This is a genomic window from Dethiobacter alkaliphilus AHT 1 (genome assembly GCF_000174415.1).
Lineage (GTDB): Bacteria > Bacillota > Dethiobacteria > Dethiobacterales > Dethiobacteraceae > Dethiobacter > Dethiobacter alkaliphilus.
In genome coordinates, this window is sequence record NZ_ACJM01000011.1 from 56563 (window position 1) to 101280 (window position 44718).

The window sequence follows — 44718 nt, forward strand, 5'->3', positions numbered from 1 at the left end:
GATGTGCTGGGAGAGCAAACACCTTTTTATCAGGCCCTAAAGCAGGTGTACGGCCTGGACAGAGAAGAATTTATAAACGGCTGGCAAAAGTGGCATAGGGAAGATGACCGCTGGTTCAGGGTCAGAGAAGATGGAAAAAACTAAGCGCCTTATCAGGCGCTTTTTGCACTATCGGGGTCCAGGCAGGAAAAAAACTCTTTTAAACGAAGTAATAGGTACTAACTAACAGATGAGGTGTGGCCGTGCTTAGCAAAAAGATTTTGGTGGTGGATGATGAAAAGCCCATTGCGGAAATCCTGCGTTACAACCTGGTGCAGGAAGGCTATGCCGTGGTGGTGGCCTATGACGGCGAGGAAGCTACCCGCCTGATGCAGACCGAATCGCCTGATCTGGTTCTGTTGGATATTATGCTGCCCAAAAAGGACGGCTTTGCCGTCTGCCGCGATATCCGGCGGGTAAGCAATGTTCCCATTATTATGCTCACAGCAAAGGATACCGAACTTGATACGGTGCTGGGCCTGGAGCTGGGTGCCGATGACTATGTGACCAAGCCTTTTTCCGCCCGTGAAGTGTTGGCCCGCGTTAAGGCCCAACTGCGCCGCACACAAGCTGCCAAAGGGCCTGGCGGCGAGTTTCTCATCTGTGATGACCTGCAGGTGGACACCGGCAGGATGGAAATCCGCAAAAACGGTGTAGACATTGATCTTACTTACCGGGAATATCTGCTCCTTGTGTACCTGATGCGCAACGCGGGGTATGTTATCAGCCGTGAGAAGCTGCTATCTGAAGTGTGGGGCTATGATTTCTACGGTGATGAGCGAACAGTGGATGTCACTATTCGCCGTTTGCGGGAAAAGATTGAAGAAAACCCCAGTCAGCCCCGCTATATTCGCACCAAGCGCGGTGCCGGGTATTTCATCAGGAGAAAAGATCATGTTTAGAAGCGTTCAGTGGAAAATTGTCTTTATCTATTCTCTGCTGATTCTTTTTGCCATGCAGTTTTTCGCCGTGTTTTTGACCCAGTCCCTGGAGCGGTACTATCTGGATACGTATGCGGAAAACCTGGAATCCCAGGGTTTACTACTGGCCAATTTTGTGGAACGCTATCTGGCCGGCGGCGATGACGACGGTTCCATTGACGGCCTGGTATTGGAGTACTCCCGTTATGCGGGAACCACCGATATTATGGTCCTGGATGCTTTTGGCCGGGTTGTTTCCTCCTCCCGCCCTGAAGAGCAGCTGCAGGGCCAGCGAATTTTTCAGGAAGAAATAACCCGGGCTCTTACCGGCAGCCGCAGCGAAGAAATACGGTTGGAACCGGAAACAAGGGAACGGGTCAAATATCTTGCTCTGCCTGTCCGCTCCGGTGAAAAAACGCTGGGTGTGGTATATCTGATTGGTTCACTGGAGCCCATTTATGCCACACTGCGGGAAATCCAGTTTATCTTTTTAACAGGGGCGGTACTGGTCATCGGAGTCACGGTTTTGCTGGGCTTTTTTCTGGCTAAGACCATTACAGGCCCTATTCAGGAGGTTACCTCCAAGGCAGCACAAATTGCCCACGGTGATTTCCGGCAGCGTATTACAATCCATTCCCAGGATGAAATCGGCCGGTTGGGCCAGATGTTTAATTACCTCTCCCGCCAGCTTGACGCCACGTTAAGGGAAATCTCTTCGGAAAAGGGAAAAGTGGAGGCTATCCTCAATCATATGACCGACGGCATTGTGGCTCTGAACCGGGACGGACAGGTCCTGCATGTCAACCCCACTGCCCACCGACTCCTGGATTTAAACGAAGAGAGTGAACCTACTGCGGAAGTACTGGGACAGTTGGTGGCGCCGGTGGATTTGGCGGCCATTTTAAATACGGGACGGCAGGAAAGCCGTGAGATTATGCTGCAGCCCCACCAGCAGCTGATTGTTGCCAGCTATGTTCCCTTCCATACCCAGGATGAAATTACCGATACCGAATTTCTCTCCGGAGTGCTTATTGTTCTCCATGATGTCACCAAAGAACGGGAACTGATTCGCATCCAACAGGAATTTGTGGCCAATGTTTCCCATGAACTGCGTACACCGCTGACCACCATGAAAAGTTATACCGAAACCTTATTGGGCGGAGCCATGTATGAGCCTGAGACCTGCCTGTCTTTTCTTTCCACCATGGAAAAGGAAACGGAACGGATGGTGCGGTTGGTAAAGGATCTTTTGGCGCTCTCCCAGTTGGATTACCGGCAGGTGGCCTGGCGGAAGGAAAAGCTTCCTTTAAATGAACTGGTGAGTGAAGTGGTCAACGAACTGCGCGTTAAATTTCAGGAAGAACCGCGCCATGTTACGGTGGAACTGCCTGAGACTACGGTCTGGCACTGTTTTGACCGCGACAAAATGAAACAGGTTTTGATTAATGTCATTCAGAATTCCTTTAAGTATACGGCGGAACACGGTTTAATCCGGATTGCACTGGAAGTGGCTGAAGACCAGGCTGTAATCCATGTAGCCGATGACGGCATAGGTATTCCACCTGAGGATGTTAAACGGGTATTTGACCGTTTTTACCGTGTGGACAAGGCACGGTCCCGTGATTTTGGCGGAACCGGACTGGGACTGTCCATTGCCCGTGAAATTGTGGAAGCACACGGCGGCAGTATTACCGTATGCAGTGAGCCGGAAAAGGGCACCCAATTTACCATAAGCCTGCCGCTGACAACGGATGAAGGAGGGGCGGATGCATGCGAGAGCGCATAAAAACGCTGGTTTTATTAATTTTGGTTCTCACAAGCATTGGCCTGACCGGCAGGCTGCTATTTGGTCAGCCCGCACTGGAAACGGCGGCCTTGCCTGCTTATGAGCAGCTGGTATTTGGTGAAATGCGCCCCGTAACGGAACAAAATCTTCCTACACTGCGTCTTCAGGAAGTAGAAGAAAAGGAAGAAGAAGAAGAAGAAGAGAAAGAGACCACCTGGCGGATACTGTTTCCCTGGGACAATGAACACCGCCAGGCCTGGGGCCTGATGCTGGATTTGATGCGCATCTCTGAGCTGCCGCAGCAGCAGGAAGAAGCGCCGGAGCTGACCGGCAGGGTTGTTACCGCTGAGTTTGCCGTGCCCGCTACTCCCGGCCTTTGGTTGTCCTCTGCCGCCTCCGCAGACTTACAGATTACCGAGGCGGCCTGGCTGGCTGCCGAGCCGGAGTACATCTGGTACAGGGACGTGGCGGGAGAATGGCTAAAAGGACAACTGCCTGCTCTGCCGCCGGAATGGGAAAGTGAGACTGTGGAAACTTTTTCTCAGGCAGCAGTATATGTGGCCAGCGAAGCTGAGTCCTGGGAGGCGTTAAACCTACCTGAAGAAGAGGTTATTTTGCTGCCCGGGGAAATGCCTGTCCTGGCAGCTTATGCTACGGTACCGGAGGAATTGGATGCGGAAAAACTGCTGCGCAGTATTTTTGTGGACACCGCTCTGGTGCGACGCATTGAGGAGCGGGACGGCGCCTTTATTTATACCGACGGACAACGGGGGTTACGTTTCTTTTCCCGTGGCGAACTGGAGTATTCTTCCCCCAATAGTGAACCGGGCCAGGAACCACTGGAGCTTTCCCAGATATTGCGGGAAACAGCCCAGTACCTGCAGTTGATGGGCGGATGGCCCGACCATCTGCATTTGAATCAGTTGGAGGAGGCTCCTCAGTTAAGTTGGGACAGGCGTCAGCAGCGCACCTATTCACTGTCTATGTTTTCAGTTCAGCACGGAGTGCCGCTGATTACACCCCAGCCTCCCGTTTCCCTGCGCCTTTCAGACCGTGGTGTGATTCATTATAACCGCCAAATCACCTTACTGGACAACCCGGTGGGGCAGGAAAGCCGGCTTTTGGATCCCCGCGAACTGGCAGAAACTGTGGCGGAAAGGCTGGAGGCCGACCATGGCGGCGCAAGGCTTGTAGATATCTACCCCGCCTATTTTGTTGGCAGGGCCGCCGGCCAAAGCACAGCCCATCCGGTTTGGACATTTTCTTTTTCCGGCAATAAAAAGGCGGTAATGCACGGCCACACCGGCCGCTTTCTCACCTGGATTGAGGAGGAGCAATAATGGATCTTTCCAGAGCAAAAACCATTCTGATTATAGCCTTTCTGCTGCTAAATATTTTTTTGGGTTACCGCCTCTGGTATACCCCTCAGTTTCTGCAGGCCGGACAGGTCATTACCTCAGAAGAAGTGGAAGCAGCCCGGCAATTGCTGCGGGAACATGGCTATGAGTTGCAGGCAGCCATCCCCCGTGAGGTGCCACGCCTTGCCCTTTTACATGTTTCCCGGGAAGCAAAGCCTCCGTCAGCCTGGGCTAAACTCCTGCTGGATGAAGAAGTGCCCGGCGTGGTGACAGAAACAGGCAGCATTAAATTTCAAAGCGGTGAGGCCTCGGTGGAGGTAGCCCCCAACGGCCAGGTAATATATCGCCGCGATAAGACCGGCGCTGCTTCCGGGGATACATCTCCACAGACAGCCGATAGTTTCCTGAGGGAGCGGCAGCTTTGGTACGATGACTTAACCTTGGATGCGCAGCAACCCCTTGGCACCCAGGAGGGCAGCCGCATCAGTTATGTGCAGACGCACCAGGGGTTTCCCATATTTTTCAGTACAATTGATGTTTTTATTGCCGATGGCTTTGTATATGGTGCTAACTTTTACCGGGTTAATCCCCTGAGCTTTAGCGAGCAGGAAGTACAGGTTATTTCCGCAGCGGAGGCCATGGAGGCCTTTATCGAAATATCTGCCGATTCTGGCGAAAATAAAATTACCGATATCTCCCTGGGGTATTTCAGCGCGGAATATGACGCTGAGCGCTGGGAAATAGTGCCTGTTTGGCGAATTACCGCCGATGATGGCTCCGCTCTGTATATTAATGCCTTTACCGGAGAAGCCGAAGCTTCCGCCTTGTAAAAAACTGTCTTTAAGACAGGAATTTCATATTTATATCACGAATATATATTTTCAGTAGCAGAAATGTATTGTATACTGATATGGTATGGAGTTATGACAACTAACAGTCACACGCAGGAGGACTAATAGATGCCCAAATTGCTTATTAAGGGTAACAGACAACCCCTTCAGGGAGAAGTTAAAGTAAGCGGCGCCAAAAATGCTGCCGTAGCCATTATTCCGGCAGCCATTCTTACTGCTGCACCGGTGCGGATAGAAAATTTGCCGGAGATTAACGACATTAAAATTCTGGTGGATATACTGGACGCGCTGGGCGTAAAAACCCAGTGGGAGAGCAGTTCAACCCTGCTGGTGGATGCGTCTACGCTAAAGAGCTGGCAACCACCCTATGATTTGGTAAAAAAACTGCGAGCCTCCTACTATCTCATCGGCGCTCTGGTGGGTCGTTTCGGCAAAGCGGACGTGCCTATTCCCGGCGGCTGCGATCTGGGCCCCCGGCCCATAGACCAGCATATTAAGGGCCTGGCAGCCCTGGGCGCCCAGGTGGATGTGGAGCATGGACTCATCAGAGTGGAAGCGAATCATCTCACCGGGACCAATGTTTACCTGGATGTGGTCAGCGTCGGTGCCACCATCAATATTATGCTGGCTGCTGTGCGGGCCCGCGGAAAAACCATTATTGAAAACGCAGCTAAAGAGCCGGAAATTGTGGATGTGGCCAATTTTCTTACTTCCATGGGAGCCAAGATTCGCGGAGCCGGCACTGATGTAATCAAAATTACCGGCGTGGACGAACTGGGGCCCGCGGATCACTGTGTGATCCCCGACCGCATTGAAGCAGGCACATATATGATTGCCGCCGCTGCCACCGGTGGAAATGTGCTGTTGCGTGACGTGATTCCCAAGCATCTGGATCCCATCACCGCCAAGCTGCGGGAAATGCATATGACGGTGGATGTCACCGATGACCAGATTCGTGTTGTGGGCTGTGCTTCACCGCAGGCTGTGGATATCAAGACCTTCCCCTATCCCGGCTTCCCCACCGACTTGCAGTCCCAGGCCATGGTCCTTTTGACTCAGGCCAGTGGTAGCAGTGTTATTACCGAAAATGTATTTGAAGGGCGCTTTAAGCATGTTGATGAATTAAAACGCATGGGAGCCCGTATTAAGGTGGAAGGGCGCACGGCCATAATTGACGGCTGCTGTGGTCTTTCCGGTGCCCCTGTCCGGGCCACCGACCTGCGGGCAGGAGCTTCCTTTATTATTGCCGGGCTCATTGCCGAAGGTGATACCGTTATCAGTGAAATTAATCATATTTACCGTGGTTATGAAAAGATTTGTGACAAATTAAATGCCCTGGGCGCATCGATTCAGGAAATTGAATAGGTAGCGTTATGCAAATACTTTTGGCACGTCACGGCCAAACAACGGCAAACGCCGAAAAGCGTTTTCAGGGGCAGATTGACTGCCCCTTGAATTCCACAGGGCAAGACCAGGCCCGCCGTCTGGCAGGGCTTCTGGCCCAGTTTGAGCCGGGCAGGATTTTTACCAGTGATTTAAGCCGCAGTATCCACACCGCCCGGCCGGCGGCAGAACTGCTAAAGCTTGAGCCGGTGGTATCCCCGGTTTTCAGGGAATATTCCTGGGGTGTGTTGGAGGGTCTGACCTGGCCGGAAATAAAAGAGCGGTATCCCGCTCTTTTTTCAGAGCTGCGCATAGATCTGCGCCGGGTAAACATCCCCGGGCAGGAGCCGCTGGAAAGTTTTCGCCAACGACTGCAGCAGGGGCTGAAGCTGCTGCTGGATGAAGGCAACCCCCGCACCGTGGCCCTGGTGGGCCATGGACGGTACTTAAATGCCCTGGTGGTGGAGTTTCTCGGTTTGGATTTTGCCGGACCTTGGCCCTTTTCTTTTTCCTCTGCTGCGGTCACCGTCCTGGAAGCGCGCGGCGGACGCCGCCGGTTAATCAGGTTCAATGAAGAATGCCATTTGATGGGAGAAACCAATGCTTGAAATATGTATGCTGGCCAGCGGCAGTTCCGGCAACGCCATTTATGTGGCAACAGAGCAAACAAAACTGTTAATAGATGCCGGCCTGAGCGGTAAAAAGCTGGCCGCCGCCCTGACGGAAATTGATGTTGACCCTTTTTCTCTGGATGCACTGCTTTTATCTCATGACCATAACGATCACACCTGTGGCGCCGGCATTATGGCCCGGCGCTACCGTATGCCTCTGTATGCCACAGGCCCTACCTGGCAGGCCGCCGCCTGTAAAATGGGTCCTGTTCCAGAAGAGATGTGCCGTACCCTGCCCTCCTTTGGAGAGATGCAGTTTGCCGACTTAACGGTGGAAAGCTTTCCCATACCCCACGATGCGGCAGGGCCGGTTGGTTTTGTCTTTCGCCAGGCAGAGAAATCCATAGCCCTGGTCACCGATCTGGGCATGATTACTCCAGACATTTTTCAAATGCTGCAAAACGTAAATTGCCTGGTGCTGGAAGCAAACCATGATGAAGAGATGCTAAAAAACGGTACATATCCATGGCCCCTGAAAAAAAGAATTCTCAGCAGCCGGGGACACCTTTCCAACCACCATGCTGCAGACTTTCTCACCGATATTATCAGTCCCGTCACAACTCATGTGGTGCTGGCTCATCTAAGTGAGCACAATAATCTGCCGCAGCTGGCCTTTAACACCGTTGGAGAAAAGCTGACGACGGCGGGCTGTGAGCCGGGGCGCGCAATATCTTTAGAGGTTGCCCGTCGTTTCGGCCCCAGCTGCCATATCTGTCTAACCTAGTATGGCCCTTGTTATGGTGGGTATAATTTCAGAATAGCAGTTGATCTTTATTCTAGATTCATATTTTTGTCACAACTTCCTGTTATAGTGTGCTTATAAATCTTGTGTTAGGGGGGGTTATATGGACTTTTTCAACGGGTTTAATCAACCCCGAAATCGGACAGGACTGTCTCTTTTTATCGTTGCACTTTTGGGAGCAATCCTGGGAGGAGTGCTGGTGGGCCTGATTTTTGTCAATTTTGCCCAACCTGCAGAAACTGCACCGGACTCATTTGTTCCCGGAGAACAGGATCAGGACATAGAATATACCGACCGCGACCGCCCGGAATATCAAAACACCGCCGTTGTACGGGCGGCGGAAGAGGTGCTGCCGGCGGTGGTAGGTATTACCAACCGAGCCATGGTTTTTGACCGTATTCACGGCCGTTCCATCTTGCGGGAACGGGCTACCGGGACCGGAGTGATTATAGATTCCGGCGGCTATATTGTGACCAATAACCATGTTATTGAAGACCATGAGGAATTAAGCGTGACTTTAGCCGACGGGCAGGAGTATGAAGCCAGCCTGATTGGTGCGGATCCGGCCACAGATTTGGCCGTTATCAGGATAGATAAGGAAGGCTTGGCGGTTTCGCACTTCGGGGATTCCGACAAGCTGGCGGTGGGGGAAACTGCCATTGCCATCGGCAACCCGCTGGGGCTTGCTTTTTCCCAGTCTGTTACAGTAGGTGTAATCAGCGCCAAAGAGCGGATGATTGAAATAAATGAACATGAGTTTACCTTCATCCAGACCGATGCCGCCATTAACGACGGCAACAGTGGCGGGCCGCTGGTTAACTTAAACGGCGAAGTAATTGGTATCAATACCGCCAAAATCAAAATCGCCGGCGTGGAGGGAATGGGTTTTGCCATTCCTGCCAATACCGTTAAAAACATTACCCGGGACTTAATTTTGCACGGTCGCATTATCCGTCCCTGGCTGGGCGTTTATTGGGGCGGCGATGTGGATGAGTCGCTCTCAGAGCAGCTGAACCTGCCTGTGGACTACGGAGTGCTGATTCAGGACGTGGTTGACGGCAGCCCTGCACAGCAGGCGGGCATTCGCCGCGGTGATGTGATCATCCGTATTGATGATAAGCAGATTACCAACTTCACCGATCTGCGTGACGGTCTACAGGAGTTTAGCGTGGGAGATGAAGTGGAAGTTACCATTATTCGAGACGGCCAGGAGCTGACCATTGATACTACCCTGGCTGAACTGCCCGAACAGCTGGATTAATCAAAAAACTGGAAAGGACGGCCAAAGCCGTCCTTTCTTTCTTTTTTCTCTCTCCACTCTGTGTTAAGATAACAAAAAGAACATACTTTAGATGCTATATTTAGTAAAGGAGACGTTATGCAGGTTGTCCTGTTTTTTATTGACGGTTTGGGCCTTGGCCCCATAAATGAATATAACCCTCTGGCCACCACGGCCATGCCTTGTATAGAGAAGCTGTTGGGCGGTCAAAGCCTGACAATGGAGGCGGTGGGTACCAAGACCCAAAAAGCCACTCTGCACTCCCTGGATGCCACTCTGGGTGTGCCCGGCTTGCCGCAAAGCGCCACCGGCCAGACCACTCTCTTTACCGGGGTAAATGCCGCCCGGGCACTGGGCCGCCACATCCGCGGCTTTCCCACTGAGCCCCTGCGTAAAATTCTGGCTGCAGAGGGCATATTAAAAAAGGTGCTGGAACTGCCCCAGAAAGCCGTTTTTCTAAACGGCTACCGCCCCGAATTCTTTACAGATCTCTCAAACGGGGAGCGGTTTTATTCTGCCACCACCCTGATGAACCTCTACGCCGGACTGCCCTTTCATTCCTTTGCGGACATGGCCGCAGGCAGGTCGATATATTCCGATATCACAAATGAAGTGCTGCAGGAGATGGGTTTTGATGTGCCCTACGTTTCGCCGGAGAAAGCGGGAAAAATCCTGGCCGAAAATGCCGCCCGCCATGATTTTCTCCTCTTTGAATATTTCCTCACCGACATGGCGGCACATAAACGGGATCGGGAAAAAACAGCTTATTGCTTAACCACCATCGACCGTTTTCTGGCCAGTATCCTTAAACAGTTGGATTTGTCACAGACACTGTTTATCATCACCAGTGACCACGGCAATATCGAGGATCTTACCACCTCCGGCCATACCAGAAACCCGGTTCCCTTTCTCCTTATCGGTGCCGGCCATGATAAACTGCGGCCCATCACCGATTTAACCGAAGTGACTCCTCTGATCTTAGAGTTATTACAACAATCCTGAAGCAGGAGGTATTGCCATGTACGCAGTGTGTGCAGAACATGTGGAACAGGCCATTGACCGCTATGTAGATGAATATGAGCTATCCCCGGACCTTCATCGCCTGGAGGAGTACCAAAAGGAAAAAAAGGTGCCGGCTCACTGCCTGTATTGTTCCCTACCACCGGTGTACCTGTTAACCTAGGAGGAAAAAATGCAGATTCAGATTCTTACCGTGGGCAAAATCAAAGAAAAGTACCTGAAGATGGGTATCGATGAGTACACAAAACGCCTGGGCCCATTTGCCCGGGTGGAAATCCGGGAAGTAAAGGATGAAAAAACTCCCGACGGCGCTTCTGCGGCGGAAGAAGAACAGATTCAGGCCAAAGAAACGGCCCGGCTCAAAGCTCTGCTTAAGCCGGGCACCTACATTATTGCCCTGGATATCAAAGGCAAAAACCTTTCTTCCCCGGAATTTGCCTCCCAACTGGACAAACTGGCCACCACAGGCCAAAGCCACATCACCTTTCTCATCGGCGGCAGCCTGGGCCTCTCCCGGGAACTTTTAAAGATGGCCGATCTGCGCCTTTCCTTCTCCGCCATGACCTTTCCCCACCAACTGTTTCGCCTCATCCTCCTGGAACAAATCTACCGCGCCTACAAAATAAACCGCGGCGAACCCTACCATAAATAACCAAAACCAGACACGGGAAACTGTGTCTGGTTTTGGTTAGCAGGCCGAAGTGACGGAAAAGCCCTCTTTTTTCAGCTCTTCTACGATGCGTTTGACATGGCGGTGGCCGTTGGTTTCCACGGTGACCTCCAACTCCACATCCATGAAGCGGTCAAAGGCTTTAAACTGGTTGTGATCCAGTTTTATCACATTGGCGTTCATGCGGGCCAGGATTTCAGCGATTTTTTGCAGTTGTCCCGGTCGGTCCGGGAGTTCAACGGAAAAGCAGAAGATGCGTCCCCGCGAAAACAGGCCGCGGTTAATCATGGCCGACATGGTTAAAACGTCGATGTTGCCGCCGCTGACAATGCTGACTATTTTTTGATTGGGCCGGTTGATTTTCTTTAGTGCCGCCAGCGACAGCACGCCGGCATTCTCGCCCACCACTTTATGTTTATCCAAAAGCAACAAAAAGGCATCCATAATATCAAAGTCGGTTACGGTGACAATCTCGTCCACATAATCGCGGATAATGGGATAGGTAATCTCTCCGGGGTTTTTCACCGCCACACCGTCGGCAATGGTATCCACATCGTCCAGCTGTGTAAGGCGTTTATTTTCCACCGAGATTTTCATGGCCTGAGCACCGTCGGGCTCCACGCCGATGATGGTAATGTCTGGTTTTATGGCTTTAGCCGCCAGGGCAATGCCGGAGATTAGTCCGCCGCCGCCGATGGGGGCCACGATGCAGTGAGCATCCGGCAGTTTTTCCAGCACTTCCAGAGCAATGGTGCCCTGCCCTTCGATGACATCCAGGTCGTTAAAAGGGTGGATAAAAACCAGGTTCTCTTGGTCCATGAGCCGTTTGGCTTCGGCAAAAGCATCATCATAGCCATCTCCGCACAAAATGACTTTTGCTCCATAGCCTCTGGTGGCTTCCACTTTAATCAGCGGTGCGGTCTTAGGCATCACAATGGTGGCTTTTACGCCCAGTTTTTGCGCAGCGTAGGCTACGCCCTGGGCATGGTTGCCCGCAGAAGAGGCAATCAGGCCCGACTTTTTTTCTTCCGGAGTAAGCTTGCTGATCTTGTTATAGGCGCCGCGAATCTTAAAAGAGCCGGTGGTCTGCAGGTTTTCCAATTTGATATATGATTGGTTTTCCGTTTCTTTACTAAAGGGCATGCTGTGTTGCAGAGGCGTTTCAATGCTGATGCCGGCCAGGCGTTTTTTTGCCTGCTCAAACTGCTGAAGAGTTAGCATGGCCAAGACCCCCTTCCTATTTACAGTCTATATCCCGGTGAAGCTCTTATACATTAACGCTGAATTAAGCTAATTATATCTTTCCCGGTCCGGTAAAAAAAGAGAGCATGACAAGCCGTTATAAAATATTCACATTTTACCGGAGCATACCAGAAGGCACTGGGCACATCCTTTCAGTGAATAAGCCAGGCAGCGGGTAGCGCTAAAACCAAAGGGAGTAAAAGCATCCGCCGGACAGGCCCGGATACATTCCCCGCAATGGCTGCAGTGCCGAGAGGCCATGGCAGGGGATTTGGCTGACGGCAGTGGTGCGTTGGTAAACGTGGCGGCAAACAGCAGGGCTGAACCATGCTTTCTGTTGGTGATTATCCCGTTTCTCCCCCATTCCCCAAGACCTGCGGCAACGGCCAGCGGCCGGAAATCACCGTAGAGCGATAAAATACTTTTGTGTTGGGCCAGATACCCCTGGGAGCGGAGAATACCGGCTATAACGCCCTGCACATGGCGGCTTACTTTTAAGGTGGAAGCCAACTGTTTGGTTATTTTTGCCGGTTGTCTTAAAAACCAGGTGTCGGAAAAAGGAAAGGCCAATAATATCACCGGCTCAACTTTTCTGATTTTTGTAAAACCTACTAAAACGGCTCCTTTCCTTAAAGCCGTTTGCCGTATATAATGCGCCAACTGAAGTTGCATTACATTTCCTCCTGTAAGTGCACTAATGAATGTGTTTTCGGTATTTTAATCATTTTTTTGCTGAATATTCAGGGTGACGCGTATGATTCGAAAAAAAAGGGCCATAATATGGAATAAGGTTTAGATTGTGTTAAAAAGTGAGTACGCAAAATATACTCGCCTCTTGATAAGGCAGAAACGGTTAGCGTAATTCATCTTTTTGACCAAATTATTATTAGGAGGCTGTAAGGTGCAAGGAAAAGTAAAATGGTTTAATGCAGAAAAAGGTTTTGGCTTTATTGAGAGAAGCGATGGAGATGATGTATTTGTCCACTTCTCCGCTATCCAGAGTGAGGGTTTTAAGACTCTGGAGGAAGGTCAGACGGTGGAATTTGAAGTGGTTGAAGGCAACCGTGGTTTGCAGGCAGCCAACGTCACAGTTGTTCCCTAGTATGAGTAAAGGACGCTCCGTTTTGCGCGGAGCGTCCTTTTACCTTGCTGGCCCCTGAACACCGACATACGTCTAAACGCCTGAATTTGGGGAAGAAAAAGAAGGAAATTACACAATTGCATGAATATTTCTTCTCAGAGTGACTATGGTTAGTTTAATAGGCCAGAGGAATGTTTAAAACATTCGACTTTCGAACATAAATATAATACAATATATGTAACTTCTCTGTGGATCTACAGGAAGTTTTTTTCGTACTGTAAAGAATTCTTGGTAATATACACAGTACTTAAACAAATGGGTTTTATTATTAAAGGAGGAGAAGAACCATTAGTTCTGAAGAAGGCAGTAGGACCAACATTTCCGAAGCAAAGAGAAAAGAAGTATTTCGCAAAGTGGAAGAGAAGGGAATCGAATTTATCAGGCTGCAGTTCATTGACATTTTCGGTGTTTTAAAAAGCATGAACATCACACCGGATGAGTTGGACGAGGCTCTGGACGGCAAACTGATGTTTGACGGATCATCCATTGACGGCTTTGCCCGTATCAATGAATCGGATAAATGTCTGGTGCCTGATCCCGATACGTTTCAGATAATGCCGTGGCGTCCCACTGAAAAAGGTGTGGCCCGGATGATCTGCGATGTCCACAACCCTGACGGTACCCCCTTTGAAGGCTGCCCGCGCTGGAATTTTAAACGGGTTCTGCGCGAAGCCACCGATATGGGGTATGAGTTCAATGTGGGGCCCGAAGGAGAATTTTTCCTTTTTCACACCGATGATAAGGGCAGGCCGACTCTGGAAATCCACGACAAGGCCGGATACTTTGATCTGGCACCCATTGACTATGGGGAAGATGCGCGCCGAGACATTGTATTGACCATGAAACAGATGGGCTTTCGAATTGAAGCATCACACCACGAAGTGGCACCCGGTCAGCATGAAATTGATTTCAAGTACGATGAAGCTTTAAAGACCGCCGATAAGTGGGTAACATTCCGTGATGTGGTTAAAAATATCGCCAAGAACCATTGTTTGTATGCCACCTTTATGCCCAAACCCTTTGCCGGGGAAAACGGCTCGGCCATGCACTGCAATCAATCGCTGTTTAAAAACGGGGAGAATATTTTCCATGATCCCAACGGCGACTATGAGTTAAGTGAGACAGCACTGTATTATGTGGGAGGGCTCTTAAGGCATGCCAAAGGCATGACGGCCATTGCCAACCCCATTATCAACAGCTATAAGCGTCTGCGGCCCGGTTATGAGGCTCCCATCAATATTGCCTGGTCCAACTCTAACCGTAGCACTCTGATTAGGATTCCCGGCCGTCGGGGCAAAGCCACCCGCGTGGAGCTGAGAAGCCCGGATCCGGTGGCCAATCCCTACCTGATTTTTTCGGTTATGTTAAAGGCAGGGCTGGAAGGCATTAAAAACCAGATTACACCTCCTCCCTCCGTGGAAGAGGATGTCTATTGCCTGACGGCAAAGCAGCGTGCCGACCTTGATTTAACTTATCTGCCCAGGGATCTGTACGCGGCTCTAAAAGAAATGGAGAATGACCCGCTGGTGGAGGAAGCCATTGGCAGCCACTGCTACAACCGCTTTCTGGAAGGTAAGTACAAAGAATGGAATGAGTACGCAGAACAGGTCCACCGCTGGGAAATGGACACCTACCTGCGCAAATATTAAAGACAAGAAAAAGCTGCCTTCACAGGCAGCTTTTTCTTGTTAAGATTGAGAATCTTCTCCGGGCTTGCAGAGGTTTGAGCCTCCGGGTGTAAGCTTTTGCAGATAGTCGTCCAGATAGGGTACTTCTTCCCGTGCCCACTGCAGAGCTTCCCGATCCACCGCACGGATTAGGATTTCTTCTTTTTTATCCGATGCTTCCGCCAGTATATCGCCCAAAGGGCTCACCAGTTTGCTTTTGCCGCAGCTGTTGTTACCTACCGTGTTAACGCCAAAAACATAAATGGTATTGTCAAGGGCCCGTGCCGGCAGCTGAATGTCCCAGCGGTGTGAAGCGGCCACGCTCCATACCGAAGGGCAGACAATAATTTCTCCTCCCGCCAGTGCAATCAGGCGGCTGGTTTCCGGAAACTCCATCTCATAGCAAATTAAGACCCCGATTTTGCCCGCATCGGTGTCAAACACAGGGTAGTTGATTTCTCCCTGGTTAAAGATTTGCTGTTCACGCCCCCAGAGCAGACTTTTTCTCACAATGCCCTGCAGATCGCCGTTGCCGTTAATAATGGCGGTGGAAATAAAGATTTTGTCTTCATCGTTTTTTTCCACAAAGGGGCAGATAATGGTGGCTCCGGACTTTGCCGCCTCTTCCTGCATGGTGGGCACCGTTTTTTCGTCCACCTTTTCCGCCAAATCAAAAAAAGCGCTTTTGGAAAGATAATAACCTGTTGTCCACAGTTCGGGCAGCACAATCAACTCCGCTTCCTGTACTGCCTGCCGGATAAACATCTGGCCCCGCTTTAAGTTTGCGTCTATATTGTTCATTATGGGTGTCATTTGAATCCCTGCCACATGAAAAATAAGAATCACCCCCTACTAGCTTTACCGAAATTTGCTCGTCATTCTATGGTATCTTACTATCAACTCTTCTTCAAGTACAGAAACATATCATTTTCCGCAGTTAACAAGTTTTACTTGCTTTTCAAAAATTTTTATGGTATCATTCTATATAGTGTTGAAAAGAAGAGTACGATCGAACGCTAGGCCTCAAGTTTGGGCAACAATGGTTTTGACGTTATTTTTCTTTTTGATTCAAATTCTTTATTTTTAGGAGGCCTGCAATATATGCAAGGTAAAGTAAAATGGTTTAACGCAGAAAAAGGTTTTGGTTTTATCGAAAGACCCGACGGTGAAGATGTATTCGTACATTTCTCCGCCATCCAGGCAGAAGGTTTCAAAACACTGGAAGAAGGACAGGATGTTGAGTTTGATGTTGTAGAAGGCAACCGTGGCCCGCAAGCGGCTAACGTTGTGCGTATATAAATTAAACAAAATGTCAGCAAAAAGCATTTCCGCTAAGCGGAAATGCTTTTTTCATGCACAATTTGTGGACAGAGGGACCCTCTGCGAGGACAGGCAGGTTATTCTGTCCACAAAAAGAGACGTTTTTTGGAAATTGATGATATAGTGGAGGCCTTAACCTGTCCTTTGTTCATTTGGAAGGAATTTATTCTGGACAAAAGAAGTGTATATTAAGTATAATAGCAGGTGGTTTGCCCAAAACAAGTGGGGGGATGCAGAATGCTATATGATGTGGGAATTATCGGCGGCGGACCTGCCGCAATCTTTGCCGCGTACGAACTGGTTAAGCAAAACAACAATGTGAAAGTAGCCATCTTTGAAGAAGGAAACGATATCCATACCCGCAAGTGTCCCATTGCACAGAAGAAGGTGCCTGACTGTATTAAGTGCACTCCCTGCGATGTGATGCGGGGCTTTGGTGGCGCCGGCGCCTTTTCCGACGGCAAATATAATTTCACCACCGAGTTTGGCGGTTGGCTCAATGATTATATGAGCGAAGAAGAAGTAATGAAACTGATAGCCCATGTGGATGCCATAAATCTGGAACTGGGCGCGCCCAATGAACTGTTCAGTACCGAAAACAGTACGGTGGGCCGAAAGGCCATCGCCCATGACATCCATCTTTTGCGGGCCAAAGTCCGCCATTTGGGGACGGAAAACAATTTAAAAATCCTGGAAAAGCTCTATGACATTCTGCAGAGCAATTGCGATTTGTTTTTTAATTCCCGGGTAGAGGAGATCATTCCTGATAATAATCATTTTGCCCTGAATGTGGGTGGAATTGATCATCCTGTTACCTGTAATTACCTGATTGCCGCCCCTGGCCGCGCCGGCTCGGAATGGTTTGCCGGACAGTGTAAAAAGTTAAAACTTAAGCTCTACAATAACCAGGTGGATGTGGGAGTACGGGTGGAAATTCCGGCGGAAGTGTTTGAGCACATCACCGACGAAGTATACGAAGCAAAGCTGGTGTACCGGACCAAACAGTACGGAGATTTGGTGCGCACCTTCTGCATGAATCCCAAGGGTTATGTGGTGGCGGAAAACACCGACGGCATTGTTACCGTCAACGGACACAGCTACCGGGATGAGAAGCTGCACAGCAACAACACCAACTTTGCCCTGTTGGTAAGCAACCGCTTTACCGAGCCCTTCAACGCGCCGCTGCAGTACGGCAAAAGTATTGCTTCCTTTTCCAATATGCTGGGCGGTGGAGTACTGGTGCAGCGCTTCGGTGATTTAATCCGCGGCCGCAGGACCAACGAACATCGCCTGGGCCAAAGTTTTATTACACCCACTTTGGAGGCCACGCCGGGAGATTTGAGCCTGGTTTTGCCTAAGCGGCACCTGGATAACATTATTGAAATGATTTATGCCCTGGACAAAATTGCTCCGGGCATGGCCAATAATGATACCCTCCTTTATGGCGTGGAGGTAAAGTTTTACAGTTCTCGCTTAAAACTCTCAGGCCAGTTGGAAACCGACATCCCCAATATGTTTGCCATCGGCGACGGAGCCGGTATTACCCGCGGCCTCTCCCAGGCCAGCGCCAGCGGTGTCCACGTGGCCCGTGTTATCGGCCGGCGTATCGCAAAAAAAGCGTAACCAAGCTGACTCTTCAGGGACGGACCACTGATTGCGTACTGCAATTTAGGGTCCGTCCCTTTTTGGCACTTTGTGCTGCAAGACATTATATCGCTTTTGCAGGGGCAAAGGTGGAAAGGTATACCGTAGGCTTTGTGGACAAAAAAACCTGCCTGTCCTCGCAGAGGGTCCCCCTGTCCACGATTTATGCTTTTATCTTAAGGGATTGTAGCCTGTTGATGGCGGCTGCCACCTCAAAGCGCCGGGGAAGGGCCAAATCGCCGGGGTGCTTTCCCCGGTAAGGAGAAATGGCTTCCAGGCCGTCCTGCTCAATGACGGCATATAGGTTGTCCAACAATGTGGACAAAGGTGTCTGGTCATCGGCCAGCCGTTCTGCCAGTGTTTTCAATGCCCGGGCAATAGAGCGGGTTTGGCTGGCATCCACCAGCTGTTCCACAAAGGCCAGCTCGGAGCGGGCGGTGCCGTAAAGGATGGTGTGCAGCCCTTTGGCTTCCACCTTCTCTTTGTTACCGCGCCGTGGTTGAAAGCTGTGCTTTGCGGGAATGCGGGCGGTGACCTCGCCAAAGTCAGAACCGCCTTCAGCGTTGCGGCGGCAGGGAATTTGGGCCGCCACTTTTTGTGCCTGGTCCGTTACGTCCAGCGGCCGGTATTCGTCCATCATGATTACCCGGTCTGCCACGTCAAAGTAATCGCCGGAGCCGCCCAGCACCATGATGGTGGAAACTCCTTTTTGCTCATACAACAGGCGGACTTTATCGATAAACGGGGTAATAGGCTCCTTGTCTTTGGCTACCAGGGACTGCATACGGGCGTCCCGGATCAGAAAGTTTGTGGCGCTGGTATCTTCGTCCATCAACAGGACCCGGCTGCCTGCTTCCAGCATTTCCATAATGTTTGCTGCCTGCGACGTGCTGCCGCTGGCATCTTCGCTGCTAAACTCCGTGGTGTCTTTTCCCAGCGGCAGATTGGCGATAAAGGGGGAAATATTAACTTTTTCCACCCGCCGGCCGTCTTCGGCCCGGATTTTACAGGCGGTTTCATCGGAGATGACATATTCACGTCCGTCACCGGCCACATGATTATAGACTCCCCGTTCAATGGCAGCTAATAGCGTGCTTTTGCCATGGTAGCCCCCACCGGCGATGAGGGTAATGCCGGCTTTAATGCCCATACCGCAAAGCGGCTGCCCATGGGGCAGAGAAATGGTGACTTCCATTTCCGGCGGAGATTTGAATAAAACGGCCCTGTCTGCCGGCAAGGGTCGGTTGCTGACGCCGCTTACCCGGGGCAGGATGGCGCCGTTGTTAACAAAACAGATTAGGCCGTGATCCCTGAGGTGCTCACGGATGGCCTGCTGATTCTCCGCCAGCTGCAGATGCTCCTCCACCAGGCGGGGGTTTAGGTTGCCCACCGACTGCCTGATTACGGCAGGAAGGTCGTCGCCCAGCATTCTTTGGGCCTGGCGGGCAAGAATACGCCGGCCGGCGGCGGGAAGGCCGGCGGAGAGCCTGATGTCAATGCTTTCTTCATCTATGGCCACCGCCGTGCGCAGCAGTACCTCCTGTCCGGGTGCATCAATTTCCAAAAGTCCGCTTTTGCCGGAACCGCCGCCTTTGCTTCTACGCCCTGCCAGAGCAGCAGCCACCTGCCGCGCCAGAAAGTCGGTCAGTGCTGTACGCCGCACAGCTGAATCGGTCCATTCCGGCAGAATATTAGCCGCACAGCGGGGGATAATCACTCGCATCCTGGAAGGATTGGCAAAGGGGTCGGGCTGCACATAGTCAATATGCAGAGTAAACTGCTCAAAAGTATATGTGCCCACCAAGTCCTGATAGGCTTTGTAGCCCTTACCGTCAATTCTTTGCAAGACCGTTTCCATGTTCATTTATAAAACCTCCAATCGCCTTTATTTTACTTTACCCAACAGAGGTAAAAATTGCTTTATAACTATGTAATAATACTTCGCATTGCGTATGATATAATAGTAGATGCATTAGATAAAAAGTATGGGGGCGAAAAAAATGAAGTGGTCGGCAAAGCATTATGTGGTGGGAATCGCCTTGTTGGTTTTGCTTTTGGCCTTGAGCGGGTGCGGCACAAACGGTGAAGATACCTCTGAGTTACAAGCCCGCATCAGTGAGCTGGAGGCGGATAATGAAGCTCTGCGCCTGGAAAATGAGGAGCTGCAAAACACAGTGGCTTCCCTGGAAGCACAGCTGGGCACAGAGCCAAACGGTGATACCTATGAGCTGGAAATCAACCGTTTTCCCCACTCCGGTTGGGAGCAATACTTCCCCGAGTATGACACAACCACTCTGGAAGGTTACTCTACCGCTGAGGTACGGGAGCTTTTAGGTGAGCCTCCGTTTTTAATTCGCAGCATCGCGGTGGTGGAGGAAGCCAGCCGGGAAATCTGGATTTTTATGGCCTATGAAGATGACCCCACCGGTCTGTATCTGTTCTTTAAAGGTGACGAACTCTACAGTAGTGTACTGGATGAATTTAATGGGTTATACAATTCGGGCCTGCTGGAGGGAGAATCTTTCTGGCTGCAGTAATGAAATAACCTGCGCGCAGTGCACCTGCACTGCGCGCACAATTATTTTTCTCTGTCTCCTTCTTCGTGCGTTGCCTGGGAAACTCCTTTAGCCGCATATCGGGAATGTTTTCACCGATTTTCCTAGCGTTTCGTACTAAACTATGGTATAAGTTTACCATGGGTAGTTTTGCTAGCATTGAAAAAGGGGAGAGGCTTGCGTGAAGTATGTAGTAGTACTTGGAGACGGTATGGCAGATTATCCGGTGGAGCAATTGGGGGGTAAAACTCCGTTACAGGCCGCAAAGAAGCCCAATATTGATGCCTTGGCCAGAGAGGGTTTGCTGGGCCTGGTTAAAACGGTGCCCGACGATATGGCCCCCGGCAGTGACACGGCCAATTTGGCGGTATTGGGGTATGATCCCCGTAAATATTATAGCGGACGCTCACCTTTTGAAGCCATTAGCATGAACGTGGAGCTGGCTGAAGAAGATGTGACTTTTCGCTGCAACCTGGTTACTCTGTCAGACCATGATACATATGAACAACGAGTGATGGTTGATCACAGCGCAGATGAAATTTCCTCCGAAGAAGCGCGGATTCTAATAGAAGATTTGAGCAAACAGCTGTCCACAGATGAAATCCGTTTTTTCCCCGGGGTCAGTTACCGTCACCTGATGGTTTGGCATAACGCTCCCCTGGACTGGCACCTCACGCCGCCCCACGATATCCTGGGACAGGCGGTAGGCCAACATCTCCCAGGCGGTGCCCGGGCTGAGGTTGTGGAGGCCATGATGAAAAAAAGTGCCGCTATACTGGATAACCACCCGGTAAACAAAAAACGGATAGCGCGCGGGTTGCGCCCTGCCAATTCGGCCTGGATCTGGGGTGAAGGAAAAAAACCGGATTTACCTGCTTTTTACGATAAATACAAAATTCGCGGCGGAGTAATTTCCGCTGTGGATCTGATAAAAGGACTGGGTGCCTGCGCGGGGCTTACCCCTCTGCACGTGGAAGGCGCCACCGGAAACCTGCAGACCAATTTCCGCGGCAAAGCCGATGCTGCCCTGGCAGCCCTGCGGGACGGACTTGACTTTGTCTATATTCATATTGAAGCGCCGGATGAATGCGGCCACCGCCAGGAAGTGGAAAATAAGGTTAAAGCCATTGAGCTTATTGACGAACTGGTGGTCAAACCCCTGGTGGCGGGGCTGCAAGAGCTGGGAGAACCCTATAAAATCATGGTACTGCCCGACCACGCCACGCCGCTTTCCCTGCGTACACACACCACAGATCCGGTGCCCTTTATTATTTATGACCCGGGTGCTAAAAAAGAGCCGCTGCAGCAAAGCTACGATGAAGCAAGTGCCGCGGATGCCGGCAATTATATTGGGGAAGGGTATACCCTGATGGATATATTTCTTGGCAGCGGGCAGGAGGGTTAATAAATGACACAACTTTTATATCACAGTACCCGCGGAGGCGGAAACCCGGTCACAGCCTCGGAAGCTATCCTGCAGGGCATAGCCGCCGATGGCGGCCTGTATGTCCCGCAATCTGTTCCGCAAATTGATTTGTCGCTGGACCGGTTAGCAGAGCTTAACTACCACCAGCTGGCTTATGAGATTTTGCGTCTATATCTCACCGATTACAGCGAAGAGGAATTGCGACGGGCCATCGGCCGCGCCTATGATGAAAAATTCACCACTCCTGAAATCGCACCGCTTCAAAAGCAGGCCGGCGTTCATTTTCTCGAATTGTTCCACGGCCCCACCCTGGCTTTTAAAGATATGGCTCTGTCCATACTGCCCCACTTGTTGCAGATTGCGGTAAAGAAAGCCGGCTTGGGCAAAGAAGTGGTAATTCTCACCGCCACCTCCGGTGACACAGGCAAAGCTGCCTTGGAGGGGTTTGCCGGCGTGGACGGTACCCGCATTATCGTCTTTTTCCCGGAGCATGGCGTAAGCCAGGTGCAAAAAAAGCAGATGGTTACCCAAACAGGAGAGAATACATATGTGGTGGGAATTGAGGGTAACTTCGACGATGCCCAAAGCGGTGTAAAAGCCATGTTTACCGATAAAAAACTGTTATCGGCCATGGACAAAAACGGCTTTGCCTTCTCCTCTGCCAACTCCATTAATATCGGCCGCCTGGTTCCACAGGTTGTCTATTATTTTCATGCTTATCTCACGTTGGTGTCCCGGGGAGAGATAAAATCCGGTGAGGAGATAAACTTTAGTGTGCCCACCGGAAACTTCGGCAATATTCTGGCCGGCCATTACGCCAAACAGATGGGCCTGCCCATCGGCAAGCTAATCTGCGCGTCCAATAAAAACAAAGTTCTTTTTGACTTTTTCTCCAGTGGAACCTATGATCGTAAGCGGGAGTTCTTCGTTACCATGTCTCCCTCCATGGACATCCTGATTTCCAGTAACTTAGAAAGGCTGCTCTATCACATCAGCGGCCAATCCCCCGGCATTGTTTCCGACCTGATGGCCAATCTGGCCGACACCGGGCAATACAGACTGCCTGAAAACATGCAAAAGAGCCTCACCGACTTTGTGGGCGGCTATGCCACAGAGGAGGAGACAGCTCAGGCCATCCGCCAGGTTTTGGAATCATCGGATTATCTGATGGATCCCCATACCGCGGTGGCGTATTCTGTCTGGCAGAAATACCGCGGGGAAGCGGACGATCAAACCCCTACCGTGGTGGTATCCACCGCCAGCCCCTACAAGTTCAGCAAAGATGTCTTAACGGCCATTGATGCCAAATTCGCCGACTACGATGATTTTGCCCTCTTTAAAGAGGTGGACAAGTTAAGTGCAGGCCCCATCCCCCAGGCCATAAAGGATTTGCAAACCAAACCGGTGCAGCATAAGCGGGTTTGCCAAAAAGATGAAATGCGCGCAATTGTGGAAAATATTCTCGGCATATAACAGGAGGCCCCTTCCGGTTGCGGTAGGGGCCTGTATGGCATTATATACATCTTGGCAATAAGGAAGAAAGGAGCCCACAGATGCACGACAAGTTCAGTCAGTTTACATATCAGCGCCCCGACATCAGCCAGGTCCGAACTGCCTGGCAAAAGCTGCTGGGGGAGTTTGACCGGGCCGATTCGCCCCAAGGCCAGGAAGATGCCCTGCGACGGATTAACCTGCTGCGCCAGGAATTTGAGTCCATGGCTTCTCTGGCCCGTATCCGCCATACCATGGACACAAAAGACCCCTTCTATCAGGCGGAACAGGATTATTTTGATGAAACGGAACCCTTTTTTCAGGAACTGGTCCACAACTATTATCGCTCATTGACTGCCTCTCCCTTTCGCCGTGAACTGGCACAAACCTGGGGTGAGCAGCTGTTTCGCATCGCTGAAATGACCCTGAAAACCTTTTCTCCCGAAGTGATAGAAGATCTGCAGCAGGAAAACAAGCTTGCCAGCCGCTACAAACGCTTACTGGCCTCCGCCAGCATCCCCTTTGACGGTCAGGAGCGAAACCTGGAACAAATGGTTCCCTTCCAACAGGATACAGACCGCCGGACCCGCAAAGCGGCCTACGAAGCGCGCTACGCGTTCTTTGCCCAGCATCGTGAAGAGTTTGACCAAATTTATGACCAACTGGTGCAGCTGCGGACAAAGATTGCCGGTAAGCTGGGCTTTGACGACTTTGTGACTCTGGGTTATCTGCGGATGAACCGTGCCGATTATGACGCCAAAATGGTGGCCTCATTTCGCCGCCAGGTTGTCGAGAGTGTGGTGCCCCTGGCTTCCCGCCTGCGGGAAAAACAGCGGCAGCGCTTAGGCCTGGATAATCTGCTCTATTATGACGAAAAAGTCTTTTACCCCCATGGAAACGCCACACCAACGGGAAATCCGCAGGAAATCATGGACGCCGGCCAGGAAATGTATACCTCACTTTCAGCGGAAACCGGCGAATTTTACCGGGAGATGACATCCCGCAGCCTGATGGATTTAACCAGCCGCAAAGGCAAGGCGGCGGGGGGCTATTGCGACTATCTGGCCAAGTTCCGTGCACCCTTCATCTTTGCCAACTTTAACGGCACATCCGGCGATATAGATGTTCTGACCCATGAAGCAGGTCATGCCTTTCAGGTATGGCTGTGCCGCGACTTAAATGTACCCGAGTACTACTTTGCCACCATGGAAGCGGCGGAAATCCCCTCCATGGGCATGGAGTTTTTTGCCTGGCCCTGGATGGATAACTTTTTTGGCGCTAAAGCGGATAAATACCGCTACTCTCACCTCAGTGAGTCCCTGCTGTTTCTCTCTTACGGCACATTGGTGGATGAGTTTCAGCATGAAATATACACCAACCCCCAATTTAGCCCCACAGAAAGGCGGGAACTCTGGCGCCGGCTGGAGAAAAAATACCTGCCGCACCGTGATTATGCGGGTCAGCCGTTTTTGGAAGAAGGGGGTTTCTGGTTTCAGCAAGGGCATCTGTTTGAAGTTCCTTTTTATTACATTGATTACGTTCTGGCACAGGTCAGCGTTTTCCAGCTTTGGCAGCGTGCCAATGAAGACCGGCAGGCAGCCTGGACCGATTACCTGGCCTTCTGCCGCGCCGGTGGTAGCTTGCCCTTCACCGGGCTTTTAGAGAAAGCCAATCTGGTCTCACCATTTGAGCCGGGCTGTGTGGCATCGGTCACCGCCGCTGTAAAAGCCTGGATTGAAAATGTGGATGACACCAAACTATAACTTTGCTAAAAGGAGGGCGTTTTTGTGAGGATTGGTGATGAATTCCAAAACCAGACCAAGTATTTTCGAGACTCATCACCGGCAATGGCCGCTAATGAAAAGGTTATGCCGCCATATAAAGAATATCCGGCGGACCATCCCCGCATCACTTTGCCCGAGCCAATGCGGGAAGGCGGTAAGCCGTTGTTTACATTATGCAGCAAACGCCGCTCTGTGCGGCGCTATCAGCAGGAAGAGGTTACTCTGGCCAGTCTGGGGCAAATTCTCTGGGCCGCCCAGGGCGTTACGCTAAATACCGGCCGGCACCTGTTTCGCACCGTACCCTCTGCCGGAGCGTTATACCCCCTGGAAACCTACGTCCTGGCAAACAAAGTGGATGGCCTGGCCAAGGGCATTTACCATTATGAAGTTCCCGGGCACCGTCTGACAGAGGTAACCAGCGGTGACTTTGGCCCGGCGCTGACCCACGCCGCCCTGGGCCAGAAAATGGTGCAGCAGGCATCATGCACACTGATTTGGAGCATGATAGCGGCCCGCGCCAAAAGGAAGTACAGCCAGCGGGCTTACCGCTATATCTATATGGACGCCGGCCACAGTGCACAGAATGTGGCTTTGGCAGCGGTCTCCCTGGGCCTGGGATCCTGCCAGATTGCCGCTTTTTTCGATCAGGAGGTTAACGACCTGCTGGGGTTGGACGGCCAGGATGAAACAGCTATTTATCTGACGGCGGTAGGTATTCCCGCCGGCTAAGTTTACAAGAACCATAACAAAGGAAGTGAAAGAATGACGAAATTTAATGATTTTGCAGTAAGCGAAAATGTACTGCAGGCAGTAAGCAATATGGGGTTTGAGGAAGCAACGCCCATTCAGGAGCAGGCCATACCCACCGCCCTTAAAGGCCTTGACTTGATTGGCCAGGCCCATACCGGAACAGGAAAAACCGCCGCTTTTGGAGTGCCCATGGTGGAGAAGCTGGAAAAAAACGGCTCCACAGTACAGGCACTGGTGGTGACGCCGACCCGTGAGCTGGCGGTGCAGGTTGCCGAGGAATTAAACAAAATCGGTCAGTACAAAGGAATCCGGACCCTGCCGGTCTACGGCGGACAGGACATCGGCCGGCAAATTCGGGGCCTGCAAAAGCGACCACAGATCATTGTGGGTACACCGGGACGCCTTTTGGATCACATCCGGCGCCGCACGGTACGTCTGGGTCAGGTCTCCATGGTGGTGCTGGATGAGGCCGACGAGATGCTGAACATGGGCTTTATTGAAGACATTGAAGCCATCCTGCAGGAAACTCCCCAGGAGCGGCAGACCCTCTTGTTTTCCGCCACCATGCCCGGACCCATTGAACAGCTGGCGCGCCGTTTCATGCGGGACCCGCAAAAGATCTCCGTCCGCTCCAAGGAAGTCACGGTGCCCAACACCGAACAGTTCCACATGGTAATGGAAGAGAGGCAAAAATTCGATGTGCTCTGCCGCCTGCTGGATACCCAGTCGCCGGATTTGGCCATTGTCTTTGGCCGCACCAAACGCCGGGTTGATGAACTGTACGAAGCGCTCAACAAGCGCGGTTATTCCGCCGAAGGTATCCACGGTGATATGACTCAGGCCCGTCGGGATTCGGTGATGCGCCAGTTTAAGGACGGCTCCATCGATATTCTGGTGGCCACCGACGTGGCGGCCCGCGGCCTGGATATTACCGGCGTGACCCATGTCTACAACTTTGATATCCCGCAGGATCCGGAAAGCTACGTACACCGCATCGGCCGTACAGGCCGGGCCGGTAATACCGGTATGGCCGTTACCTTTGTGTCCAACCGGGAAGTGGGGCATCTGCGTACCATCGAATACGGCACCAAATCCCGCATCCCCCGCCTGTCAACGCCCACCGTTAAAGAAGCCATAGAAGGGCAGCAGCGCATTGCCGTGGAAAAACTTCTGAAAACGGTGGAATCGGAGGATATCACCCACTACCAGCCTCTGGCTGATGAATTACTAAATGAACATGATGCGGAAACAATTCTGGCCGCAGCACTGAAGATGCTCACCAAAGAGCCGGACACCACTCCGGTAAAGCTAACAGAAGAAGCGCCCCAGTGGTCCAAGCGGCAAAACAAGCCGTACCAGGGAGGCCATTACCGACGCAATAAACACAAAGGCGGCCGTGGCCGCCGTCCGTACAATAAAAAATAGTCAAAGAACCGGTAAAATGACGCCCGCAGATGGGCGTCATTTTTTTTGAGACTATTGTCCTATTTGCCTAAATTTTTGCAAGTCCAGCAGGAATTATGAAAGCAATTGTCGAAAACTCTTGGGAGTAAAATACGGCTTATGGCCGAATCAAAATACAGAAACCAGGAGGTCTTACCAAAATTATGAAAAAACATGCTTCCCTCCTTATAATTCCTTCCATTATCGTAAATATCGTTTTAGGCGTTTTTGCAATATACAATCTTACAGGCAATTCTTTTGAAATTGAAACCTTGTCGCATGTGAAAGAAGCAGGTATCTATGGACCCAGTGGCCTCCAGGTTATTGAGGGAGACTTCACCATAGAATCTGCTGATGTTAAACTGCAAAATACCGTTGTCACCGGAAACCTTTACCTGACAGAGGGTATCGGCGATGGGGCAGTGGAGCTGAATAATGTTGTTGTACAAGGCTCAACGTTGGTTAAAGGTGGGGGGCAAAACAGTATTAAATTAGAAAATGTCACCCTAAATGAGCTTGAGGTAAACAGAGAGGACGGCAAAGTCAGGGTTTCTCTGATAGGAAATACCCAGGTGGAAAAAGTCATTTTGGGCGGAGAATCCATCCTGGATGTTACTGAGCTTTCCGAAGAAGGGTTTTTAACCGAAGTATACATACAAACCGCCAGCGATGTGGCATTGGCCGGTGACTTTAAGAATATTGTGGTGGCACAAAATAGTGCACAGGTTCAGTTCCTTACAGGAAAAGCGGACAAGCTGTCCACCACGCCGCAGGCCCGAGATGCTGCCATCGATCTTGGCGACAAGGTGGAAATCGGTTTGTTGGAACCTGGTGCCCCGTTGAAGTTAACCGGGGAAGGTTTGGTAAAAGAAATGAAGGTATCTGCTCCGGGCCTGGTTAAAGTTGCCGTTTCCATAGAGAGCCTGATTGCTTCCGGACGGGGTATTTTTATTGAACTTGTCGGGGGTAGTATTGAGAGCTTTTTGGTTGAAGAATCAGAAGGTACCGTTATGATCCACCTGGCTGAGGGAACTGAAGTCGGTTCCCTGGAGCTTAACGGTGCCGCCGGGATAACCGGGAAGGGCGAAATTAAAGATGCCCGCATTAATGCTGCCGGCACAACCATAGAACAGACTCCGGGTAAAGTGGCTTTGGCCAAAGACATCAAAGCTGAAGTGGGCGGTAAGGAACTGCCTGAAAAGGTTGAGGAGAAACCTCCTGCCCCGCGGCAACCGTCAACACCGTCAACACCGTCAACACCAACGGTGACGCTGGGCTCTATCAGTAATATGTCTATGGGTGTGGGGAGAACAGGTACCCGGGACCTTTCCGTTTCCCCGGGCGATGCCAATATCTCCGTTTCATCCAGTAATAGCAATGTGGCCTCGGTGTCGCTGTCAGGAAACAAAATTACTGTGACCGGTAATGCCGCCGGGTCTGCTACCATTACTGTGACCGCCAGGAAATCCGGCTACAATGACAGAACAAGAACGTTTACTGTTACTGTGAATCAAGTGCGGAGTTTCGAAACCGGCGATGAGAGACTTAGTCCCGGCAATACAGTTGTTGTTGTTACTCTGTGGCACTCGGACCCGCAAAACTATGAAGTTGTAGTAGGCAGTACGCCTTTAAGGTATCTGAGCGATGAAAAAGCATTTTTTGGCGAGGTTCCCGATGCCGATGCAAGTGCCGGCAACGTCAGGGTAAACAGAAGGTAATCGGCGGGAGAAAAGGGAGGCAAAGGAATGGTAAGGGGAATTTTCCCAACTGGATGGTTAAAAGTTTTCTTTTCGGCGTTTCTTGTGCTCCTTTTGCTAACAAGCCATGTGTCCGCTGCGATTATCGGATTTGTGGCTGAGGGAAGCGATGGTAAATATTATGAATACGATTATGACGACTTACTGGAGTCCTATGTAATGAATATGTTGGGCTCTGATGCCAAGTTGTTTAATGATTTCCGAAAAAAGAGCCTAACCGCATATCTGGATGACGTTAACGGTTATGTTGATTATGAAGATGTCCTGGAGGCATATGCCCTGTCAATAATTACGGGCAAAAAATTCGATGTTAATGCTTACACAGCCGGCGGCAATGCCAGGCTTGCCAGCATGCCAAATTCCGTTATTGTGGTGACGGAGGAGAGTGGTAAGCTGGTCTTTACCGAGAAAGCTTTAGATGCGCTGGAAAATGTATTAGAACGCATCAATAAAGCCTCTACTGTTGATGAAATGAGGGTAGCCCTACTTGAACGATCCAGTGCTTTGGGCATTAACTTGGCGGCCTATAACAATCTAAATTCGTATGGCAAAACAGCAGCGATAAATGAAGTGCTCCGCAAAAGGCCGGAGGACGGCTATGGGTCGGCCAAGCAGATTAAGGATACCTTTGACAATGCGGTCTCCGCTGCAAGAGCCCAACTGGATGCCGCCGTCAAAGCTGTAAACGATGCTTCTGACACAAGCAAGATGCGAAAAGCTCTTACAGATAATGATAAGGTGCTGGAACTTAAGCTGGACAGGTACAGCTTATCCTCCTCAGAGGCGGATAACCTGGCTGGTAATCTTTTGGGAGAACGTCCCTTTGCTTCCGCAGGAGAACTCAGGTATATTTTACATACACATATTCTGGGAAAACGCTTCGGCGCGGAAGTCACCCACACCCGTTATCCCATAACGCTAAAGGAAGCGCTGGATATTCAGATGGCACTTACAAACCCCCGGCCGCAAACCGACCTTTATGGCGGAGGCTGGCAAAATGCCAAACGGGATGATGTGGAGTATCACCTGAATCCTTACAACTTTATCGATCTGGACTATACCGGCGGCAATACCGAAGAAATCAGAATCACCGCTTCATCTTTGAGGGTCAGGGAAAGGCCCACCACCAACAGCCCTCAGTTAAAGACCGATGCGGGTGCAAACATTGCGGTGACAAACGGTCAGGTCTTTACCATCCTGGCTGCCGCCGAGGCGGAGCCTGATACTGCTGCGGGCACGGAAGGTACGTGGTATAAGATAAGCGTTCAGGGTAAAGAAGGCTGGGTTTGCGGCGCATATGTCACCAATTCCACGTCCGCTTTATCATCATCGATTTTCCAGTTTCTTGTCCTTACCGGCAACGCCGGAACCACGGAAGAAGTATTAAATAACATTTTGTCCGGACGTGGAACCCTGCACAATCAGGGCGCCGCTTTTCTGCAGGGGAGCAAGGAGCACAATATCAATGAAGTATTTCTCGTCTCTTTGGCCCTGCATGAAACAGGAAACGGCACCAGCAAGTTAGCCACTGGCATTGAGGTAGAGGATGTGGACAATAAGGTTGAGGGTAAAAACGTGGTAAAGGTATATAATATGTTCGGTATCGGAGCCAGAGACAGCAACCCTAACCACCTCGGCGCCCAACGTGCCTACCAAGAGGGTTGGTTTAGCCCGGAGGAGGCGATTAAGGGGGGAGCCGCTTTTGCCGCCAGATCATACATTAGCCGTAATCAAGATACACTGTACAAAATGAGATGGAATCCTGCCAATCCCGGCACTTATCAATATGCCTCGGATATCGGTTGGGCTGCAAAACAGGTTGGGCGCTATAACCAGATAGGCAATTACAATCTGAAATTTGATATTCCCCGCTACAAACAATAAAAGGTTTGAACCCCCTGGTAGACGGACGGACAAGTTCTCAAAGGGGGGTTCTCTGTTTGTTTTGCGTAAATTATTGAACTCAGTATATAATAGATAGAAATGCGAAGAAAGGTAGATGAGTATGAAAAATCCTGTAGTAAAGTTTGAAATGGAAGACGGAGCAATAATTACGGCGGAGTTGGATCCGCAGGCTGCACCCAATACAGTGAAAAACTTTGTTTCGCTGGTGAAGAGCGGTTTTTATGACGGCCTGATTTTTCATCGTGTTATCCCCGGCTTTATGATTCAGGGAGGATGTCCGCAAGGCAGTGGAATGGGCGGACCCGGTTATACCATTAAAGGTGAGTTTAAGGCTAACGGCTTTGATAATCCCATTCGCCACGACCGCGGCGTTTTATCCATGGCCCGGGCGGCACATCCCGATTCGGCCGGATCCCAGTTTTTCCTCATGGTGGCCGGCGCACCGCATTTGGACGGGCAGTATGCGGCGTTTGGCAAAGTGACCGACGGCATGGATGTGGCAGACCGCATTGTGGCGGTGAAGCGCGATCATGGTGATAAGCCCCTGGAAGACCAGCGTATTAAAAAAGTAACCGTTGATACCTTCGGGGAAGAAATTGGCGAGCCGGAGAAACTGGAAAAGTAACGGAGACGGCAAATGATTAATTGCCTTTTGTGTGAAACTCAATCAACACAACAAATAGAGGCCGCAGCTCCCGGGTATTACCATTGCCGGGAGTGCGACCTCATTTTTCTCGCTCCTAAGTTTCGCCTGGATGCAGAGCAGGAGAAACGTTCAAGCAAGTTATACCCGCAAACAAAAAGAGATGACAAGAAGAAACTGTCATCTTGCTTAAGGTGAGAAATATAAAGATTTCTTTGTAACAATAAAAAGGCTTCCAGGTGACCCACCTGAAAGCCTCTTATTGTATCCAGGGATTATACAATCATGGACTTCTATTTCTTCAGTTATTGCTCGATATATACACCGTGAAGCTTAAAGATCCTTGCCGGGCTCATATAAAAGCCTTTTACATCGTTGTTGACGCCGGTAAGATCCTCAATGTGCAACAGGTAAAGCATTGGTGCAAGCTCAACAAGTCTCTCCTGAGCTGCTCTGTAGAACTCCTCACGTTTATCAGGATCGGATTCCTGGCGGCCTTTGTCAAGCAGTTCGTCCAGTTCTTCATCCAGCAGGAAAGTACGGTTGCCTGCCGCACCGAAGTTGGATGAGTGGAAAAGGGCATACATTGCATAGTCGGCATCCAGTGTGGGTGTGGACCAGCCAAGGATAAACATGTCGTGGTTGCCCGCAGCAGTGTTTTCCAGATATGCAGTCCACTCAAGCTCTTCAATGGTTACGGTAATGTTTATATCACTTAACTTAGACTGCACATATTCGGCAATCTGAATACGTGCCTGATTATCGTTTGTCCAGATAGTTGTTTCAAAGCCGTCTTCAAACCCAGCTTCTGCCAGCAATTCTTTTGCCCTTTCAGGGTCATAGGGAATGGCCTCTACAGATGGGTCATAGCCAAATACTCCCGGTGCTATGGGCCCTACTGCGGGAATGGCGGTACCTTCATAAATACCGTCGATTATCTCTTGTTTGTTTATAGCCATGGTAATAGCCTGACGGACACGAACATCATCAAATGGAGCCTTGTCGGCATTTAAGCCGATGTAGGCCAGGCTTGTGGCGGACTGAACGTTGAGATAAGCGTTTGCCATATTTTCCACACGGCTGCTGTCACTGGGCTGAATGGGATCGGCAATATGGGCGTAGCCTGTTTCCAGTTCGGCCAAACGTGTCTGGTCTTCAGGAACAACCTTGAATGTTACGCTGTCCAGTTTAGCCTTTTCACCCCAGTAATCCTCGTTGCGTACAAGCTTAATCTCACTGCCGGGCACCCAGCTTTCAAATACAAAGTAGCCTGTACCAACAGGGTCCATGGAAATTACTGAGCCTGGGTCTTTGCCTTCTTCCATAGCCGCATAATCCGCTTCAATAGATGCAAGGCTGATTATACCACCACCGCTGTGTGCCAGATGGGCCGGCAGCGGTGCAAACGGAAACTCAGTTACAAACTGAACAGTATACTCGTCTACAACTATTATTTCTTCGATCATGCTAAACAGGAAAAGGCGCTGAGAAGCAATGTCGGGGTCGAGCAAACGATCAAAGTTGGCTTTGACAACTTCTGCGTTAAAATCAGTGCCGTCATGGAATTTGACCCCTTCGCGCAGGGTAAACTCCCAGGTTAAATCATCAACTGCTTCCCAATCGGTAGCCAGCAAAGGCTGCAATACATTGTCCTGGTCAAAATAAACCAGTGACTCGTAGATGTTGAAGGCTACGTTGGATGACGGAACATCATTGGAACCGTGCGGGTCAAGAGATACTGCATCTGACAAAGTTGCAATAATTAAGTCTCCCCCAGATGAAGCTTCCGGTGGTGTCTCCGAATCGCCATTCGGGTCTGCATCCTGTCCACATGCGGCCAGCAATGAAAGTACCATGGCCATGCAAACAATCAGCAATAATTTTCTAGATTTTACCATTCCACTTTCCCCCTTATATATGTATTATATTTTTGGCGCAGCACTTAAATAGTACTAAGATTTTGTGGATAATTTTGTCAAAGACTAAAAACTCAGACTATTAAATTGCTGCTTTATCAATTATACTATACCTGATATAATTTTGTATATGCCTGTGTAATAAATATTTATTTAATTAAATATTACATAGCAGAAGGGAATGAGCAAAATTGAGCAAAGCAGTAACAGGTGTTCCGGTCAATACTCCCAAAGCAATCAAAAATCTTTCTGGATACCAAACCTTTTACAAGAGATTAAAAAAGAACAAGGCCGCGCTCATTGGGGGCTACTTACTTTTATTCTTTATTATAGTTGCCATTGTCGGGCCTTTTTTTACTGTGCACGACCCTGTAAGGGTCGACTTTACGCAGAAACTGTTAACCCCCTCGGCAACTCACTGGTTCGGCACAGACCATAACGGCAGAGATATATTTACCCGTATCATTTACGGCATGCCAATTACCCTGTATGTAGGTTTTACATCTGTTATTATCGGTGCGCTGATCGGTGTCCCTTTGGGGGTTTTTTCAGGATATTACGGCAAAATGATAGATACTGTTCTTATGAGACTGATAGACATACTACTTGCCTTTCCCGGTATTTTACTGGCAATTGCTTTGGTCAGTGTGCTGGGCAAGAGTGTAACAAATGTAATTATTGCTGTAGGCGTATTTTCTATTCCTGCCTTTGCCCGGATAGCACGGGGTTCAACCATGTCTGTGCGTAAACTGGAATATATAGATGCTGTACGTGCCCTTGGTGCCAGTGATATGCGCATTATCTTTAAACATATATTACCAAATATTATTTCGCCTATAATTGTTCAGGCAACAATAAGAATTGCAATCTCAATTCTGGCCGCCAGTGGTCTCTCCTTTCTCGGTCTGGGGGCTCAGCCGCCCTCTCCTGAATGGGGCGCCATGCTAAGCCAGGGACGAAGATACATGTTTGACTATCCCCATGTAGCCCTGTTTCCCGGTTTGGCAATCGTTACTGTAGTACTGGCGTTTAATATTTTTGGAGACGGATTACGGGATGCCTATGATCCAAAAGCCAAAGCATAGGAGGCCATGAATATGTTTCATTTCATAATAAGAAGACTGTTACAAACTATTCCGGTCATCATAGGTGTTACAATCCTGGTTTTTTCTCTAATGCACTTGATACCGGGAGATGCGGCACAGTTTATAGCCGGTGAAAATGCCCCGCCTGAACAGGTTGAACTTATGAGAGAACGACTTGGGTTAAACGACCCCCTCCATGTTCAGTACCATAGATATATGAGTAATCTCTTGCAGGGAGATTTGGGACAATCGGTACGCAGCAGCCGACCGGTTATAGATGAAATCAGGCCAAGGTTTTGGACAACCGTCCAACTGGCTTTTTACAGTATGGTAGTAAGTGTCTTTATTGGCCTAATTGCCGGCGTTGTTTCAGCAGTCAGGCAATACGGAACGAGTGACACCTTGCTTATGCTTGTTGCTTTGTTTGGACTATCAATGCCAAACTTCTGGCTTGGACTGATGCTTATTAGATATATTTCAGTAGAGTACATGCTGCTGCCTCCATCGGGATGGGGAACCTGGCAGCAAAGCATTCTTCCTGTTTTAACTCTTGGCACCGCAGGTGCTGCCATCATAGCCAGAATGACCCGTTCCAGCATGCTTGATGTAATTAACCAGGATTATATTCGCACCGCCAGGGCCAAAGGGCTAAGTGAAAGAGTGGTTACTTACAGGCACGCCTTAAAAAACGCATTAATTCCTGTTGTTACCGTTGTGGGGCTGGAACTTGGCATGCTGCTTTCGGGTACTATCCTGACAGAAACAGTTTTTGCCATTAACGGCATGGGGAGACTGATTGTTGACAATATCAACTCAAGAGACTTTCCGGTAGTACAGGGTACCGTTCTTGTCTTTGCCTTAATTTTTGTCTTTGTAAATATGCTTGTTGATATCTCTTACCGTTACTTAAATAAACGTATTGATTTTAACTAGTGTTTTGCTGGGAAAGAGGTGTAGCAATTGGAAAATAACAACCTTATACTTGAAATTAATAATTTGCAAACTTCTTTTTTTACTGATGACGGTGAAGTTAAGGCTGTTGACGGAGTCACCCTGAAAGTGCAAAAAGGTGAAACACTGGGTGTAGTGGGTGAATCAGGATGTGGCAAAAGCGTCATGGCACTGTCTGTAATGCGCCTCATTCAAAAACCTGGCAAAATCACAGGCGGGGAAATCATCTTAAACGGACAGAACATAGTAAAGAAAACTGAAAAAGAAATGCTGAAAATTCGCGGCAACAAAATCTCCTTTATTTTTCAGGAACCTATGACTTCTTTAAACCCGGTCTTAACAATCGGGGAGCAACTCAGAGAAACCTTTCGGGCACACAATAAGATAAGCAAAAAAGAGGCTTTGGCAAAATCAATCGAGATTCTTAAGCTAGTTAAAATTCCTTCCCCTGAAAAAAGAATTCATCAGTACCCTTATGAATTATCCGGTGGCATGAGGCAAAGGGTTATGATTGCCATGGCACTTGCATGCAATCCCGAACTCCTTATTGCCGATGAGCCCACAACTGCTCTGGATGTAACTATCCAGGCACAAATACTTGAGCTGATTAAGGACCTTCAGTCAAAACTGAACACGGCAGTTGTAATGATTACCCATGACCTTGGAGTTGTGGCTGAAACTTGCAACAATGTGGCAGTAATGTATTGCGGTAGTGTGGTGGAATACGCTGATGTAAAAACACTGTTTGCCACACCGAAACATCCGTACACACTAGGTCTTTTTAATTCACTTCCCCGTCATGATATTGACAAAGAAGAACTGGAGGCCATTAAAGGTTCCGTTCCAAATCTCACAGAAATACCTAATGGTTGCCGCTTTTCTCCCCGTTGCCCTTACACCCGGGATATCTGCAAAGACAAGTTTCCCGAATTAATAAGTACCGGAAACAGCCAGGTCAGATGCTGGGCTTATTCAGATGAGTGGAAAGGCAAAAAGGGGGTACTATGAGTTGAGTAAAGAACTCATGAAAGTAGAAGGCCTAAAGATGTACTTTCCCATAAAAGGCGGATTTCTCGGACAAACAGTTAACCATGTCAAAGCTGTTGATGATATTTCCTTTACCGTCTATGAAGGTGAAACAGTCAGCGTAGTGGGAGAGTCCGGGTGCGGAAAATCTACTACCGGCAGAGCAATCCTGCAACTTGAAGAGCCCACTGCAGGCAAAGTTATCTTTAACGGGAAAGACCTGCTTTCTCTGAACAAAAAAGAATTAAGAAAAGTTCGTAAAGACCTTCAGATTATTTTTCAGGATCCTTTCGCATCTATTAACCCCCGCCAAACCATAGCCCAAATATTAGAAGAAGCACTCCATATCCAAAATATAGTACCAAAGAACCAAAGAAGGGAACGTGTTGTTGAATTATTGGAAGCGGTGGGCCTGGCAGGCTATCAGGCCGACAGGTTCCCACATCAGTTTAGCGGCGGGCAAAGACAGAGAATCGGCATAGCACGTGCACTTGCGTTAAACCCTAAACTCATTATCTGCGATGAAGCCGTCTCTGCACTTGATGTCTCAATCAGGGCACAAATATTAAACCTTTTAAAAAGGCTGCAAAAAGAATTTCAGTTAACTTATCTCTTTATTTCTCACGACCTTGGTGTAGTACGCCACATTTCAGACAGAATAATAGTAATGTACCTGGGAAGAATTGTGGAAATTGCCGATAAGCTTTCCCTGTTTGAAAACTCTAAGCATCCTTACACCAAAGCTCTCCTGTCGGCTATACCGGTTCCCGATCCTAATATAGAAAGAACAAGAATCATCCTCAAAGGAGATGTTCCGTCTGCGATTAATCCTCCTTCCGGCTGCCGTTTCCATACACGGTGCCCGTTTGCTACCGATAAATGCACTGAAGAAGTGCCGGAACTAAGATCATCCACCAGCATGACAGACGGTCACAAAGCAGCTTGCCACTACTTCGAGGATATAGCTTCCGGAAAAATGAAACAATAACAAATGCCGGCCCGTGGGCCGGCATTACATTTTCCCAACCTTCACCCTTTTCCTCACAGCCTGCTGTATTTATCATGTTACTAATTGGCACCCCTTAGCCTCTTAACACTCAACTAATACTTTTCAAGGCAAGCTTGGTACCGGGGGGGGGGGTGTCATTTCTCCGATTGGTTTACCATCACAAATCCTTTGGCGTTGGTTTTTCATCATACAGGATAGCTATGCCTAAAAACAGTGAATTCTTACGATGTAATCCGAGATGAAATATTTTTTTGTCATCACTGATAGGAAAAGGATGAACAGATTGCGACAACGCGTATTGGCTTACACTATGGTATAATTTGTAATAGAACGGGGTTGTCGTACTCCTGTATCTGTGATATTGTATGACCACAAAGAAAGCAAATTCCTATCTTATAACTGGAAAAACTGTAGCGGGGACGGCAAATGACTAATTGCCTTTTGTGTGAAACTAAATCTATACATCAAATAGAGGCCGCAGCTCCCGGGTATTACCATTGCCGGGAGTGCGACCTCATTTTTCTCGCTCCTAAGTTTCGCCTGGATGCAGAGCAGGAAAAAGAGCACTACGAAACACACAACAATACTCTGGATAATCCGGGGTATGTGCAGATGTTTGAAAAATTTATCAGTAATGCGGTGCTCCCCTATGTGTATCCGAATGGGCGTGCTTTGGATTTTGGGTGTGGTCCGGGTCAGGTTCTGCAGGTGCTCTTGGAGCGCAGAGGGTTTAGGACTGATGTGTATGACCCGTACTATGCCCCACAGGAGCCGCAGGGCCCTTACCGGCTGGTGACCAGTACCGAAGCCCTGGAACATGTCTATGAGCCCGGGAAAGTGTGGCAGAAGCTGCTGCTCCTTTTGGAGGCCGGTGGTACTCTGGCTGTTATGACCAATTTCCACCAAGGCCCGGAAGCATTTGTCAATTGGTGGTACAGGCGTGATCCCACCCATGTAACTTTCTTCAGTGAAGATACCTTTGCCTGGCTTGCAAAGCAGCAGGGGCTCAAAATACTGTACTCAGACGGGAAGAAAACCATAACGCTAAAGAAACAGGACGAATAAGGTTGCACCAGCTGTCTGCGCAGTTGGGCAACCTTTCTTCTTATTGTTCAGGCAGCGCGCGCAAGAGCATCCCGGCTCCTTTTAAGAAATCGAAGCGGGAGTGAAACAGCCGCTCTGCAGCTTTGGTATTTAGCGCTTTGACAACCAGGTCCAGGCCTTTATTGTCCAGCTTTTCCAGCGAGCGGCGCAAAGCCAGGGCATTTTGATAACTTTTGCGCAGCGGCCGGGTTAAGTCTTCGTAACGGCCTTTTCCGCACAGATCCAGGGCGGCGTAGATTCCGGTGAGAATTGCCGGGTATTGGCCAAAACCCAAAAAGGGCATGATGGCTCCGAAGCAGTTTCCGGTAAAGAAGGTGTTTCCCAGCCGGGGGTAATTACAGAGGCCGATGGCGTAGCCGGTAATGGAAAAGGAATCTGTGATTTTAAGTTCCTGTCCCAGATCCCGGCGCACAGTTTCATGCAGGTGCTGCCACAGTTGATCCGCATCAACATTTTCATTTTGCGGATAGTCGGGAAAAGCCACGGACAGGTTGGCTTCATGTTCTGAATAAGGGATAAAGTAACTGTAGCCCTGGGGAGCATAGCGGGAATCAAGCCAGGCCGCCACCGCATACCGGTTAAAGGAGCCTTCCAGCGTGGCACCTTTTATGGTTACGGTGAGGTCGGTTTGGTAGTTCTGCATTTTCTCTGCATAGGCGCCGTCACCGGTGGCCACCACCACATGGGTATATTCCTCCAGCAAGTCTTCATAGGCGTGCCGGGAATTAAAGACGATTTCACTTTTTACCTGCCTGGCCAGTTGCTTTTCCCAGGAATCCGCATCACGCCCCCGGATGGTGGAAAAGCCCAGCTGCCCGTTAACAACAGCTTTCTCATGCTCTGAAAACAACAGTAGTTCGCTGATGTGGCCCACCGGATGCAAAAAGATGCCATAGGTATCAGCCAGGTATGCCAGTGGATCCCGGTGCGGCCGGCAGAGGGCGGAAAGAATAATTTCGCTGTTAACAAAACGGTCACCCACCTGTGACCGTGATTCAAAGACAGTGGGACTTATGCCGTTTTTCTCCAGGGTAAGGGCGCAGCTGAGGCCGGCCAGTCCGGCGCCCATAATTGCTACTTTCATAAAAACCACTCCGTTTCATGCTGCTAGTATGACCCCAAAGCGGCGCTTTATGACAAAGGGGCAGCAGGGATTTTTCCGGTGTTGTAGAAGTTATTACCTAAATTAAAGTAGGAGATAAAATTGTTGGCGGCAGCATATATTTAAGCGTCTAAATTTTCACACAAAGAGGTGGCTTTCGTGACATCTAAAGTTATAATAGATTACAAAGTGTCTCAATGCACCGGCTGTCGGCTCTGCATGCTGGCCTGTGCCTGGACTGGGAGTAAAACTCACCGGCTATCCGATTCTGCCATTTGCATAGAAGTGGACGAAAAGCTGTTTCGCCGCAGCATGATTCTGGATGCAGAGCGCTGTACCGGCTGTCTGGCCTGCGTTTCCATCTGTCCCGGAGAAGCACTGGTCAAACGAGACGGAGAAACAAAGGGGGCAGGAGCATGAGTACTTTGCTGACGGTAAATCTTACGGAGGGCAGCATGTACCGTAAAGATATTGCTGATACGGAAGAAATGTATCTGGGCGGGCTGGGGGTAAACTCCAGGTTGCTTTATGATCTGGTGCCTACCGGTGCAGACCCGCTTGGTCCGGAAAATGCCCTGCTTTTTGGCGTAGGCCCTCTGGTGGGGACTCTTTTACCCACAGCCTGTCGCACGGAAGTTACGGCCAAATCACCGCTTTCCGGGCGGTTCGGCACCGCAAACGGCGGCGGCTCATTTGGTGCTGTTTTGCGGTATGCAGGCTTTAGTTATCTGGCATTTCTGGGGGCAGCGCAAACGCCGGTGATGTTGGTAATAGATGATGAAAAGGTGCGCCTGGAGCAGGCTGATGACCTGTGGGGGCTTGATGTTTGGGAGGCCACGGACAGAATTAAAGCCCGGCTGGGCCATGATTTTCATGTGGCCGTTATTGGTCCCGCCGGTGAAAACCTGGTGCGGTTTGCCTCCATACAGAATGACTACTTTGCTTCCTGGGGCCGGACCGGCATGGGAGCGGTAATGGGTTCTAAGCGCCTTAAGGCCGTGGCGGTACGCGGCAGCGGCACGGTGGATGTAGCGGATATAAAAACCTTTAATAAACTGCGCCGGGAAGCATTTGACAGGGTGCAGAAGGAACCCAGTTTTGGTTTCATGAAACGCTACGGCAGCATGGTGGTGGCCGACCCCTTTGATGCAGGAGGGGCGCTACCCGGCAGGAATTTCACCGTGGGATCATATGCAGACTGGGCGCAGACCCGGGGGCGCAAACCCTTTGAAAAGCAATACAAGGAGGGGGATGTGGCCTGTTTTTCCTGCCCCATTGCCTGTGCCCACTGGTCCCGGGTAAAAGAAGATGGGCCGCATCAGGGCCTGGAAACACGGGGGCTGGAAGTCACCTTTGTGATGGAGTTTGGCGCCAAGCTGGAGATGACATCTGTTCCGGAGATTTTCCGCTGTGTGGATATCTGTAATATCAACGGCATGGATGTAATTTCTGCAGCCGGCAGTGTTTCCTTTCTGCTGGAAGCATACGATAAGGGATTGGTAACCACAGAGGATCTGGGTTTTGTGCCACAGTGGGGAGACTATAATACGGTATCGCGGTTATTGTTGCAAATCGCCGGCCGTGAAGGTATGGGTAATTTATTGGCAGAAGGGGCCAAGCGGGCTTCACAGCAGATCCCCGGCAGTGAACCTTATGCCATGCATGTTAAAGGCGTAGAGATGCCGGTTAAGGATCCCCGCCCCAAATGCGATACCTTTACCTTTGGTTACCTGACAAATACCCGGGGTGGCGACAGCTTGCGCGGGCGCTCTCCGGTGGAAGCGGTGCTGCAGCCTTTGGTGGACCATCGCACCGAACCGTTGGGTGTGGATCCTGAGCATATTGAAGCATTGGATATGCCTGCGACACTAAAAAAAGAAATTTTTGGTGATCCTCCGAAGGGAGTGAACCTGCCCCGGATGCTGGTCTATGCAGAAAACCTGATTGCCCTGATTAACTGTGTGGGATTTTGTATCCGGCCGCCGGTGCTGCGCTCGCTGGGCCCGGACTTTTACGCCCGGGCATTAACGGCGGTAACCGGCAGGAAGTATGATGAGGATATGGTATATGCTGCTGCCCAAAGGGTGTGGGACCTGCAGCACAGCTTTAATGTGCGGGAAGGAGAAACGTCTCAGGACTACTGTTATCCCAAACGTTTCTATACAGAAAGCCTGCCCGGCCCCAAAGGCCGTATCACTCCCCCTCTCTCCCGGGAGCAGATCGAGGAAAACCTACGGGAATATTTTCAGGTCCGCGGCTGGGAATTCTAAAAAAAATCAATATTTCCGAGAAAAATATGGTAAAATAATATGCAGGCTGTATAATACATACAGCCTGCTTTCTCATTCTTGCAAAACGTGCAAAACGGCTGCAAAACGGGGACGGACCTTTTTTTGCACTGGTATGAATTATAACGCTTCGCAATTTGCGAAGCTGCTAAGGAAACCAGTATGGAAAAGCACGCGCCTAAGGGACCCGAGTAAGCGTGCTTTTCTGACACAACCGTGCAATATTTTGCAATTGGTATGGACTCGTAGAATGATACGGTAAGATCTTGGAGGCTTAATCATGCGGGAAATATATCTGGACAACAGTGCCACAACAAAGGTTTTGCCGGAAGTGGCAGGGGTTATTCAGGATGTTCTTACAAAAGAATACGGCAATCCCTCTTCTCTGCATCGTATGGGCGTGGCGGCGGAGCGGGTTAAAACTGAGGCTCGTCGCACAATAGCCGGCGGCTGCGGGGTAAAGGAAAGTGAAATTTATTTTACCTCCGGCGGCACCGAAGCCAACAATCTGGCCATCAAAGGAGCAGCCCGGCGTAACCGCCGGCGGGGAAATCATCTGGTGACCAGTAAAATTGAACATCCCTCGGTCCTGTATGCGTTTCGTGCTCTGGAGGATGAGGGCTTTAGTGTGACTTATCTTGATGTGAATCAGGCAGGGCAGGTAAATCCGGAGGATGCGGCGGCTGCCGTCGGTGCTGAAACCATTTTAATGAGCCTGATGCATGTTAACAACGAAGTGGGTGCAATTCAGCCGGTGGAGGAGATCGGGCGGCGAATCAAAGAAAAAAACAGTGATGTTCTGTATCATGTGGATGCGGTACAATCCTTTGGCAAGCTGCCGGTACGTCCGTCGGCCTGGCATGCCGACTTGGTTTCCTTTTCTGCCCATAAAATTCACGGCCCCAAAGGTGCCGGTGCCCTGTGGCGCCGCAACGGTGTTCATTTGGAACCGCTTTTGCACGGCGGCGGTCAGGAAGACGGCTTGCGGCCCGGTACGGAAAACATGGCGGGCATTGCCGGCTTTGCTGCAGCGGCCAGGCTGGCCCTAAAGAGCCGGGAAAAGAATTTTGAGCATTTGCAAAACCTGAAAAGCCGGTTTTTAGCCGGTTTAGAGGAACATATTTCTGAGGTCACTCATAATGGTTCAGGTGAAGATGCACCTCATATTCTCAATGTTACGGTGGCAGGGATTAAGGGCGAGGTGCTGGTCCACGCCCTGGAAGAGCAGGGTGTCTATATTTCCACCGGTTCGGCGTGCCACTCCCATCGGCCCGATCCCAGCCATGTGCTGCTGGCCATGGGGTTGAAGGAAGAGGAAATCGGCGCATCCCTGCGCTTTAGCTTTTCTTCTTTGAACACGGAAACAGATATTGACCAGACACTGGAAATACTAGAGCAGACGGTGGAGAGCATCCGCCTGATGACGCGGAGGTAAAAAAATGAAGGCATTATTTTTAGTGCGTTACGGTGAAATCGGCCTGAAAGGGAAAAACCGAAAATTCTTTGAAAACACTTTGACCAAAAATATTAAGAGGGCACTTTTGGACGTGGCTGACTGCCGCATCCATCAGACTTACAGCAGAAACTTTGTAGAGGTGGTGGACGGTGATGCCGAGGCGGTAGCTGCCCGTTTATCGCAGGTTTTTGGTATTGTCTCCATTAGTCCGGTGGCCATTGCCCCGCTGGATTTGGATGAAATAAAAGCGGTGGCCAAAGCTGAGTTTGAAAAAATCACCCGTCCCGGGGTAACCTTTAAGGTGGAGACCAAACGGGCCAATAAGCGTTTTCCTTATAAATCACCGGAAGTAAGCAGGGAAGTTGGCGCGCACCTTTTGATTAACATCCCTGACTTGAAAGTGGATGTGCGCAATCCGGAGATAAAACTGGAAGTGGAGATAAGAGAGCACGAAACCTACATCTATACCCGTACCATTGCCGGTCCCGGCGGTTTGCCGGTGGGTGTGGCAGGCAAGGGCCTGCTTTTGATTTCCGGAGGCATCGACAGCCCGGTGGCCGGGTGGATGTCCATGAAGCGGGGCGTTACCCTGGAGGCCATCCATTTTCACAGCTTCCCCTTTACCAGTGACCGGGCCAAAGAAAAGGTAATAGACCTTTGCCGGGAGTTGACACGCTTTGGCGGGAAAATCCGCCTGCATGTAGCCCATTTTACCGAAATCCAAAAAGAGCTGCGGCTGAAAACTCCGGAGAGGCTAACCGTGACCCTGATGCGCCGCATGATGTTTCGTATCGCTGAACGGCTGGCCGAGCAGCGCGGCGCGCTGGCCCTGATTACCGGTGAGAGCCTGGGACAGGTGGCCAGTCAGACCATGGAAAGTATCAATGTTATTGAAAAGGTTACCACTATTCCGGTGTTCAGGCCGCTTATTGGGCTGGATAAGGAAGAAATCATGAACATTTCCCGGCGCATCGATACTTACCCCATTTCCATCCGGCCGTATGAGGACTGCTGCACCGTCTTTTTGCCCGACTTCCCCGCCACCAGACCGCGCCTGGCAGATGTGGAAGAAGCGGAAGCGTCCCTTGATATTGAGGCACTGATAAGCGAGAGCCTGGCAAAAACGGAAACTCTCGACATCACCACCAATACTTGATGTAAAGCAAGCAAAATGAAATGTGGGCAGTAGATCTGCTGTCTTAGCAGATGTCCCCTTGCCCGGTGTGAGACAAAAACGCTGTCCCCTTTGTCTCAGGTGTGGACAAATAAACCTGTCCCTCCGTCCACAAAAAAA

General features: G+C 50.1%; 40 protein-coding genes (1 of these 40 only partly in view). 34 read left to right on the forward strand and 6 right to left on the reverse strand.

Annotated features, from left to right (window positions below; genetic code table 11):
• The 12 genes from DEALDRAFT_RS10910 to rlmH all read left to right on the forward strand — a co-directional run.
• Positions 1–144 carry the final stretch of a peptidase MA family metallohydrolase gene (locus DEALDRAFT_RS10910; protein ID WP_008517399.1) on the forward strand. The gene continues 744 nt to the left of window position 1, outside the view, so the window shows 144 of its 888 coding nt (coding positions 745–888); the start codon falls outside the window, past its left edge; the stop codon is at positions 142–144.
• Positions 145–242: 98 nt separating this feature from the next.
• The gene (locus DEALDRAFT_RS10915; protein ID WP_008517401.1) at positions 243–941 is read left to right on the forward strand and encodes a response regulator; all 699 of its coding nucleotides are present in this window, start codon (positions 243–245) and stop codon (positions 939–941) included.
• Positions 934–2745 (forward strand): ATP-binding protein, encoded by a 1812-nt coding sequence (locus DEALDRAFT_RS10920; RefSeq protein WP_008517403.1) that lies wholly within the window; start codon positions 934–936, stop codon positions 2743–2745. Before DEALDRAFT_RS10915 ends, DEALDRAFT_RS10920 begins: the two co-directional genes overlap by 8 nt.
• On the forward strand, positions 2730–4085 hold the full coding sequence (gene yycH, locus DEALDRAFT_RS10925) for a two-component system activity regulator YycH (RefSeq protein WP_008517406.1): 1356 nt from the start codon (positions 2730–2732) through the stop codon (positions 4083–4085). The genes DEALDRAFT_RS10920 and yycH overlap by 16 nt, the downstream gene beginning before the upstream one ends.
• Positions 4085–4933 (forward strand): two-component system regulatory protein YycI, encoded by an 849-nt coding sequence (gene yycI / locus DEALDRAFT_RS10930; protein ID WP_008517408.1) that lies wholly within the window; start codon positions 4085–4087, stop codon positions 4931–4933. Before yycH ends, yycI begins: the two co-directional genes overlap by 1 nt.
• 129 nt (positions 4934–5062) lie before the next feature.
• Positions 5063–6319, forward strand: a complete 1257-nt coding sequence (locus DEALDRAFT_RS10935; RefSeq protein ID WP_008517410.1) for a UDP-N-acetylglucosamine 1-carboxyvinyltransferase — start codon at positions 5063–5065, stop codon at positions 6317–6319.
• Between the two features lie 8 nt (positions 6320–6327).
• Positions 6328–6945, forward strand: coding sequence for a histidine phosphatase family protein (locus tag DEALDRAFT_RS10940; protein WP_008517412.1), 618 nt, complete (start codon positions 6328–6330; stop codon positions 6943–6945).
• Positions 6938–7732 (forward strand): MBL fold metallo-hydrolase, encoded by a 795-nt coding sequence (locus DEALDRAFT_RS10945; protein WP_008517414.1) that lies wholly within the window; start codon positions 6938–6940, stop codon positions 7730–7732. The genes DEALDRAFT_RS10940 and DEALDRAFT_RS10945 overlap by 8 nt, the downstream gene beginning before the upstream one ends.
• Positions 7733–7853: 121 nt before the next feature.
• Positions 7854–9011: a S1C family serine protease gene (locus DEALDRAFT_RS10950; protein ID WP_008517416.1), complete on the forward strand. Its 1158-nt coding sequence runs from the start codon at positions 7854–7856 to the stop codon at positions 9009–9011.
• 117 nt (positions 9012–9128) lie between these two features.
• Positions 9129–10031, forward strand: a complete 903-nt coding sequence (locus tag DEALDRAFT_RS10955; RefSeq protein ID WP_008517417.1) for a metalloenzyme domain protein — start codon at positions 9129–9131, stop codon at positions 10029–10031.
• Positions 10032–10047: 16 nt separating this feature from the next.
• Entirely contained in the window at positions 10048–10212 is a 165-nt protein-coding gene (locus DEALDRAFT_RS16520) for a CxxH/CxxC protein (protein ID WP_008517420.1), read from the forward strand.
• A gap of 9 nt (positions 10213–10221) precedes the next feature.
• A complete protein-coding gene (gene rlmH, locus DEALDRAFT_RS10960; protein ID WP_008517422.1) occupies positions 10222–10701 on the forward strand; it encodes a 23S rRNA (pseudouridine(1915)-N(3))-methyltransferase RlmH in 480 nt (159 codons plus the stop codon).
• 36 nt (positions 10702–10737) lie between these two features.
• On the opposite strand, the gene ilvA is transcribed toward rlmH, so the two are convergent.
• A complete protein-coding gene (gene ilvA / locus DEALDRAFT_RS10965; protein ID WP_008517425.1) occupies positions 10738–11940 on the reverse strand; it encodes a threonine ammonia-lyase in 1203 nt (400 codons plus the stop codon).
• A 129-nt stretch (positions 11941–12069) separates the two neighbouring features.
• Complete coding sequence (locus tag DEALDRAFT_RS10970) at positions 12070–12633, reverse strand: 4Fe-4S binding protein (protein WP_008517427.1); 564 nt, start codon at positions 12631–12633, stop codon at positions 12070–12072.
• A gap of 229 nt (positions 12634–12862) precedes the next feature.
• Here DEALDRAFT_RS10970 and DEALDRAFT_RS10975 point away from each other — a divergent pair, with 229 nt between their 5' ends.
• A complete protein-coding gene (locus tag DEALDRAFT_RS10975; protein ID WP_008517429.1) occupies positions 12863–13063 on the forward strand; it encodes a cold shock domain-containing protein in 201 nt (66 codons plus the stop codon).
• A 356-nt stretch (positions 13064–13419) separates the two neighbouring features.
• Positions 13420–14751: a type I glutamate--ammonia ligase gene (gene glnA, locus DEALDRAFT_RS10980; RefSeq protein ID WP_040378946.1), complete on the forward strand. Its 1332-nt coding sequence runs from the start codon at positions 13420–13422 to the stop codon at positions 14749–14751.
• Positions 14752–14790: 39 nt separating this feature from the next.
• Here glnA and DEALDRAFT_RS10985 read toward each other — a convergent pair whose 3' ends face one another.
• The gene (locus DEALDRAFT_RS10985; protein ID WP_276324451.1) at positions 14791–15615 is read right to left on the reverse strand and encodes a nitrilase-related carbon-nitrogen hydrolase; all 825 of its coding nucleotides are present in this window, start codon (positions 15613–15615) and stop codon (positions 14791–14793) included.
• Between the two features lie 255 nt (positions 15616–15870).
• Here DEALDRAFT_RS10985 and DEALDRAFT_RS10990 point away from each other — a divergent pair, with 255 nt between their 5' ends.
• Together DEALDRAFT_RS10990 and DEALDRAFT_RS10995 are read left to right on the forward strand one after the other, a co-directional pair.
• On the forward strand, positions 15871–16068 hold the full coding sequence (locus tag DEALDRAFT_RS10990; RefSeq protein WP_008517436.1) for a cold shock domain-containing protein: 198 nt from the start codon (positions 15871–15873) through the stop codon (positions 16066–16068).
• Positions 16069–16326: 258 nt separating this feature from the next.
• The gene (locus DEALDRAFT_RS10995) at positions 16327–17712 is read left to right on the forward strand and encodes an NAD(P)/FAD-dependent oxidoreductase (RefSeq protein WP_008517438.1); all 1386 of its coding nucleotides are present in this window, start codon (positions 16327–16329) and stop codon (positions 17710–17712) included.
• A 184-nt stretch (positions 17713–17896) separates the two neighbouring features.
• Here DEALDRAFT_RS10995 and DEALDRAFT_RS11000 read toward each other — a convergent pair whose 3' ends face one another.
• The gene (locus DEALDRAFT_RS11000) at positions 17897–19597 is read right to left on the reverse strand and encodes an ABC-ATPase domain-containing protein (RefSeq protein WP_008517440.1); all 1701 of its coding nucleotides are present in this window, start codon (positions 19595–19597) and stop codon (positions 17897–17899) included.
• A 136-nt stretch (positions 19598–19733) separates the two neighbouring features.
• Here DEALDRAFT_RS11000 and DEALDRAFT_RS11005 point away from each other — a divergent pair, with 136 nt between their 5' ends.
• The 9 genes from DEALDRAFT_RS11005 to DEALDRAFT_RS11045 all read left to right on the forward strand — a co-directional run bounded on the left by DEALDRAFT_RS11005 (position 19734) and on the right by DEALDRAFT_RS11045 (position 31469).
• Positions 19734–20270 carry a bZIP transcription factor gene (locus DEALDRAFT_RS11005; RefSeq protein WP_008517442.1) on the forward strand — a complete coding sequence of 179 codons (537 nt, stop codon included), beginning with the start codon at positions 19734–19736 and terminating at the stop codon, positions 20268–20270.
• Positions 20271–20469: 199 nt separating this feature from the next.
• Positions 20470–21693: a cofactor-independent phosphoglycerate mutase gene (locus DEALDRAFT_RS11010; protein ID WP_008517444.1), complete on the forward strand. Its 1224-nt coding sequence runs from the start codon at positions 20470–20472 to the stop codon at positions 21691–21693.
• A 3-nt stretch (positions 21694–21696) separates the two neighbouring features.
• Complete coding sequence (thrC, locus tag DEALDRAFT_RS11015; RefSeq protein ID WP_008517447.1) at positions 21697–23187, forward strand: threonine synthase; 1491 nt, start codon at positions 21697–21699, stop codon at positions 23185–23187.
• 80 nt (positions 23188–23267) lie between these two features.
• On the forward strand, positions 23268–24968 hold the full coding sequence (locus DEALDRAFT_RS11020; RefSeq protein ID WP_008517448.1) for a M3 family oligoendopeptidase: 1701 nt from the start codon (positions 23268–23270) through the stop codon (positions 24966–24968).
• 24 nt (positions 24969–24992) lie between these two features.
• Positions 24993–25718 carry a SagB/ThcOx family dehydrogenase gene (locus DEALDRAFT_RS11025; RefSeq protein ID WP_008517450.1) on the forward strand — a complete coding sequence of 242 codons (726 nt, stop codon included), beginning with the start codon at positions 24993–24995 and terminating at the stop codon, positions 25716–25718.
• A 33-nt stretch (positions 25719–25751) separates the two neighbouring features.
• Positions 25752–27164 (forward strand): DEAD/DEAH box helicase, encoded by a 1413-nt coding sequence (locus DEALDRAFT_RS11030; protein WP_008517452.1) that lies wholly within the window; start codon positions 25752–25754, stop codon positions 27162–27164.
• A gap of 182 nt (positions 27165–27346) precedes the next feature.
• Positions 27347–28900 carry an Ig-like domain-containing protein gene (locus tag DEALDRAFT_RS11035; RefSeq protein ID WP_008517453.1) on the forward strand — a complete coding sequence of 518 codons (1554 nt, stop codon included), beginning with the start codon at positions 27347–27349 and terminating at the stop codon, positions 28898–28900.
• 27 nt (positions 28901–28927) lie between these two features.
• The gene (locus DEALDRAFT_RS16135; RefSeq protein ID WP_008517454.1) at positions 28928–30823 is read left to right on the forward strand and encodes a glucosaminidase domain-containing protein; all 1896 of its coding nucleotides are present in this window, start codon (positions 28928–28930) and stop codon (positions 30821–30823) included.
• Positions 30824–30944: 121 nt separating this feature from the next.
• On the forward strand, positions 30945–31469 hold the full coding sequence (locus DEALDRAFT_RS11045) for a peptidylprolyl isomerase (RefSeq protein ID WP_008517455.1): 525 nt from the start codon (positions 30945–30947) through the stop codon (positions 31467–31469).
• A 323-nt stretch (positions 31470–31792) separates the two neighbouring features.
• Here the strand turns inward: DEALDRAFT_RS11045 and DEALDRAFT_RS11050 are convergent, their stop codons facing one another.
• Entirely contained in the window at positions 31793–33385 is a 1593-nt protein-coding gene (locus DEALDRAFT_RS11050) for a glutathione ABC transporter substrate-binding protein (RefSeq protein ID WP_008517457.1), read from the reverse strand.
• Between the two features lie 254 nt (positions 33386–33639).
• Here DEALDRAFT_RS11050 and nikC point away from each other — a divergent pair, with 254 nt between their 5' ends.
• The 5 genes from nikC (at position 33640) to DEALDRAFT_RS11075 (ending at position 38539) form a co-directional block, all read left to right on the forward strand.
• Positions 33640–34488 carry a nickel transporter permease gene (nikC, locus tag DEALDRAFT_RS11055; protein WP_318026060.1) on the forward strand — a complete coding sequence of 283 codons (849 nt, stop codon included), beginning with the start codon at positions 33640–33642 and terminating at the stop codon, positions 34486–34488.
• Between the two features lie 12 nt (positions 34489–34500).
• Positions 34501–35421, forward strand: coding sequence for an ABC transporter permease (locus DEALDRAFT_RS11060; protein ID WP_008517459.1), 921 nt, complete (start codon positions 34501–34503; stop codon positions 35419–35421).
• Positions 35422–35448: 27 nt separating this feature from the next.
• Positions 35449–36447, forward strand: coding sequence for an ABC transporter ATP-binding protein (locus tag DEALDRAFT_RS11065; protein WP_008517460.1), 999 nt, complete (start codon positions 35449–35451; stop codon positions 36445–36447).
• A 1-nt stretch (position 36448) separates the two neighbouring features.
• Positions 36449–37453 carry an ABC transporter ATP-binding protein gene (locus DEALDRAFT_RS11070; RefSeq protein ID WP_008517461.1) on the forward strand — a complete coding sequence of 335 codons (1005 nt, stop codon included), beginning with the start codon at positions 36449–36451 and terminating at the stop codon, positions 37451–37453.
• A gap of 447 nt (positions 37454–37900) precedes the next feature.
• A complete protein-coding gene (locus DEALDRAFT_RS11075) occupies positions 37901–38539 on the forward strand; it encodes a class I SAM-dependent methyltransferase (RefSeq protein ID WP_008517462.1) in 639 nt (212 codons plus the stop codon).
• Between the two features lie 40 nt (positions 38540–38579).
• On the opposite strand, the gene DEALDRAFT_RS11080 is transcribed toward DEALDRAFT_RS11075, so the two are convergent.
• On the reverse strand, positions 38580–39662 hold the full coding sequence (locus tag DEALDRAFT_RS11080) for an NAD(P)/FAD-dependent oxidoreductase (protein ID WP_008517463.1): 1083 nt from the start codon (positions 39660–39662) through the stop codon (positions 38580–38582).
• A gap of 177 nt (positions 39663–39839) precedes the next feature.
• Here DEALDRAFT_RS11080 and DEALDRAFT_RS11085 point away from each other — a divergent pair, with 177 nt between their 5' ends.
• From DEALDRAFT_RS11085 to thiI, 4 genes are all read left to right on the forward strand, one after another.
• Positions 39840–40100, forward strand: a complete 261-nt coding sequence (locus DEALDRAFT_RS11085) for a 4Fe-4S binding protein (protein ID WP_008517464.1) — start codon at positions 39840–39842, stop codon at positions 40098–40100.
• Positions 40097–41950 (forward strand): aldehyde ferredoxin oxidoreductase family protein, encoded by a 1854-nt coding sequence (locus tag DEALDRAFT_RS11090; RefSeq protein ID WP_008517465.1) that lies wholly within the window; start codon positions 40097–40099, stop codon positions 41948–41950. Before DEALDRAFT_RS11085 ends, DEALDRAFT_RS11090 begins: the two co-directional genes overlap by 4 nt.
• Positions 41951–42248: 298 nt before the next feature.
• Positions 42249–43403, forward strand: a complete 1155-nt coding sequence (locus DEALDRAFT_RS11095) for a cysteine desulfurase family protein (protein WP_008517466.1) — start codon at positions 42249–42251, stop codon at positions 43401–43403.
• Between the two features lie 4 nt (positions 43404–43407).
• Positions 43408–44580, forward strand: a complete 1173-nt coding sequence (gene thiI / locus DEALDRAFT_RS11100) for a tRNA uracil 4-sulfurtransferase ThiI (protein ID WP_008517467.1) — start codon at positions 43408–43410, stop codon at positions 44578–44580.
• Positions 44581–44718: the final 138 nt, after the last annotated feature.

What these genes read in the sequence shown, in the direction of transcription:
- DEALDRAFT_RS10920 (WP_008517403.1), top strand. Translation starts at nt 934, where the DNA reads ATGTTTAGAAGCGTTCAGTGGAAAATTGTCTTTATCTATTCTCTGCTG.
- yycH (WP_008517406.1), top strand. Translation starts at nt 2,730, where the DNA reads ATGCGAGAGCGCATAAAAACGCTGGTTTTATTAATTTTGGTTCTCACA.
- yycI (WP_008517408.1), top strand. Translation starts at nt 4,085, where the DNA reads ATGGATCTTTCCAGAGCAAAAACCATTCTGATTATAGCCTTTCTGCTG.
- DEALDRAFT_RS10935 (WP_008517410.1), top strand. Translation starts at nt 5,063, where the DNA reads ATGCCCAAATTGCTTATTAAGGGTAACAGACAACCCCTTCAGGGAGAA.
- DEALDRAFT_RS10940 (WP_008517412.1), top strand. Translation starts at nt 6,328, where the DNA reads ATGCAAATACTTTTGGCACGTCACGGCCAAACAACGGCAAACGCCGAA.
- DEALDRAFT_RS10945 (WP_008517414.1), top strand. Translation starts at nt 6,938, where the DNA reads ATGCTTGAAATATGTATGCTGGCCAGCGGCAGTTCCGGCAACGCCATT.
- DEALDRAFT_RS10950 (WP_008517416.1), top strand. Translation starts at nt 7,854, where the DNA reads ATGGACTTTTTCAACGGGTTTAATCAACCCCGAAATCGGACAGGACTG.
- DEALDRAFT_RS10955 (WP_008517417.1), top strand. Translation starts at nt 9,129, where the DNA reads ATGCAGGTTGTCCTGTTTTTTATTGACGGTTTGGGCCTTGGCCCCATA.
- DEALDRAFT_RS16520 (WP_008517420.1), top strand. Translation starts at nt 10,048, where the DNA reads ATGTACGCAGTGTGTGCAGAACATGTGGAACAGGCCATTGACCGCTAT.
- rlmH (WP_008517422.1), top strand. Translation starts at nt 10,222, where the DNA reads ATGCAGATTCAGATTCTTACCGTGGGCAAAATCAAAGAAAAGTACCTG.
- ilvA (WP_008517425.1), bottom strand. Translation starts at nt 11,940, where the DNA reads ATGCTAACTCTTCAGCAGTTTGAGCAGGCAAAAAAACGCCTGGCCGGC.
- DEALDRAFT_RS10970 (WP_008517427.1), bottom strand. Translation starts at nt 12,633, where the DNA reads ATGCAACTTCAGTTGGCGCATTATATACGGCAAACGGCTTTAAGGAAA.
- DEALDRAFT_RS10990 (WP_008517436.1), top strand. Translation starts at nt 15,871, where the DNA reads ATGCAAGGTAAAGTAAAATGGTTTAACGCAGAAAAAGGTTTTGGTTTT.
- DEALDRAFT_RS10995 (WP_008517438.1), top strand. Translation starts at nt 16,327, where the DNA reads ATGCTATATGATGTGGGAATTATCGGCGGCGGACCTGCCGCAATCTTT.
- DEALDRAFT_RS11000 (WP_008517440.1), bottom strand. Translation starts at nt 19,597, where the DNA reads ATGAACATGGAAACGGTCTTGCAAAGAATTGACGGTAAGGGCTACAAA.
- DEALDRAFT_RS11005 (WP_008517442.1), top strand. Translation starts at nt 19,734, where the DNA reads ATGAAGTGGTCGGCAAAGCATTATGTGGTGGGAATCGCCTTGTTGGTT.
- thrC (WP_008517447.1), top strand. Translation starts at nt 21,697, where the DNA reads ATGACACAACTTTTATATCACAGTACCCGCGGAGGCGGAAACCCGGTC.
- DEALDRAFT_RS11020 (WP_008517448.1), top strand. Translation starts at nt 23,268, where the DNA reads ATGCACGACAAGTTCAGTCAGTTTACATATCAGCGCCCCGACATCAGC.
- DEALDRAFT_RS11030 (WP_008517452.1), top strand. Translation starts at nt 25,752, where the DNA reads ATGACGAAATTTAATGATTTTGCAGTAAGCGAAAATGTACTGCAGGCA.
- DEALDRAFT_RS11035 (WP_008517453.1), top strand. Translation starts at nt 27,347, where the DNA reads ATGAAAAAACATGCTTCCCTCCTTATAATTCCTTCCATTATCGTAAAT.
- DEALDRAFT_RS16135 (WP_008517454.1), top strand. Translation starts at nt 28,928, where the DNA reads ATGGTAAGGGGAATTTTCCCAACTGGATGGTTAAAAGTTTTCTTTTCG.
- DEALDRAFT_RS11045 (WP_008517455.1), top strand. Translation starts at nt 30,945, where the DNA reads ATGAAAAATCCTGTAGTAAAGTTTGAAATGGAAGACGGAGCAATAATT.
- DEALDRAFT_RS11050 (WP_008517457.1), bottom strand. Translation starts at nt 33,385, where the DNA reads ATGGTAAAATCTAGAAAATTATTGCTGATTGTTTGCATGGCCATGGTA.
- DEALDRAFT_RS11060 (WP_008517459.1), top strand. Translation starts at nt 34,501, where the DNA reads ATGTTTCATTTCATAATAAGAAGACTGTTACAAACTATTCCGGTCATC.
- DEALDRAFT_RS11075 (WP_008517462.1), top strand. Translation starts at nt 37,901, where the DNA reads ATGACTAATTGCCTTTTGTGTGAAACTAAATCTATACATCAAATAGAG.
- DEALDRAFT_RS11080 (WP_008517463.1), bottom strand. Translation starts at nt 39,662, where the DNA reads ATGAAAGTAGCAATTATGGGCGCCGGACTGGCCGGCCTCAGCTGCGCC.
- DEALDRAFT_RS11090 (WP_008517465.1), top strand. Translation starts at nt 40,097, where the DNA reads ATGAGTACTTTGCTGACGGTAAATCTTACGGAGGGCAGCATGTACCGT.
- DEALDRAFT_RS11095 (WP_008517466.1), top strand. Translation starts at nt 42,249, where the DNA reads ATGCGGGAAATATATCTGGACAACAGTGCCACAACAAAGGTTTTGCCG.
- thiI (WP_008517467.1), top strand. Translation starts at nt 43,408, where the DNA reads ATGAAGGCATTATTTTTAGTGCGTTACGGTGAAATCGGCCTGAAAGGG.